The sequence below is a fragment of the uncultured Streptococcus sp. genome (genome assembly GCF_963536705.1).
In the GTDB taxonomy this organism is placed as follows: Bacteria; Bacillota; Bacilli; order Lactobacillales; family Streptococcaceae; genus Streptococcus.
The window spans coordinates 115,077-172,747 of sequence record NZ_CAUTAP010000003.1 but is presented as its reverse complement, the minus strand read 5'-3'; the positions used below and the strand labels follow the sequence as shown (position 1 = coordinate 172,747).

Sequence of the window (57,671 nt, the reverse complement as noted above, 5' to 3'; positions counted from 1 at the left end):
GGTCGTGGTCTTATTATTCTCACGGCTGATCGTCTTAATATCAGCCTTGGACTGACCGTAGCGACTAAACATATCATAGGCCTTTTCCATGCCGCCTAGACGCTCTGCTAAAGCGTAGGCTGGAGTATTTTCAGAATAAACCAAGGAATATTCCTGCATGTCTGATATTCTCATAGCACCGTTGAAAGCACCAACATAGTTATCATGCTCGCCCCTATATTCATAGTTTGTATTGGTAATATCAAACCGCTCGTCCATAGAAAGTTTGCCGGCAGCAACCTCATCTACTACCAGCATATTGAGAGGGAGCTTGTAGGTCGATCCCGCAGTCATAGGCTGGGTATCATTCATTGCAAAGGTCTTGCCAGTCGTCAAATCCTTATATGAAAATGCAACCTGGGAGGGTTCAATTCCCATTTCAGTCATATAAGCCTGAATGACCTGAGTCAAATCCAAATTTGCATAGTCAAATCGAAGTCCTAAAGCATTCATAGTCGGGCCGTCCGCCTCCATGACCTTCTGCTTCTCCTCTGGACTTTTTTCAACTGGCTTGGGCTTTTCTTCAACTGGTTTGGAATCAGGCTTGACTTTCTCCTCCTCCTGTTCTTGCTCGCTAGATGTTGCAAGTTGGGCAGCCTCTTGTGCTTTCTTTTCAATAGACTTATTTCGTTCGGTTATAAAAAGGACGATGAAGCCCAGCAGACAAATACAAGAAACTACAGCTACGATAATCGTTACAATTTTTTTACTCAAAACATTTCTCCTAGCATTTGTATTATAAAAAATTATGAGGAAAATAACAAGTGAAATCCAGAAAAAAGGTATTTTAAGCATTAAAAAAGGCAAATCTTTAAACAATTCACCTTTTTATATATTGAAACTGCCTGTTTATTTCGCAGCTGCGTAAAGTTGGTCAACCTTTTTCCAGTTAATAACTGAGAAGAAAGCTTGAATGTAGTTCGGACGAAGATTGCGGTATTTCACATAGTAAGCATGTTCCCAAACATCCAGTCCCAAGATTGGAGTTTTGCCTTCTGAAATAGGAGTATCCTGATTTGCTGTTGAGGTCACCTCCAACTTGCCTTCTTTATTGACAACCAACCAAGCCCAGCCAGAACCAAAACGAGTTGTAGCCGCTGCAGTGAAAGCCGCTTTAAAGTCTTCAAATGATCCAAAAGTAGCTTCAATATCTGCTGCCAATTCTGCAGATGGTGATGTTTCAGCTGGTGTCATCAACTCCCAGAAAAGAGCGTGGTTAAGATGACCACCACCATTGTTGATGACTGCCTGACGGATATCAGCTGGAATAGACTCCACATCAGCCAATAATTTTTCCAAGTCTTCACCGATTTCAGGATGCTTTTCAAGCGCAGCATTAACATTCGTTACATAGGTATTGTGGTGCTTGTCATGATGCAAGTGCATTGTTTCTTCATCAATGTAAGGCTCCAAAGCATCGTAAGCGTAAGGAAGATCAGGTAAGATAATTGCCATTTGATAGACCTCTTTTTCTATATGATTATAAAAATGATAACGCAATCATTAGAATTTTTCAACTATTTTGCTTGTAGCTCACCCGTCGCAATCTTGAGCAGAGCCAAATCAAACAGGTAATCTTTATCATACAGCCCCGACTTAATCTGAAAATCCGTTTCAATCAAACAGGCCATAGTCTTTTTAAGAAAGGCTAAACTCAGTGAGCGAGCATCCTTTAAGGCAAACTTGACTTGATAAGGATTGACCTTGCGGCCTAGATAGTCGGACAAATCAGACACAATCTGACTCTCAGCTCTGCCATTTTCCGCTAAAACCTTAACCTGCGTAAAGATACGAAACTGCCCCAGCATAATGGCAATAAGCTTGATTTCATCCTCACCTTGAAGAGTCAAATCTCGGACCAAGCTTCTGGCCTCATCAATCTTCTGCTGCAAAATAAGCTGGGTCAGGTCAAAAATATTGTCCTGAAGAGTCTTGGGAATAGCTTCGGCAATGTCTTCTAAACCAATCTGACCGGACTCTTTATATCCTTTCAGAAAGGCTAAATTTTTACTGACTTCACTGAACTGAAAACCTGATTTCAGCAGCAACTGATCGAAAGCTGTCGGAGCAAATTGTAAGCCTTCTACCTGCGCTTCCTTGCTGAAATATGCCCGTAGATCTGCTTCCTTGAGTTCTGCAGCCTCAAAAATTTTCCCGTCCCGTTTCAGCAGTTTGACCAGACGGCGCTTACTATCCAGTTTGCCTTCTGCAAAGATAACCAGACGAGTCGTATCTGCTGGATTTTCCAGATAATTTTCAAAAGATTTAAGTTCTTCATCAGTCAGATAGCGCTTCTTGGCTGTTGTCAAATCAGCAAAATGGTCCAAAATTACGATTTTTTCATCCGCAAAAAAAGGCAGACTGACCAAGTCCAACTTCACATCCTGATAGTTTGCTTCTTTCATATCGAAAATAGCAGTGTTCAAATCGCCCGGTTGAAACTGAATCTGGCGGAGAAACTGCTCCTTCAACAATTCAAACTGCCCCAAGTCATCTCCAGCCAAAATGGTCAAAGCAGGAAGGTTACTTGGCGTGATTTTTTTAATTTCCTCAATAGCTAACACCGAAAGTCTCCCCTGCTTTATATTTCTTGTCAATTTTTTTCATGTATTGATTGTAACAAAAAAGAGGCCGAAAGTCTGCTATTTTCTTTGCAAACAAAATCTAATTTTTGAATAGATCTGCTATATAAATAGAAACTGTTACTAGCTTCATTCTTCTTTGTTTTAAAAAACTATCAATGTCCAGTTCTGTTCAAGATTTTCTGCAAGCGATAGAACAAAAAGAGCTGGAAAAATTCCAACTCTTCTTTGTTTATTCTTGATTTTCAGTTGCATCATCTACACTGTTTTCAGCTGGAGTAGAAGCCTGCTCCTCTTGAACTGATGAAACAAAAGGATTATCTTGAACAGGTGCTTGAGTTCCAAAATCCTGAGGTGTTGACTGCTCAGGTGTTTCAGCAGTAAATGGATTTTGAACTGGTTCTGCTTGCTCCACTGCCTGGCTTTGATCAGAAACAGGTTGTTGTGGCTGTTGACCAAACTGCTGTTCTTGGAAGCCACCTTGCTGTGGTTGTTGGCCAAATGGTTGGTTTTGGACAGGTTGCTGTGGTTGCTGACCAAATTGCTGACCTTGGAAACCACCTTGCTGTGGCTGTTGACCAAATGGTTGATTTTGAACTGGTTGTTGTGACTGACCAAACTGTTGTCCTTGGAAACCACCTTGCTGTGGCTGTTGACCAAATGGTTGATTTTGAACTGGTTGTTGTGACTGACCAAATTGCTGACCTTGGGAACCACCTTGCTGTGGTTGTTGGCCAAACTGTTGACCTTGGAAACCGCCTTGTTGCGGTTGTTTTTCATAGTTCAAACCTTGATTGTATGGCTGTTGGCCAAACTGCTGACCTTGGAAGTTTTGCTGACCAAATTGCTGACCGTATGAATTGTTAGCCAACTCAGGCTTAGAACCTTGGCAAAGCAAAACAATCAAAGCAATACCACATGGAAGAGATACTAATACTGTAATAATATTTAGAACCGGAATAAATGATAGTAAAAAAGGACCAACATACAGGAAAAGAAAAGCCCAATGATAACCAGCATCACGTAAACGACGGACAATGATAGCCAAATTAGGTACAAAAGTCGCCAGAGCATAGAGAATTAAGATGAAAATAAAGATTACAGCGAATCCTGCTCCAGCCAAGATTGCTGATGAATCTGGTTCATACCCATAAGTTGCGTCTTGAGCTGCTGAAAGAATACTTCCTAAAGCAGATACCCAAAAAATGATAACTAGCGGTGCGGTAACAATAATATGGCACAAAACTACCCACCAATAGTCTGATCGACTTGAACGACCTGAAAAATCAGCATAGTGTGTCCAGAATTTTTTATATGCAGCAAACATAGAATTCTCCTCTATAATTTTTTATACCCATTATCTTATCACAAATGCATAAATAAATCAATATGACTTCCTGACTGAAGCTAAGCAGTCTACAAAGTATGAGTTGGCATCTTTAGCGCAGCTATCAATGAACTGTTTCAATCCTCCAGGAATTCCAACCAGTCAACCGAATGGCTCCCTGCTGGTCAGTCCGATAGATGGCTGTATTAAACTTCTCAAATCTTTGCAAAGTTTCCTGATGCGGATGTCGATAACGATTATTCTGGCCAGCTGATATCAAGGCCAGTTTCGGCTGAATTTGTTCTAAAAACTCTGGACTAGAAGAGCCTTTGGAACCATGGTGACCTGCTTTTAAGACATCTGCTTTCAGCTGAGGGAATCGCTGCAGCAGTTCAGTTTCGCCTTGCTCCTCCAAATCTCCTGTAAACAAAAATTTTGTCTGAAAGAACTCCCCGTAGAGCACAATCGAATCATCATTTCCACCATCGCCTGTCCCGCTGGGATAGAGAACCTGCAAAGCTGAGTCAAATACCGGAATCTCATCTCCTACTTCTACGACATGGACAGAAGTTCTTATCTGCTCCAGTTTTTTCACAAAATCAGGCTGAGTCAGACTTCCTTTAGAAACGTAAATTTCCTTGATAGAAAAATGCTTGGCTACCTCCAGCATATCTCCCATATGGTCGGTATCAGTGTGAGTCAAAACCAATACGTCCACCCTATCAACACCACGGCTTTTGAGATAGGGAATCAAGGTCTTTTCTGCATTGGATGAAGTCTGTCTCTCCTGCCACTTCTCTTTCTTTCCTATCTCAACTCGTCCTCCTACGTCAATCAAAATCGTCCTGCCCTGCCAGTCCCTGAGAAAAATGCTATCTCCCTGACCAATATCCACTACTGTAATCTCATTTTGCAGCGGATGCTTAGTCAAGAAAAATAAGAGAAGAGCTAAGAAACTAAAAGACAAAAGCCGGCTTTTCTTTCTCCGAAAGTCATAGATTAAAGCCAAAACCAAAAGCAGAGAGACCAGTAACCAGAGGTTGGGCTTCCCAAAAATCAAAGGACGCGGAGCAAAATCAGCTACCCAACGAATCACATCTTCAAGTATCTGAAAGAAAAAATTGACTTGAGTGATTTTTATCATTGGTGACAAAATAAAAATGAGGGTTAAGCCTGGCAGCATCAGCAGGTCAAACAGAATAGAAAATAGAAAAGTCAGAAGTACGGACCAGGGCTGAAATTCAGAAAAATAGTAGATTAGTATAGGCAAAATTCCCAATGAAATAGTCAGACTTTCCGCCAAAAGCTTCCGAATCGGCGGCAACTTTTCAAAATCCATCATAGAAATCAAAAAAGCATAGGCGCAGGACAAGACACCGCCTGCTGTCAGAAGAAAATTGGGCATGAGGATAAAGAGAAGCATCAGTGTCAGAGCAAAATTATCTAATCTGGTCAGTCCTTGCTGGGCCAACAACTTCTGAACTAAGCTTCTGACTACTGAAACAGAAAAGCCTGTCAGTCCAGCATAAATAAATGAAAAAGGCAGCTGCAAGGCGTTTACTGTCTCCCTCTTCATCCCCAAACGTAGAAGAATTCTGCGAAAGCCATCCAAAAAGAAACCTACCTGCATACCAGACAAGGCAAACAAATGGATGATACCCAAGCTAGAATAGAGGCCACTCATTTCCGCAAACTCCGTATCCAAGTCACCAAATAAGAGTCCAGTCATGTAATGGCTCATTGGACTAGGAAAATTATTCCGAATATAGACCAAGGCTTTTCGGCGCCAGACAGATAGCCAATCCAGTGGATTCAGGCTGGAATTTGGCCTTATTGACTGAATCTTATTGATTTTTAAGGTACGGTAAATCCCCTGAGTCTTTAAATAAGCCTGGTAGTCAAATCCCGAAAAATTTCGTTGTTGCTGGGCCTGTTCAAACTCTGCTTCCATATCAAGGACGACCAAATCTGTCAGTTGCTGAAAATCTTCCTTTTCACTGGCTGATTTGATCTTGTAGAAGACCTGATAAAGCCGACCGTCCGTTCGCCCTCGAAAGGATAGGGAATCTCCATTGACTTTGATCGTATCCGGCAAGAACTGAACCGAGCTAGCTGAAGGAGGTTCCCGCCTAATGGCCTGCTCTGCCATTTCCCGGCGAAGCAAGAAAAAGAGGACAAAAAGGGACAGGAATGCCAAAGCAGCTAGACTTTTTTTGAGGGGATAGCTGAAAAAGAGACGAAGCAGAAGGACACCTAGCCCAAAATAAGCCAAGGAACTGCCAGAGTAGACTGCAAAATAGGCCCATACAAGGATGAAAGCTAGAAAGATAGGGGTGAGGGGTAGCTTTTTAATCCACTGTGACATATTCTTTCAGCTTTTCTAAGGTCTTATCTCCAATCCCTGACACTTTTTTCAGATCATCTACTGACTTGAAGCGGCCATTGCTTTCGCGATAGGCGATGATGTCTGAAGCCCGCTTCTGTCCGATGCCTGAAATAGTCTGCAATTCAGCCTCTGTCGCCGTATTTAGATTGACCTTGTCTGGCTTTCCACTACTGGCACCAACAGAATCGGTAGCTCCTGCTTGATGCTGGCCAGTCTGTGTGACATCAGCTCCTTCTTCACCAATCTTTGCCACATAGATTACTGCTTCATCCGTTAATTTTTGCGCCTGATTGATGGACTTAGCTTCGGCATCTGCTGTCAATCCGCCAGCTTTTTGGATGGCTTCATGGACTCTCGCTCCCGCTCTCAGCTCATAGACACCAGGATTCTTAACTGCGCCTTTAATATCCACAGTAACTTGCTCGCTCTCCTCTTCGTCCGCCTTAGCCTTAGAAAGAACTTTTTCGCTTTCTTCATCAGCTGAGCTGGATGAGGAAGTTATTTCTTGGCTCAAGGCGGCTACCTGATTTTGTGGCTGGTGATTTCCTTTGATGAGGAAAAAACCACCTAGCACAGCGCCAACTACTGCCAGACCGATAAAGAGCTTGTATTCTTTAAGCTTTTCAATGATTTTTTCAAGCATATTTTTCTCCTTTGTCTTTTTATTCGTAAAAAATTCAAAAAAATAAAACAAGCCGAAAGAATTTTCAGCTTGTCATATTTTAAAATCTTTATTTTGCAAGAAGTCGTATAGATAGAAGGAGCATTGATGAAAATAGGAGCTATAATATCAATCTACTTTGCTTATCCTGTATATCCAAGCTTCTAACTTTTGAGCTCTGCTATGTAAAAAAGCCAGATTTGCCAAAAGAAAAGCCATCACAAGCACGCTTTGAATCAGAAGCAGCGGCCAAGAAACTGACTGCTGACATAGATAAAGGACAAAGACTAAGATGAGTATAGGAAAAGTTGTCAAAGCTGTGAAACCGCCCGGTACCCAGCAACGAAAGCGAAACACTTGCATGATATGGCCCAGCAGATGGAGGGTATGACAGAAGCCAATAGCCAAAGCTAGCTCAGGAATGCGAAATAGAATCGCAAGCAACAAAAGGATAAAAGCCAGTAGAAATTCCTCTGCAATCATCAGAGCAATGCTTTCAGCAGAAAGATAACTTCCTCTTCTGGCAATGAACATCTCCTTTTGATAGCCTTGATAGTCTTGATTCTGAGAAATCCAAGGCCGAACCAGGATAATCTCATCAAACTCGTGCAGCATAAACAGTGATAAGGTTACAAAAGATAAAAAAGCAAGAGACATAGCATCCTCCTTATAAAACATACCAACATTATAACTCACTCACATACAAAAATCAGCTCCCAAGCAAGATTGCTCAGGAAGCTGATTAGTCTCTTATTTTCTGTGCTTATCCGGATCCCAGACAAAGCTAGCAAAAAAGCTGAAAATGATGGTCAAAATTCCAATCAAAATAGCAGGAATAAAGACAAAGGCACGTAGAATCCGCAAGAAAATATTGCCTTTCTTTTGTGTCTGGTAAGGGGCCACTTCAGCATCCAGACGATCAAACTCCGCATGAATACGGCGAGCCACTTCCTCAACTCCCTCATCATTCATCTTCTTAATGTCTGAAATGTCAATTGGATTACCAAAATTCATATCCACACGCTCTCCAGCTGCCAAGCCTTTGAGGCTCATGGGACCAGCATAGACTACTGGCATGATACGGACCTTAGCCATCTTAGCAATCACTGCCACTCCTCCCTTGACATCCGTAGAATGGCGGCTGCCGCTTGGGAACATAATCAGAGAACGATTGCTCTTTTTCAGCATATTAACAGGGTACTTGATAGCTGACGGACCAGGATTTTCCCGGTCGATAGGAAAGGCACCGCACATGCGAATCCACCAGCCGAACACCCGATTTTCAAAGAGCTGTTTCTTGGCCATGAAAATGAACTGCTTGGGCTTGGTCGCAAAAGCCATGTAAACTGGATCCCACCATGTCCGGTGAGGGGCCACCAAGATATAATTTTCATCTTTTGAAGGAATCTTTTCTTTATTGTGGTAATGTGCATTGCCGTTTAAGGTCCACAGGATAAAAATCACTAAACCTCGCAAATAAGTATAAAACATAAACTCTCCTTATTTCAAACCAAAATTATACTTGAAATTTATTACATCCTTTCCCATTATACCCTATCCCATTATAGTCTGCAATATTTTTCCAAACTTTGGCTGTAACAGCTGATTCTAATAGCCATTTCCATAAAAAAATGGTATCATTAATCTCATGAACAAGAAAGAATTAATCGGTTTAAACCAAACCCAAGTAGATGAAAAAATTTCGCAGGGCTTGACCAACGATTTTACAAGTGACACCAGCACCAGTAACTGGCAAATCGTTAAGCGGAATGTTTTCACCCTTTTTAATGCCCTTAACTTTGTTATTGCTCTAGCCTTGGTCTCTGTCCAAGCCTGGAGCAATCTGGTCTTCTTCGCAGTAATCAGCTTTAACGCCGTCACTGGTATTATTACAGAGCTGCGAGCCAAACACATGATTGATAAGCTCAATCTGGTCAGCCGAGAGCTGGTCACAGTCATCCGCGACGGCCAGGAAGTCAAGATTCAGCCAGAAGAAATTGTACTGGGTGATCTGATCAAGCTGTCAGCCGGCGAGCAAATTCCCAGTGACGCCCGTGTAGTAGAGGGTGTTGCCGAGGCCAATGAAGCCATGCTGACAGGTGAGAGTGACTTGGTTCTCAAGGAAGAAGGCGCCGAGCTGCTGTCTGGTAGCTTTCTGGCTAGTGGGCAGATTTATGCTGAGGTGCACCATGTCGGCGCAGACAACTATGCCAACAAGCTCATGACTGAGGCTAAAACACTCAAGCCTATCAACTCGCGCATTCTTTACAATCTTGGGAAAATTTCCCGCTTTACCGGAAAAATTATCATTCCTTTCGGAATGGCTCTCTTCTTTGAAGCCCTGATGATAAAGGGATTGCCTGTCAAAAACTCTGTCATTACCAGCTCAACAGCTCTTTTGGGTATGCTACCTAAGGGAATCGCCCTGCTGACAGTCACTTCACTCCTGACAGCTGTCATCAAGCTAGGCATGCGCAAGGTTCTTGTTCAGGAAATGTATTCAGTTGAAACTCTGGCTCGGGTGGATACTCTCTGCCTGGACAAGACTGGGACAATTACTCAAGGTAAGATGACTGTTGAAGCCTTACATAGCCTTTCAGATAAGTTTTCTGATGAGACTGTCGGTCAAATCTTAGCAGCCTACATCCAAACCAGTGAGGATAATAACCCAACTGCTCAGGCTATCCGCAAGGGCTACGGCCATCTGGACCATGCCTATACTAGCGACAATGTCATCCCATTTTCTAGTGACCGAAAATGGGGCGCTATGCATTTATCCAGTGTCGGAACTATCTTTCTGGGGGCGCCCGAAATGCTACTGGACAGCAATCCTGCAGCGGTTGGAGAGGCCCAAAAACGCGGATCGCGGGTTTTGGTGCTGGCTCACAGCGACCAAGTGCTAGACAAACACAGTATCCAACTGCCTGAAGATATGACTGCTCTGGCCGTTCTGGAAATCACTGACCCCATTCGGGAGGGAGCAGCTGAGACCTTGGACTACCTACGCTCTCAGGATGTTGATCTAAAAATCATCTCTGGTGACAATCCTGTGACCGTTTCGCATATCGCGAGCCAGGCTGGATTTGCCAACTACGACAGCTACATCGACTGCTCTAAAATCAGCGATCAAGAACTGGTTGAGCAAGCAGAAGAAACAGCCATCTTCGGTCGTGTTTCTCCTCATCAGAAGAAGCTGCTCATCCAGACTCTTAAAGCCGCTGGTCGGACAACAGCTATGACGGGAGATGGTGTTAATGATATTTTGGCCTTGCGTGAAGCAGACTGCTCCATCGTCATGGCGGAGGGCGACCCCGCAACTCGGCAAATTGCCAACTTGGTCCTTCTTAACTCCGACTTTAACGATGTCCCTGAGATTCTTTTTGAAGGTCGCCGAGTCGTTAACAATATCGGCCGGATTGCTCCGATTTTCTTCATCAAGACCATTTATTCTTTCATCCTGGCTATCATCTGTATCGCCAGTATCCTGCTCGGAAAACCTGAATACCTCTTGATTTTCCCATTCATCCCAATTCAGATCACCTTGATTGACCAGTTTGTCGAAGGTTTCCCACCCTTTGTCCTCACCTTTGAGCGCAATATTAAGCCGGTTGAAAAGCACTTCCTCAAACGCTCCCTGCAGCTGGCTCTGCCAAGCTCCCTCATGATTGTCTTCAGCGTGCTATTTGTCCGCATCTGGGGCAGCAGTCATGGCTGGAGCGATATAGAAATGGCAACCCTGACCTATTACTTGCTAGGCAGCATCAGCTTCCTGTCCGTCATTAGGGCCTGTCTGCCACTCAACCTCTGGCGCAGCCTGCTCATTATCTTTTCTGTCTTTGGCTTCTATCTATCAGCCTTTGTCCTGCAGCACCTTTTGGAAATTGCAACGCTGACAGCCGCAACTTTGCCAGTCTATCTGATTCTCATGGTCGTTTTCGGGCTTGTCTTTGTTGCCTGCACCATCAAGCAGAAATACAGATTTGATTAAGGGCTAGCTAAAAATAGAATTAGCATTTAAGCTCATGGAAACATGCGAGAACCCTCGCATGTTTTTTTGATTGTGCAAAAACTTCCCATATCCCTTTGGAATCCTTGCTAAATCATGCTATAATTGACTTATGAACGAAGCAAAACTAAAAGACGGAGAACGCGTCAACCAGCTCTTTTCGACGGATGTCAAGATTATTCAAAATAGTGAGGTCTTCAGCTATTCGGTAGACAGCGTGCTGCTTTCCCGCTTTCCCAAGCTGCCCCAGCGGGGTCTAATCGTTGATCTCTGTGCTGGAAATGGCGCCGTTGGACTTTTTGCCAGCACTCGCACCAAGGCCAAGATTCTAGCAGTCGAGATCCAAGAACGTCTGGCAGACATGGCCGAGCGCTCCATTGAGCTCAATGATTTGACTCAGCAAATGCAGGTCATTCAGGACGATCTGAAAAACCTAGGACGCTATATCACTGGCAGCAAGGTTGATATGATTCTCTGCAATCCCCCATATTTCAAAGTGGACAAGCAATCCAATCTCAATGAAAGCCAGCACTACCTTTTAGCCCGCCATGAAATCTCAACCAATCTGGAAGAGATTTGCAAGATTGCCCAGCGAGTCCTCAAATCCAATGGTCGCCTGGCTATGGTTCATCGACCAGAACGCTTTTTAGATATTTTAGACACCATGCAAGCCCACAACCTAGCTCCCAAGCGCATCCAGTTTGTCTATCCAAAGTTGGGTAAAGAGGCCAATATGCTACTTATCGAAGCTATTAAAGATGGTTCCCGTGACGGTCTAAAAATCCTGCCCCCTCTCTTTATTCACAATCAGGACGGCAGCTACACTCTGGAGATTCACGAGATTTACTATGGAAAATAAAGCATATATGTACGTGCTTGAATGCGGGGACGGCTCCCTCTACACCGGCTACACAACGGATGTCCAAGCCCGACTCAAAAAACATCAAGCTGGCAAAGGAGCCAAATACACCCGCGCTCGCCTGCCAGTTACCTTACTTTACCAAGAAGAACACTCTAGCAAGCCGGCTGCCATGTCAGCTGAAGCCCTCTTTAAAAAGAAAACTAGACAAGCCAAACTGGCTTACATCAAAGAAAGGACTCAAAATGCCTGAAATCCAGTTTAAAGGCGACTTTCATCATATCGAAATTTCTCCAGACAGCCAGCTTGATATCGGTCAAGATGTCGTCTTCCAATCCTTTACCAGCCTCAATATAGCAAGTGGTGCCAAGCTCAAACTGGGCAACCGGGTTTTCTTTAACGATCATTGCACTGTCCGCTGTCAACACTCTATCGAAATCGGCAAGGACACCATGTTTGGCGATGGGGTCCGCATTTTTGACCATAATCATCAGTATTCTAATTATCACATTGAGAAGATTGATTATAGTGTTGCGCCAGTCAAGATTGGAGCTAACTGCTGGATTGGGGCCAATACTGTGATTCTCAAAGGTGTGACCATTGGTGATAATGTCATCATTGGAGCCAACAGCTTGATTTTCCAGGACATTCCCAGCAACTCTATCGCTATGAGCAAGGAAGAGCTTATCATCAAGGAGCGTCCACAGGGCAATTTCCATGCCTTCACGCTGACAGCTTCTGATACCTTGGAACAATTGGCCTATTTAGCAGAAAATCTGCCAGACTTGGAATTTCACATAGCTGCTAAGACCAATATTTCTCCTTACTTAGCCAGCTTTAAGGACTATCCCAATATCAACCTCTACACCAATATTCACCAGGATGACTTTATTGAGGATTTGCTCGATAGGGCGGATATTTACTTGGATATCAATCACTGGGGAGAAGTCGACCAGATTGTCCAAAGGGCTATCAGCAAGGGGAAGCTAGTTTTGGCTTTCAGCCAAACTGCCCACCAGCCTGAAGCAAATAGTTTACTCTTCGAAGCGGACCACCCGCAGCAAATGGCTGATGAAATACGAAAATTAATGCAAGAAAAGTCTAGGACATAAAGGTCCTAGACTTTCTTTTGCAATCGATATGCATTTTATTAACTTTATTCACCAGCAATCCCATTTGGAATGATAACTTCCTTTAGTAACTGCTCTTCTTCCTTGATACGGACGTAAAGGGTGATACAGTAAAGCGGAAAGAGAATAAAAAGAGCAAAGTAAGCATGACTGAGCAGGGCCAAGCCCACCAATTCTGGTACAACATTCAGGAAATAATTAGGGTGTTTGACATTGCGAAAGAGCCAGTGGTCAACAAACTTATGATTCTTAACCAGCATGAGCTTGATGGTCCAAACTGGTCCCAATAGCTTGGCAACAAGGTAGAGCATAAACATAGAAAAGAGCAACAACACAGCTCCCAATAGGCTCACCAAGTCAAAAGCTGGCTTTTTCAGGAGCAATTCCAGAAAGCAAACCGCATAAAAAAGCATGTGTAAGTACTTCATGATATTTGAGTTTTTCACCCCGTACTCCATACCACCCTTAGCCAGAATATCTTGCTCATTCTGAGAGGATTTCCTCAAAAACACCAAACGAAAAAGCGACACTACCGCAAAAATCACTATATTGATTGTCATAAGACCTCCTAAAATTTAATAATACATTTTATTATATAAGGAATTCCGCAGCAAAGTCAAGACTGTTGTTTACAAAATAGACCAAGATATAAAAAAGCTGCGACTAGAATTTCTAGACAAAATCCCAGTCACAGCCTCTATAAATTATTCATTTGAACCAGGTTTCTCTCACCGGTCAGACATCACAAAATTTCAACATAGGTGCTGTATTTTTCCTTGACTTTCGGAGCGATATTGTCGTCCGTCACAACTGCACTGAGATTGTCCAGCCGGTAAAAAGAATAGAAAGAATAGCTGTCAAACTTGCTGTTATCAGCTACAATATATTTGCTGATAGCATTGTTAAGAATAATCGCGTCGCCATTGCCTTCCTCTTCATTGCTGGTCGTAACATTATGACCGTCAATGCCATTCGCCCCAATAAAGGCCTTAGAAACCTTGATTTCTTTCAAAAGATTATTGGCAAACTGACCGACAAAGGTTTGAGTCTTAGCCCGATAACGGCCGCCAATCAGAATTAAATCTAAATTGGCTCTTTCCTTTAACTTTTCAAAAATTGGCAGCGAATTGGTGACAATGCTGATATTTTTGCCATCCAAATAGTCTCCGATAAAATCCGTTGTGGTTCCTGACCCAATAAAGACCGTATCCCCATCAGCAATCAAATCCGCACATTTACGGGCAATCTGCTTCTTCTCCTCAACATTCAGCATTTGCTTTTCTGAGTGGGAAATCTCGTTGAGAGCATTTTTGACCTTCTTATGGGCTCCGCCATGAACGCGGGTCAGCATGCCCTGCTTCTCCAAATCAATCAAATCCCGACGGATGGTCATATCCGTAACGCCCAGCATTTCTTTGAGGTTTTTAACAGCAACCACACCTGTTTGATCCAGTTCTTGCAGAATGATTCTATGTCTACTTTCTTTCATTTTATATTCTCCTTTTGCTCCTGAATTTCTTACAGACTCACCTTCACCTTATTATACAACAGTTCTAGCATATAAACAAAGATTTGTGAATTTTTTTATTTTAAATGGCTGATATGTTGAATTTTGATGTCGAAATTAGTTGAAATACTTCGAATCCTGTTCTATAGCAAGAAGATTAAGAACTGTTCACAGCAGAAATAAGGGGGCTATAATTTACTTTGAAAAACAGGACTGCTTCAATCAGCACGCTTAAGGAAACTACATTGACTCAGACTTATATTTCTGTAGGACTTACGATAAGGGGAGCTATCAAACAAATAAAAAAGAGAGAACTTGCATTCTCTCTCGACGCTAAAATTGTCGCCAACTCTAGTTAATAAATCACCTTATTTATCACCCTTGTTACGGATAACAAAGCCGGTTTTCTTTTCGCTAGAAGTATTGCGTGGCTTCTTGTGGTCCTTGCGGTAGCGATTTTCTTTGTCAAAACGCTCGTCTTTGCGACCTTTCTTAAATTGATCGCGACGGCCACCTCGGTCACGGCGATTGTCATTGCTGCGACGGTTGCTATTTCCGCCACGACTGCCCTTGCCTTTTCCGCCAAAGCCTCCGCCAGACGGTTTAAACGGCAATGGTTTTTCACGGGCAATTTCTACTTCAGGAAGGGCATCTGGATCCTGCACTGTCAAGCTGAGGATATACATAGCCAGCTCTTCTGGGCTGAATTCTGCTGCTAACTTGCGGGCATCCTTGCCAAATTTCTCAAAGTTAGAACGGATGCTTTCGTCAGCAAAATCACGTTCAATCTTCTTAAGAGCAACTTTTTTCTTAGCTTTGAAAGCTTCTTCTGCAGTCGCAGGCTTGAGGCCTTTCATGCGCTTCTTAGTCAGATTTTCGATAATCTGCAAATAGCCCATTTCATTTGGCGCTACGAAAGTAATAGACTGACCTGACTTACCAGCTCGACCAGTCCGACCAATCCGGTGAACATAACTTTCTGGATCCTGCGGAATGTCATAGTTGTAGACGTGGGTCACACCAGAAATGTCCAATCCACGTGCGGCTACATCTGTCGCCACCAAGACATCCAAATTTCCGTTTTTAAAGTCGCGCAGAACGCGGAGGCGCTTGCCTTGGTCCAAATCACCATGGATACCCTCTGCTCGGAAACCGCGGATTTTCAGACCGCGAGTCAGCTCATCCACCCGGCGCTTGGTCCGACCAAAGACGATTGATAGCTCAGGCTGCTCCACATCCATCAGGCGGGTCATGGTATCAAATTTTTCATTTTCTTTGACACGGATATAATACTGATCTACAAGCTCCGTCGTCAGCTCTTTAGCAGCAATCTTGACATGCTCAGGCTCCTTCATAAACTTGACACCGATACGCTTGATAGCATCCGGCATGGTCGCTGAAAAGAGCAAGGTCTGACGCTCTTCTGGCACACGTGAAATGATAGACTCAATATCTTCCAAAAAGCCCATGTTAAGCATTTCATCCGCTTCATCCAAGATTAAGGTTTCAATCTGATTCAGCTTAAGCGCCTTGCGTTTGATCAAGTCCAAGAGACGGCCAGGTGTTCCTACGACGATATGAGCACCAGATTTGAGGGCCTTGATTTGCTTTTCGATGCTGGAACCACCGTAGACAGAGCGTACCTTGACACCCTTGCTGCGGCCAAAACGGAAAAGCTCTTCCTGACTCTGCACAGCCAATTCACGGGTTGGAGCGATAATCAAAGCCTGCACAGCAGGATTATCTGTATCAATCTTCTCCAAAGTCGGGAAGCCAAAGGCTGCTGTCTTTCCTGTCCCTGTCTGGGCCTGACCAATAACATCCTTACCTGCCATAGCAAGTGGAATCGTCTGCTCTTGAATAGGGCTCACTTCTACAAAGCCAGCTTTTTCAATCTCTGCTAGTAATTCAGCAGATAAATGTAATTCATTAAATTTCAATGTTCTTCTTCTTTCTAAAGGTGGTGCGAAGCCACCTTATAAGGCTTTTGATACTCACCTATCAAAACATACCAAGTGCTTTTCTCTTGCTAAATCTCGATTTTCTGAGAGTATTCGCTCTTCTCTTCATAAATATGGTCTCTCAAGTCCAGGCACTAAAAAAGCGCCGACTCGGTCGCTAGTTCCCACTGAATAGAAAAGCTGTATTTCTGCAACTAATCTAGTATACCACAAAAGCACCTAAAAAGATAGGGCTTGGCTGTAAAATATTTTATTAGAGATTCTTTTGTAAAAAAATGAAAACTTGAAAATCATTTTCAAAAGCATTATAATCTACAAAGAAGAAAGGAGACAGGTATGAATAAATTTTTACGAGTGATTTTCATTTTGCTGTTCTTAGCTATGCTGGGCGCAGCAATGATCCAGATTTTCCAACCCCAGCTCTTGGGCAATGAGTCCATCTACGGCCTATCCCCCTACTGGCAGCGGGAAATTGGTTTCTGGAATCTGGCTATTCTGCCTTTAGTCATTGCTGCCAACATAAAGTATGATTGGTTTTATCTGCGTATGACCTTGCTAGCACTGATTCTGGGCGGTCTGGGATTTGGCACCAACCATCTGCTAGGCTATCTGGAAAAGGCGAATCAAGCAAACTTTCTGGGCTGGATTGAAAATTATCTGCTCGTCTTTTGCTGGATTATCGGTTGGGGACTGGAATATCGAAAAAGACAAAAAAGTGATGAAGAGACTGTCTAGATAGGCAATTTCCTCATCGCTTTTTTCTTCATTATGGACACTTTTCTATATTAGCCAGTAGCTCCTCAGCAAATTGACCAGTGGTCAAAGCTGCTACTCCTTCCAGCTGACTGGCAAAATCGCCTGTCACTTTTTGCTCAAAGAGAGCCTTCTCAATAGCCTTAGTCAGGAGATGAGAGACCTCCGTCCAACCAATGTAATCAAAGAAAATAGCCCCTGATAAGAGAAGTGAACAGGGATTAGCCTTATTTTGACCCGCTATATCTGGCGCCGTCCCATGAGTAGCTTCAAAAATAGCATGACCAGTCTCGTAATTAATATTGGCCCCTGGCGCAATACCGATTCCGCCCACCTGAGCAGCCAAGGCATCACTGGCATAGTCACCATTTAGATTGGTCAAGGCGACAACATCAAATTTCTCTGGATAGAGCAGAATCTGTTGCAGAAAATTATCCGCTATGACGTCCTGAATGACTAATTTTCCAGAAGCCATTTCGTCCGCATACTCTCTTTGAGCTAGTTCATAGCCCCATTTCCGAAAACCGCCCTCTGTAAATTTCTGGATATTGCCCTTGTGAACCAGAGTGACACGCCTTAGTCCTTTGGCTAGCGCATAGTCAATAGCTGCCCGTATCAGCCGCTCACTGCCCTGCTTAGAGATAGGCTTGATTCCAATAGCAGAGCTTTCTGGAAAGCGAATCTTGTCAACCTGCATATCCTTCTGCAGGAAATCGATGACTTTTTTGACTGCAGCCGTTCCACACTCCCACTCAATCCCTGCATAGATGTCTTCTGTATTTTCCCGAAAAATCGTGATATCTGTCTTCTCTGGGTGCTTGAGCGGGCTTGGAACTCCCTTGAAATAACGAACCGGCCGCAGGCAGGCATAGAGATCCAATTCTTGTCTCAGGGCCACATTCAACGAACGAATCCCTTCTCCGACTGGGGTTTCTAGCGGGCCCTTAATAGCCACTAGATGACTCTTAATCGTTGTCAGCGTTTCATCCGGCAGCCAGTCACCCGTCAGGTCTGCTGCTTTTTTCCCAGCCAAAACTTCCTTCCAAACAACCTTTTTCTGGCCGCCATAAGCCTTTTCCACTGCCTTATCAAAGACCAGCTGGGCATTTTCCCAGATATCAACCCCAATCCCGTCACCTTGGATGTAAGGAATAATAGGAGCATCAGGTACCAGCAACCGCCCTTTCTCAAATAAAATCTTATCTGCCATTTTATCTCCTTCCGATGGGAAGATACTCCAAACCTTGAGCACCAATATAGTTAGAACGCGGCCGAATCAGCTTATTGTTCTTGCGCTGTTCCTGAATATGGGCAATCCAGCCAGCCACCCGACTCATAGCAAAAATCAGGGTGTAGATACTGCTGTCAATGCCCAACACATGGTAAACCGTAGCCGAATAAAAATCGACATTCGGTATGAGGTGCTTGGTATGCTTCATATAGGCTTCAATTTCTTCTGAAAGCTGATACCAGACTTCGTCCTTGGTTCCCTGTGTCAAGTCCTTGGCCATTTGACGCAGATATTTTTCACGCGGATCTTGGGTCTTGTAAACCCGGTGACCAAAGCCCATAATCTTCTCATGAGAGGCCAGCTTGCGGTCTAGGTAGGCCTGGCAATTTCCTTCTGCTCTAATCTCTTTCAGCATATCAAAGACACATTCATTAGCGCCGCCATGAAGCGAACCCTTGAGCGCTCCAACAGCTGCTGTCACACAGGAATAAATATCGGTCAAGGTTGAGGCGCAGACTCGAGCTGCAAAGGTTGAAGCATTGAGTTCATGATCGGCATGGAGCACCAAGGCGCAGTTAAAAGCTTTAACTTCAAGCTCACTAGCCTCTTGTCCTTTGAGCATATAGAGGAAATTAGCCGCGAATCCCAAATCCTCCCGTGGCTCTATCGGAGTCTGACCCGACCTCAGTCTGGCAAAAGCCGCAATAATAGTCGGCATCTTTGCCATAAGCTGGATGCTCTGCTCATAGGTCGCTTCTAGAGATGCTTCCTCAGCATGGACATTATAAACACCCAGAAGGCTGACCGTTGAGCGCAAGACACTCATGGGATGAAGGTGCTTGCGGGACTGAATAAGGATGCACTGCTCCACCGCATCGCTAATGGCATAATTAGCTCGCAGATCTTCTTCAAAATGCTTGAGCTCAATTTGAGTCGGCAAATGCAAATTCCACAGTAGATAAATCACCTCTTCAAAACTGGCATGGTGCTCTACCAATTCAGAAATATTGTAGCCCGCATAAGATAAAGAATCATCCACAATCTGGCTAATCCTGGTATCACAGGCAATGGTATCTTTCAAACCGTCCGTCTGACTCATGCTCACACCTCCTCTAATTTCTTTCTAACGACCATGGGTAAAATCCCCCCATTTTCATAGTAACGGATATCCGCTTCTGCATCAAAGCGCAGCCGAGCTTGAAAAGCTATTTCTTCAGCACCCTTCCGAGCTACCACATCAACTAGCTGACCAACTTGCGGGTCCTGTGGCAGATTAATATCGAAAGTCTCCTTGCCTGTTAAGCCCAGACTATCCGCATTTTCTCCATTTAGATACTGCAGAGGAAGAATCCCCATCATAACCAGATTTGATCGGTGGATACGCTCAAAACTCTCTGCCAACACCACCTTGACGCCCAAAAGATTAGCCCCCTTAGCTGCCCAATCACGACTAGAACCCATACCGTAGTCTTTGCCAGCTAGGACAATGGTGTCAATTTGGTCTTCTTTGTAGCGCATGGCTGCCTCATAAATGGATAGCAACTCTCCTTTATAATCTGTGTAACCACCAATTTTCCCATCCGCCAATTCATTTTTTATCCGAATATTGGCAAAAGTCCCCCGCATCATGACCTCATGATTGCCCCGACGGCTGCCATAGGAATTAAACTCTTGGTAATTCACTCCATGCTCCATTAAATAGGAAGCTGCTGGGCTGTTTCTGGCAATATTTCCTGCTGGGGAGATATGGTCTGTCGTCACCGTATCCCCAAATTTTGCCAGCACAGCAAGATTTTTCAGTGGCTGAATGGCTAAATCATCAGCTAAACCATCAAAGTAAGGTGGATTTTGAATATAGGTCGAAGCCTGATTCCACTGATAATTTTGAGAAGAGGCTGTCGGAATCTGATTCCATTTTTCATTATCATCAAACACATGGGCATATTCTTTTTCAAAAAGCTGGCGCGTCACATATTTTTGAACATAGTCAGCAACCAAATCGTGCTCCGGCATCAAATCCATCAAATAAACAGGCTGCCCCTTTTGATCATAACCTAGTGGCTCACTGGTCAGATCGATATTGGTATTTCCAGCCAGAGCATAGGCAACTACCAAGGGAGGACTAGCTAGGAAATTAGCCTTGACCAATGGATTGATTCGTCCTTCAAAATTGCGATTGCCTGAAAGAACAGCACTAGCCAGCAAGTCAGTATCCGTAATCGCCTGAGCCACTTCCGGTCGGAGATCGCCTGAATTTCCAATACAAGTGGTGCAGCCATAGCCGACAAGATTAAAACCAAGCTGATCCAGATAGGACTGAAGACCGCTCTTCTTAAGATAGCCTGTGACCACCTTGCTGCCGGGAGCTAAAGAAGTCTTGACAGTCTTTGAAACGCGTAAGCCTTTTTCTACTGCTTTCTTGGCTAAAAGTCCTGCCGCCATCAGGACATAGGGATTGGATGTATTGGTACAGCTAGTAATAGCAGCGATAGCCACATGACCGGTCTTAATCGTCTCCTCATGATCAGAAAACTGAACCACTGCTGACTTTTCCAGCTCGCTCTCATCTAATCCAAAGCCTCGGACCCCCGCTTCCCTGACTAGACTAGCTTGAAACTCTTCTTTAGCAGCTGTTAATTCAATCAAATCTTGGGGACGCTTGGGGCCTGAGATGCTCGGCACAATGCCGGACAAATCAATTTCGACTACCTTGGTATAGTTCGGCTCAACCTTTTCATTATAGAAGAGGTGATTTTTTTGAGCGTAGAGACGGGTCAGCTCGATATGATCTTCTGATCGATTGGTCAGGCGCATATAATTGAGCGTTTCCTCATCTATCGGAAAATAGCCACAGGTAGCTCCGTATTCTGGAGCCATATTAGCCACCGTTGCTCGGTCAGCCAGACTTAGATGAGACAAACCAGGCCCAAAGAACTCGACAAATTTGCCAACAACATTTTCCTGCCGCAAGATTTGCGTGACCTTTAAAGCCAAATCCGTCGCTGTCGCAATCTTTGGCAGCTTGCCTAATAGACGAACACCAATCACCTCAGGAACAGGGAAATAAGAAGCCTCACCCAGCATGGCAGCCTCGGCCTCAATCCCACCGACTCCCCAGCCCAGAACACCGATCCCATTAATCATGGTCGTATGACTGTCCGTTCCAAACATGCTGTCCGGATAGAGTTGGCCATCCTTTTCGATGATGACATCACTAAGAAATTCAATATTAACCTGATGGATAATTCCAGTAGCAGGGGGAACCGCCCGATAATTATCAAAGGATTTCTCAGCCCACTTGAGAAATTCGTAACGCTCATTGTTGCGGACAAATTCCTGGGTCATATTGGCCTCCAGAGCTGTGTCACAGCCATAAAAATCCACCTGAACACTATGGTCAATAACTAAATCAACCGGAATCTCCGGATTAATCTGATCGGCCTGACCTCCTTGCCCGACAATAGCATCGCGCATACTAGCCAAATCTACTACGACAGGAACACCCGTAAAATCCTGGAGAATAACTCGGCTTGGTTTAAAAGGAACTTCTCCGCTTGGTGATTTAGCTTGATAATGCATCAAAGACCTAATGTTATCTTTTGTTACGTCAATCCCATCTTCCTTACGAAGAACACTTTCTAATAATATGCGAATAGAATAAGGAAGTTCTTCTATATCCCCTCCTAGTAGAGCCGAGGCTTTCCCAAGGTCTGTGCATTGGTATATTTTGCCTTTATAATTTAAATCGCTTAGGTATTCTGCCATATTTCTACCCCTCACTTATTTTAAATTGTTTTATATTATACTTTATTATGAAATTTTATGCAATAATAATTATAATTTTTATGTTATATTTTATTACATAAAACAACAGTTTTTTAAATGCAGGCAAACTGTACTAATCATTTTCTTTCCAAAGCAAGAAAAAACAAGCACCATTCTCGGTGCTTGTTATAGGTAAAATAATTTCAAATGCTTACTTCTTATTGGCTAACCATTTAAGAAGCTTGGTTAGAAGTCCCCAGATGATTAGACTAATGACAACAATATAAATCCAGGCGTTTTTATCATTAGACAAGGGCAGAGGAACATTCATACCAAAGAAACCCGTGATAACTGCAAGTACTGCCAGAAGGACCGAAATAATGGTCAAGACCGTCAAATTGTCATTCAGATTGTTATTCAGGATATTATTGTAGGAGCCAGAGAGCTGGCTGAGAACTTGAGCAATCAGATCAGTCATCGAAACGAGCTGACGAGCCTCAATCATAGCATCCTCAAACTGCTCGGTTTCTAATTCATCAAAACGTCGGTAAATGCCATGACTTTTGATATGCTCTAGGAGCATGCGATTCTGCTTAGCTGCAGCAACTAGATAGACCATAGAAGTTTCCAAGTCGGACAGGGCAAAAAGATGCTTTTTGGTAGTTGTCTGACGCAGGAGAGCATTAATCTCATCCTTGCGCTTGTCCATCCGCTCAACAACTGGATAGTAAGAATTAGAGATCAACTCTAGACTAGCAAAGAGAAACTTATAGACCGATACTGGCTCATGACGCTCAGTATAAGACTTCATCATATCGACAACATAGGCATTGTCTTGGTTGCTGATCGTAATGAGCCGTCTCTGTTGCACCACAAAGGTCATAGGAATCGTCTCATAATGTTCCTTATCTGTCGCTAGATCAAGGACATTGTAGATAAAAACAACAGTTCCATTCTCACGATTGTAGTCCATGTGAGCCCGCTCGTTCTTATCCAGCGCATACTCGATGGTCTCCTGATCAATTTCATAATCCTGATAAATCCTGGCGTTCTTTTTGAAACTATCTGAGTCAATGTTGATCCAGACAGACTGATCTTTTAGTTTTCTTTCCAGAAACATGGAGCTCCTTTCTACAATGTAGAATAATTCTCTAATAAACTAGCGCCCAACTTCATAAACGCTTCCTGCAAGCAAATATGCATTGTCAAAGCACAAAACCAAGCAAATCAACTTTAATGCCTGATGAGATTAGTCAAGTGGTTAGCAAGGGGCCAACTGAACTCGGCCTTAGTAACTTTAGTTTGTTATACAATCATAACAATCCCATTCACTACGACACGGAGTTTGGCAAATCGATTTTATTTGCCAAACGCAGTTAGTAAGGTACTTAGCCATGGTCCCATAGGACATGGCGTAGATTGCTTAGACTACTATGTAGCCAAGCAATCTTAGTACGTTACATCTTCTCTTCCAATTTAACATCTGGATATTTATCCGCGAACCAACGTAAGGCAAAGTCGTTTTCAAAGAGGAAGACTGGCTGATCAAAGCGGTCTTTGGCCAGAATGTTACGGCTAGAAGACATACGCTCATCCAGGTCATCTGGTGAAATCCAGCGGACAGTCTTTTTACCCATAGGATTCATGACCACTTCAGCGTTGTATTCATTTTCCATGCGGTGCTTGAAGACCTCAAACTGGAGCTGACCGACAGCGCCCAGCATGTACTCGCCCGTCTGGTAGTTGGTATAAAGCTGGATGGCTCCCTCTTGCACCAGCTGCTCAATCCCCTTATGGAAGGATTTTTGCTTCATGACATTCTTGGCTGAAACCTTCATAAAGATTTCAGGAGTAAAGGTTGGCAGAGGCTCAAATTCAAACTTATTCTTACCTACAGTCAGGGTGTCGCCAACCTGATAAGTCCCCGTATCATAAACCCCTATAATATCACCAGCTACAGCATTGGTCACATTTTCCCGACTTTCGGCCATAAACTGGGTAACGTTAGACAGCTTGGCAGACTTGCCAGTGCGAGGCAAATTGACACTCATACCGCGCTCGAACTCGCCAGAAACGATACGGACAAAGGCGATACGGTCGCGGTGGCGCGGATCCATATTGGCCTGAATCTTAAAGACAAAGCCTGAAAAGTCTGGGCTGAGTGGCTCGACCACCTCGCCATCTGTCTTCTTGTGACCATGCGGTTCCGGAGCAAACTTGAGGAAGGTTTCCAGGAAAGTCTGGACGCCAAAGTTGGTCAGGGCTGAGCCAAAGAAAACAGGTGTCAGTTTGCCCTCCAAAATCGCTTCTTCTGAGAATTCATTCCCAGCTTCGCTCAAGAGCTCAATGTCTTCCTTAACTTGCTCATAGAAAGGGTTAGAAGCAAACAGTTGGTCACCTTCCGCCAGAGTCGCAAAGCGCTCCTCGCCCTTATAAAGCTCCAGCCGCTCATTGTAGAGGTCATAAAGACCCTCAAAGCTCTTCCCCATGCCAATCGGCCAATTCATTGGATAGCTAGCAATGCCCAAAATCTCTTCCAATTCTTCCAACAAGTCCAAGGGCTCGCGACCGTCACGGTCCAGCTTATTCATAAAAGTGAAGACTGGAATACCACGATGCTTAACAACCTCAAAGAGCTTCTTGGTCTGGGCCTCAATACCCTTAGCCGAGTCAATAACCATGACCGCAGCATCCACCGCCATCAAGGTCCGATAAGTATCTTCTGAGAAGTCCTCGTGCCCTGGCGTATCCAGGATATTGACCCGCTTACCATCGTAGTCAAACTGCATGACAGAGGAAGTTACTGAAATCCCCCGCTGCTTCTCAATATCCATCCAGTCAGACTTGGCAAAATTACCCGTCTTTTTCCCCTTGACCGTCCCAGCTTCACGAATCTCACCCCCGAAGTAGAGCAACTGCTCCGTAATGGTCGTCTTCCCCGCGTCCGGGTGGGAGATAATGGCAAAGGTCCGGCGTTTCTTAATTTCTTCTTGTAAAGTCATCTTCTTCTCTTTCTTTCATTTAGGATAATAGTAAATCTTAGTATTTGTTTTTTTATTTTACATCGGAGTATTCCAATCCTTTCAACCTACCTATTATAGCGGATTTAGCGCTTTTTTTCAATGATCTAAAGAAGATAAAAATCGCCCTTTCGAGCGATTCTATTCTCCTATGTCAATGAAATTTCCTTTAAACCCTGACAATGGCACAAATTGCAAAGATTGAGTTCAAATCCAGTAAATGGAGCAGGCGTTTTTTTCTGTTTTCCAGTTCTTCTTTCTCTTCAGCTGTCATGGAAAAATGGCCTTATTCCCTTTCAAGAGATAGAGGATCAAGCCATTCGCCAGTTGTCCAGTTGTTAAGAAAGCCCAAAATTTGGGATGTTTCATTCCGCTAATAGAATCGTCTAGTTGAACTAGCTTAAAGAGTTGATAGACAAACCGTCCATTTGTTACTAGAAGCAAGACAAGTCATGATAAGGCTTCTTAATTTAAGAAAACTCCTGCCACATTAACTTGACAGGAGCTATAAATTTAAAGTGAATTAACTGCGGACCAGACTTAACTGCTTTTTCCACCGTATCTTAAACAATATATCAAAGAGAACCAGGGCCAAAGAAAGGATGACCGACACAAGGAGGTACTTTATCCATAGAGGGGCATCAGGGATAAAAGGCGGACTTTTTAGCAGACCGTAATTTCCTCCTGTCACTTGATTAACGCCGACTAGGAAAAGATTGAGCCCAAAGGTGTAGGCTACAATCATGTATTTCTTGAGCAGGGTCTTGTCGTAGTGATTCATCAGATAAATCAAGGAATTAACCAAGAGGGCATAGTGGCCAATCAGGAAAGAGAAGCTGGTAATGTGCGGGAAATCATAGGGGTCAAAGACTGGATAACCCAAGGCAAAGACCGCTCCGCTGGCTCCTAATAGAGCAAAATACTGCTTACTGCGCCATTTGTCTGGCAGAAAAACCACTGCAAACATAGCCAGGCGGCAATGATAAAAAGGCAAGCTGTTGGTAAAGGGAATCCGAAAACCAAAATACCAGCTATAAAGCATCAGCAGCTGAGCAATCTGAATCCACTTAAAAGCCTTGACAAAACGTGGATTATCATGATATTTGATCGAGCTCCAAATAGACAGCAAGACCAGAGCAATCATCACAGCATACCATAAAATCGAGATGGGCGGTGCCACCGTTTTTGTCGTAGTTAAAAAATCTTTCATAAATCCTCCATGAGATAATTAAGTTAGGGTGACTGTCTTGGTCTGCTCCACGCGCTTAAAAATTTCAGAAACCAAGCAGACTGCTACACTTAAGACGATTGAGACAAGCAGATAATTGAGCAGGAGTCCGTGATTGCCAACAAGCGGCGGATCTGTGAGAAATCCATAAGAACCCTTTGTCAACATATTGATAACAAGCAAAAAAGCATTCATCATAAAGGTCGTCCACACCACTCGCTGCCAGCTCATAGAGAAAGTATGATAATATCTGAAAAGATAAATCAAACAATTTCCCAAGAGCGCCAGATGGCCGATGATAAAGGACAAAATAGTGATATGGGGAAAAGGATAGGGATCAAAAATCGGATAGATAAAGGCTACAATCGAGCCAAAAGTCCCCAAAAGAGCAAAATAGAATTTATACACTGAGCGATTAGGCAGAAACATCAAGGTAAACATAGCCATTCTGCAATGATAAAAAGGCAGACTCTCAGACAGCGGGGCAGCAGTCAGCATATACCAAGAATAGAGGCCTATCAGCTGGCAAGCTTGCATACCGACAAATAGCTGCTGGTAAGACTTCCGATTGTAGTAGCGATAGGAAAGCCAGATAATCGCAAAGACCAGCCCCAAAAGAACAAAATACCAAAGTCCCAGTTGAGGCGGTTCGGTTTTATAGGTTGTAAACATATCTCTTATTCCCATCTCCTAGGCTCCCATTCTAATATAAGATTTGAACAAGGCTGAGTTTGCCTGTTGTTGCAATAATTTCTAGCTTTTTCAGACAAAAAGCATTCCAGAAACTTACTTAACTAATCCAAATACTGTTCTCTATCTCCTTGATAAATCTCCCAAAGGATTTCCAACTGTTCTTTTGTCGTCCGCTTAGAAGATAATTCTGGTAAAGATTGGATATCAAAGAAAGCTAACTCTTCTATTTCTGTATTAGGCTGAAAATCTCCATCCTCTATCTGACACTCGAAGACCAGTTTAGCATATTGCTTACTCTGAAATTGAAATTTATTAGTATCAAAAATTGCAAGCAAACGAGAAACTGAAACATTAAATCCCGTTTCTTCTTGGACTTCCTTGACGATATTTTCCTTAGGAGATAGGCCAACTTCACAAAATCCGCCTGGTAAAGCCCAAGTTTTCTCATTTTTACCCTTGACCAAACAGACTTTTCTGTCTCGAACCAGTACAGCTCGGACATCAATCAAGGGAGTGGCATAAAAATCCGTTGGGCGCAACAGCTCTGCCAATTCTTTCCCATCCAAATCTGACCAATTAGCCAGGAGGTGTCCCAAAAGCTGACGGAGTTCTAAGTAACGTTCTCGATCAAATTCATCACGACTAAATGCTAGACCTGTCTCTGTAATAGAAAGGAGACGTTGAATGGTTTTTGCAGCTTCTTTAGTTTCCATCTTCCAAATCCTCTACCAGCTTCGCCAGATTCATGGAATTGCTGCCTTTGAGAAGGATTTGGTCGGCAGGGGTCAGGATCTCTCTGACAGCTTTGGTCAGCTGTTCAAACTGGTCTTTCTCGTCATTTTTGATAAAGTAATGGACCTTGCCTGGCGGGTAAATCTCCTTGGCATAGTCATAGAGGGCTTCCATGTCCTGTCCATAGAGGAAAAGGTCGGTCACAATTTCTGGATTGAGGCTAGTAATCATCGAGCCGTGCATGGACTTAGAGTCCGCTCCCAGCTCTTTCATATCCGCCAGCACTGCCAATTTTCGTCCGCCTGGATTGGCCGGAATGGTCGAGAAAGTCTCCAGAATCAAGCGCATGGCTGTTGGATTGGCATTGTAGACATCCGATAGGATATCTGCGCCATTACCAGCTTTCTTCCACTCTGTTCGATTGCGGGTCAGCTCCAGCTCAGAAAAGGCTTGAGCAATAGCCACCTCAGATACCCCCTCCTGCAGAGCTGCATAGGCTGCAATCATGGCGTTGGTTGCATTATACTTACCGGTCACAGGCAGGTCAATCCTCTGCTCTAAAAAGTTGCATTCAAAGCTCAAGCTGTTCTTGCGCTCTTCCAGACGCGTCAGGAAGATATCCGCATCAGGACCAAAGCGAACCAGTTTGCAGTCTGCTGGCAGAAATTCATTGACAATCTTATCCGCCGGAACGATCAAGAGACCATCTTTTCTCAAGCCGTCCGCAATCTGCATCTTGCCTTGGGCAATCTCAGCTCGGCTGCCGAAAAATTCCAGATGGGCTTCTCCGACCAGAGTTACAATGCCTGTCTTAGGTTTGGCAAGTTCAGACAGGAGATGGATATCGCCCAAGTGGTCCTGCCCCATTTCTAAGACGAGTTTCTCTGTATCCTCAGGCATGTGAAGTACTGTGTAGGGCAGACCGATTTCGTTATTGTAATTGCCCTGGGTCTTATAGGTCTTGTAAGTGGTTGCCAGTAGCTGAGCCAGCATATCCTTTGTTGTCGTTTTACCGTTGGAACCTGTCACCGCCAGCACATCCACCTGCATCTTTTCCAGATAATACTGGGCCAAGCGCTGAAAGGCCGTCAGGACATCATCGACCAAGATATAAGCCCCCTCTGCCACTGGACGCTCAGATAGGGTGGCAGCAGCTCCCTGGGCAAAGGCTGTTGGGATAAATTCGTGGCCATCACGCGCCCCCTTGAGTGGCACAAAAAGGTAACCCGACTCAATCAAACGGCTGTCAAACTCAGCATTTCTAAGCGCAACATTTTCAAACTGAGTCACATCATTTTTCGCAGACAGGACTTCTGCAATTTCATATAAATCTAATTTCATACTTCTTCCTCATTTTTCGGTTTGCTCGCAAAAAGAAAGGACCGAAAATTTTCAGCCCCTCTATTATATCATATTTTAGAGAAGATGCGCCTCTCTCTTAGCAAATGCCTCTTCAGCTAGGCCAACTAGTTTCTCAATCAAGTCAGGATAAGCCAGCCCCATATTTTCCCAAAGCAATGGATACATAGACCACTGGGTAAAACCTGGCATGGTATTGAGCTCATTAAGGAAGACCTGACCATCTTCCGCATAAAAGAAATCACAGCGGGACAGCCCCAGACCGCCCAGAGCTCGGAAAGCGGCCTCTGCATTTTGACGCATCAGGCTCACCACTTCATCTGGAATCTTGGCCGGAATGTCCATGGTAATCTTATTATCAATGTATTTGGCTTCGTAGTCATAAAAAGCCACGTCCTTGACCACTTCTCCAGGCAGGGTACTCTTGACGTCAACATTGCCCAGAAGTCCAACCTCAATCTCGCGAGCCGTCACTCCTTGCTCAACCAGTACCCGGCTGTCGTATTTGAAAGCCAGGTCCAGAGAAGCACGCAGTTCTGCTTGGTTCTCCGATTTAGAAATGCCGACACTAGAGCCCATATTGGAAGGTTTGGTGAAGACTGGATAGGTCAATTTCTCCTCGATTTCTTGAATCTTTTGCTCTAGATCCTCTCCATCAACCAGCGCTACATAAGGCACTTGGGCAATGCCTGCCGATTCCAGCACTCGCTTGGTCGTAATTTTATCCATGGCTAGGCTAGAAGATAAAATATTACAGCCGACATAAGGCATTTTGAGCACTTCTAGGAAGCCTTGGATAGAGCCATCTTCGCCCATAGGACCATGCAGAACTGGAAAGACCACGGCTCCTTCTTCATAAATATCGCTGGGCTTAATCTTCCGAGACATATCCACTGTGGCATTGGTCATCAGTTTCTCATCAGCCACCGGCTTTGCTTCAAATTCCTGAGTTCGAATAAAATCTCCGTCCTTGGTGATGAAGTAAGTCTTCACCGAGAATCTATCATAATTGACAGCCCGCATGACGCTCTCAGCTGATAAAACCGAAACTTCCCGCTCTGCACTGCGTCCGCCATACAATAAAATCAATCTTTGTTTTGCCATGATTTTTCCTATCATTTTCTAAAAATAGTACGATTTACAAAAGCTGCCAGCCCGAGAAGAATCAAGTTCAAAAGCTTGGTTTTGCATCTACCTAGCTAGTCGATTCTTCTAAGCAGGAGCTTCTGTATCAGTCCGTTTTAGTATATCACAATTCCCAGCATTTTTGAACAGAAAAAAGGACTCTTCCAGCCAGCTAGAGCCAGAAAAATCCTTTATGTTTATAATTCCGTCCGATTTTCGATAGCGCGAATCAGCGTAACCTCATCCGCATACTCAATGTCGGAGCCAACTGCTAAACCACGCGCTAGGCGAGTCACCTTAATCCCAGCGGGCTTCAGAACCCGTGAGATGTACATGGAAGTCGCTTCGCCATCCGCAGTCGCATTGGTCGCGACGATCACCTCCGTCACCTCACTATCCATCAGACGAGTAATCAGACTCTTGAGATTGATATCATCCGGTCCAACGCCGTTCATAGGCGAAATCAAGCCATGCAAGACATGATAAAGTCCGTGGTATTCCTGGATATTTTCCATGGCTGACACATCTCGGCTGTCCTCAACAATCAGAATAGTCGATTGATCGCGCGACTGGTCTTGGCAGATTGCACAAGGGTCTTCGTCCGTCAGGTTGCCGCAGACAGAACAGTAGCTCAGCTCACGCTTAGCTGCCAGCAGATTCTTGGCAAATTCATTGACATCGTCATCACTCATGCCAATAGTGTAAAAAGCCAGTCGAGTGGCTGTTTTGATGCCAATGCCGGGCAGCTTTGAAAAACTGTCAATCAGCTTGGCGATAGGGGTTGGGTAAAGCATAAAATCCTTTCTCTATTCTCAAAAAATCTCCTCAAACCAGATTGCTGCACTTGAGCACTGACAACTTAAGCTTTCTCCGTTTGCCGATGATTTTCATTGAGCACTAATTCATAGGGTGTTGTTGGTTGTAAAGATTGATAATATCGCGAGTGATACTGTGGCTGACAGTAGAAGATAGGTTCGTATTGTGAGGGAACACCACCGCCACCGCAATCTGCGGCTTCTCACTCGGTGCATAGGACACGACATTGGTATTGATGGCTTCTTTCTTGCCCTTGTCCACAAAGGTCTCAGCCGTACCAGTCTTGGCACTGATTGGCACACTCTCTCCCTGAGAAATAGTCCGGCCAGTCGTAAAGCCACTGCTGCCATGAACCACTTGATAGAAGCCTTGCTTGATAATGCTCATATCCTCGTCAGAGATATTAACCTGGTTCAGCTCCTTGGTGTCAATTTTCTGCACCAAATCACCGAGTCCTCCTTGGTCACTGTTGCCGTAAATGCCTTCAACGATATGCGGAGCTACACGCTTGCCGTTATTAGCTACTGTTGAAGCATACTGAGCCAGCTGAAGCGTTGTATAGTTGTCAAACTGGCCAAAAGAATTGGTCAGATAGTTGGCAAAGGTAAACTTGTCTGGAAGATAGCCTGTGGACTCATTTGGTAGGTCAATCCCTGTTGAAGTTCCCAGACCATACTCTGCAAAGGTCGACCGCAGCTTTTTCATGGACGGATCCAGCTCATCAAAATCCAGCTTCATATCCGCTGAGTAAGGCGTCCCCATCATCTTCAGCGCTACCTGCACCATATAGGTATTGGAAGAGTATTCCAAGGCCTCTTGGGCTGTGATAGCACGTGAACCATACTGGGTAAACCAAGAAGTGATACTGTCCGTACCGCCAAAGCTAATCGGCTGGTCTGTCAGGACTTGGTTGCCGCTAATGGCATTATTCTCCCAGCCCGAGGTCAATGTTGCAGCTTTGACCACAGATCCCGGAACAAAAACATTAGTCATGGTCCCCAGAGCATCGACTGAGCTTTCTCCCGTTTCCAGATCATGCCGGATGCCTGCCATAGCCAAGACAGCGCCAGTATTGGGATCCATAGCTACGGCATAGACACCCTCAGAGTAGGTCGCATTGCCACTAGCCAACTCTGCATTAAAGGCATTTTTGAGAATGTCCTCTACTCCCTGCTGGAAGCTCAAGTCCACCGTCAGCTTGAGATTGTCTCCCTTACTGCCGTCAGAGATATTTTCCACACTCTCCATATTACCATTTTTGTCCAGATGAATCTCCTTCTCAGCTCGCTTGCCTTGCAGGACTGACTCATACTGCTTTTCCAGATAGGAGGTCCCCACCCGGTCATTGAGGGAGTAGCCTTTTTTCAGGTAATCATCCACTTCCTCAGCCGGAAGTCCAGTCTTTTCTGTCGAGATATTACCCACGATAGAAGCCAGTGAGGTATCCAAGACCTTGCGGTCCCAGCCTGTTGAGACACTGATACCTGGCAGCTCCTTGCTGCTGGAAGCCAGTACAGCCACCTGCTCTGTTGTCAGCGCATCTGTCTGGATGGTTCCCGTCGAAAAGTTGGAAATTGCATTCATCTGACTAAAGAGAACGATGGCTTTCTTTTCCTCATCCGTATAGCCCAGCTGCTTAGGGTCAATGCTCTCAGCTGCCGCCTTATAGATTTTGGACTCAGGCAGGCGGTTGCCATCTGTATCAAATTTCTTGTCCTTGGGCAGCTTTTCTACTACTTCCTGATAGACTGCGCTGTCCGCCAAATAATAATCCACTTCTTGACGATCCGTCACCTCTGTATCGCTGACACTGACATAGGTCAGGAGCTTTTGAGCTGTCGCCCGAATCTCACCAGCCGTCAGACGATTATCCCGTGTATAGGTCACCACCTGCTTGGTCGTATTTTCCACCAAGGGCTTGCCGGTAGCATCATAAATCTGCCCACGTACTGAGCTAGTGGTAATCTTGGTCTTGCTGGCCTTGGCCAACTTATCCGTATAAAAGTCCTGATTGACCACCTGCATATAGCCTAGACGGGCAATCAAGGCTAAAAACAAAAACATCACGATTCCAAACAGTAGATAAAGCCTTCTGGTGATGGAATGACTGTCAAATTTTCTCTTCTTCCTTGCCATCTTCTCTCTCATTCTAGTAAAAGTTCTGACCTTTATTTTACCATAAATCCAGCTCGATGAATGTTTCAAAACTGATAGAAAATCTGAAAATATGGACGAGTTAAGAGGAAGTCTGTCAAACCGCTGAACAGAAAAGACTTACTAGCTAGGCTTCTAACAATCCTTGTCCTTCCTCTCTGGAAAAGCAAAGAACCTGAGAATAATCTCAGATTCCTTTAAGCTTATTTTCCAAGGTAGTATTCTTTTACTACATTCAATTTTTCGTCAAATTCGAATACCAATGGTGGGAAGTTTGGAATTTCCACATCCATGATTTCATCGTCAGACAATTGTTTGATGTGCTTCACAAGAGCACGGATAGAGTTACCGTGTGCACCTACAAAGACATTTTTGCCATCTTTCAAAGCTGGAGCAATCTTGTCTTCCCAGAATGGAAGGGCACGCTCAAGTGTCACTTTCAAGTTTTCAGCATCTGGAATTACTGAGTCGTCAAGTGAAGCATAACGACGGTCAGTGTGTGCTGAGTGCTCATCATCGCGATCCATGTTTGGAGGCAATACATCGTATGAACGACGCCAGATATGCACTTGCTCATCACCAAATTGCTCAGCTGCTTCTGCCTTATTTTTACCAGTCAGACCGCCATAGTGACGCTCGTTCAAACGCCATGATTTTTCAACTGGTACCCAAAGCTGATCAGACGCTTCCAAAGCAAGGTTAGTTGTCTTAATCGCACGCTTCAATACTGAAGTGTAAGCTTGGTCAAACTCGATACCAGCTTCTTTAATCAGTTTACCAGCGTCGATTGCTTGCTGAGTACCTTTTTCAGACAAGTCAACATCAGCCCAACCAGTGAAAAGGTTCGCTTTGTTCCATTCAGACTCACCGTGGCGAGCAAAAACTAATTTTACCATTAGATGGATTCTCCTTTTATTTTCCGAGGAAACCCCCGTTTATCTATTCTATTTTACAAAATTTTCGCCTAAAAAGCTAGCCTATTTCGTCAAATCAGACGTTTTTCAGCAAGAAAGCGCTTTTGTATTTCCGAGCAGAAACTTTTGCCCTAACACCCACCAGATAGATAAACCTCGTTGGCTTCCTTGAGCCACCAAGTCCGTCTCCTGTCTATCAACTGATAAATAAGCAGTAAGCCAGACACAATCCAGATAGAGAGCATATTGACAAAAATGAAAAGCTCTACCCCCCTGACGTGCTGATCCGAAGTTAGGTAATCATACTTTGATATGTAATTATCTCCAATCACCTTGTAGACACCTGGCATTACTTGATTAATCCCAGCAAATACTGCCAAGAAAAAAGCTAGCTGCACAGGTAAGGAATAGATGATTTTATGAAAACGAACGAAGCCCAAAGAAAAGCTAGTGAAACGCCTAGAACGCTCTCCAATAAAAAAGAAGATAAAAAGAGGAAGATAAGCAATGTAGGTAAAGTCAGATACTAGCGGTGTATGAGGTGTAATAGGAAAAAAGTCTCTAAAACCATAGTCTCCATTCCTCAAAAGCCAATTACTAAAATCTATTGGAAAACTATAAGATATAAATGCAATTAGAGTGATTATAATAAGTTTCCATTTCATAATCCAGAGTCGCTTCACTTTTTGATAAATCAGATAAAGACGTGAGCGATCCACACTGTTTTGAGGAAGATTTTCCTTTATTAGCTTGCCGCAAGAAGGACAAATGGGATAGCCAGCTTCCTCTTCAAAGAGAAGATGACGGCATTCCAAAAAAGGCGATTCTCTGCTTCCTGATATCTCTTCCTCCCAATCTCTTCTCCAGAACATAAGACCTCCTAAAAATCTACCCTACCCACAAAGTAATACCCCTTAAAGATTTCGATACTACAGACTTATGACGAATTTACCTATATTGTAAATCCTTCAGAACTCTTTGAATCTCTTTGTACAAGGCTTTATTCTGCTTTCATTATATCAAAAGAGAATTGGCCTGTAAAATAATAGCATAAGTATATAAGGGATTATCCTTAAAATATCTGATCTTGCTAAGTGCTGTACTTGACTAGATATCAACGTCTCTAAGCTCAGATGATATCCTCATCCTGCGAACATGCCTTGCTAAAACACATAGAAAAAGGCTAAGAGACATAAGTTCTAGCCTTACTTTTTATTTGAAAAAGAATCTTGACGCAGTAGCCGATGGCTCAAAGTACTGCTTTGAAGTTGCAGATAGAACTTGCGAAGCGAGTCAAAACTTTGTTCGTCTTTAGGCTCCAAAAAGCTCCTAATCATCCTCGCAGTCACACCGCCTCTTGCTGGCATTGGGGGCAGAGGCCATAGACAGTCGTCTGGCTTTGGGTGATGTGGTAGCCAGTCTGCACTTCAGCTTCATGCTTCACATCCGGAAGTTCCAGCTCCATATCAGCAATACGGCCGCATTTTTCACAGATGACATTGAGATGCTGATGGCCCATAAAGTCAAAGTAGGTCGTCGTATCATTGCGAACCTTGAGCTCAGCGACAAAACCCTCATCAATCAGAACCTTGAGATTATTATAGACTGTTGCCAGACTCATATTAGGAAAATTGGGCTTCAAGTCCTGATATATCATTTCAGCGCTAGGATGGTCGTGACTTTGGATAATATAGTCAATTACCGCCTTCCGCGTTTCTGTAATGCGCACACCCTTGGCGCGCAAATGGCCAATTACTTGGTCAAAGTCATGCTGATGTTCTTGTTTCATTATTTACTCCGTTATAGCCTCTTATCTAAGTCATTACCATTATACCATGACTAGGCTTACTTGGCTATTAAGAATGATTGTAAATAAGCTAAAAAGAAAAAAGCAGGACAGAACTAACCAAAGTTCAGCCTCCTGCTTCTGCATGATTGCTTATCCATTTAAGGCAATGCAAGCTTTAAACTAGTATTTTTTTCAATCCTCGCTCTATGCTTGGAATCTCTTCAAGCTTGCTAAATAAAGGGAACCGCCTATAATAGAAAGAATAGCACCAATCCAGCCCAAGAAGTCATTAAAGGTAAAAATTCCACCTACAATCATCAAGATAGAGCCTGCTGGTCCCAGACGATTGTCATCCTTATAGTAGACAATACCAGCAATTCCCAAAGCTAGGATTGCAATTTTCAGGATGTCAAATACACCTAGCATAAAATAAAAAACCCAAATGAAGAAAGGCCACAAAAGTAGAATAATACCACCAATAAGTCCAACAAGTCCATTTACAAGTGCTAATGTTTTTGTCTTCATCAACAGTCTCCTTTGTATAATTTTTTACTAAAATAGTTTACCATGCTTACTAGAAAAATACAAGCTTATTTTTAATTTTATGAAAAATTCAAGCATTTGACTGCTTATAATGCTTATATTTCCTTGAAAAATAAAAAGCCTGCTATCCCCAACAAAAGTTGAGATAACAAACTTTTCATATATTCTAGATTTTCAAATCTTTTTACTGAAGCTTAATCTTAGTCACGCTGACGTTTGGTCAAGCCAACTGCTCCTCCAAGAGTCAAGAATCCAAGAATCAGCATCCAGATAGATGTATCTTGGCCAGTCTTAGGCAGAATTCGTTTCTTGCCAATCTCTTTAACTTGAGCATCTACAAGCAAGCGATTGGTTACATTCATACCTTCAGCTTGATTGCTGTAACCTTCCACTTCGTCCTCGCGGACACTATAGACGATTTCTTTTCCATCCTTGAAGCGAGGCAGGTTTTCAAAGCTGTATTTCCAGCCCATTGCCTCATCAACAGTTACGCTGATGCCTGTATCCTGTCCATCTGCAAGTAAGTGAACAAGGACACTCTGTGCTCGGCGACCTGCACCGTTATCATTGTCAATCCAGATCACACTGCCAGTAAGCGTAGTTGAGTCAGCTGCAAAAGTCCAAGTACCGACAAAGTGCGCATCCGCTCCATTGATGGTCTCTTCGTTCTTATCGTATGACTTGAAGGTCCAAGTGCCGTCGGCGGTCTTCACTTCTGTCTTGACTAGCTGTGTTGGAATGGCCTTAGTGCCATCTGCCAAATCAGGCTTGTCAGCTGGAAGCAAGGATTTCACTTCCTGAGGCAATTCCTTACTTGCTGAGCCACTAACGAATTCGTGGGTCACCTTGTAAGTTGGTGCCGGACTAGATTTTGCCACAAACGTCCAAGTTCCAACAAATTTGGCATCTGCACCATTAATGGTTGCTTCGTTCTTGTCATATGACTGGAAGCTCCATGTGCCATCAGAGGTTTCAACTTCTGTCTTGACTGGTTGCGTTGGAGTGGTCTTAGTGCCGTCTGCCAAATCAGATTTATCGCTTGGAAGCAAAGCTTTCACTTCTTGTGGAAGTTCCTTACCTGCTGTGCCACTGACAAATTCATGTGTAGACTTGTAGGTTGGTGCCGGACTTGGTTTTGCCACAAACGTCCAAGTTCCAACAAATTTAGCGTCTGCTTCATTAATGATTGCTTCGTTCTTGTCATATGACTGGAAGCTCCAGCTGCCATCAGAGGTTTCAACTTCTGTCTTGACCGGCTGTGTTGGAGTGGTCTTAGTGCCGTCTGCCAAATCAGATTTATCAGTTGGAAGCAAAGCTTTCACTTCTTGCGGCAATTCCTTACCTGCTGTTCCACTAACGAACTCATGAGTAGCCTTATAGGTTGGAGCTGGAGTATAGTCCCAAGTGCCGACAAAGTGAGCGTCCGCTCCATTGATGGTTTCTTCAGCCTTATCGTAAGACTTGAAGATCCAAGTGCCATCAGATGTTTCAACTTCTGTCTTGACTGGTTGCGTTGGAGTGGTCTTAGTGCCGTCTGCCAAATCAGATTTATCGCTTGGAAGCAAAGCTTTCACTTCTTGTGGAAGTTCCTTACCTGCTGTACCACTAACGAACTCGTGTGTCGCCTTATAAGTTGGATTTGGGGTGAAGTCCCATGTACCAACAAAGTGCGCATCTGTTCCGTTAATCGTCTCTTCTGCCTTGTCGTAAGACTTAAAGGTCCAAGTGCCATCGGCAGTCTGCACTTCTGTTTTAGCCGGCTGTGTCGGGGTGGCTTTCGTGCCATCTGCCAAGTCAGGCTTGTCGGCTGGAAGCAAGTCTTTCACTGCTTGTGGCAATTCCTTACCTGCTGTACCACTAATGAACTCGTGAGTTGCCTTGTAAGTTGGCGCCGGTGTAAAGTCCCAGGTACCAACAAAGTGAGCGTCTGCTCCATTGATCGTCTCTTCGTTCTTATCGTAAGACTTGAAGATCCATGTACCGTCGGTTGTTTTCACTTCCGTCTTGACTGGTTGTGTTGGAGTAGCCTTGGTGCTATCTGCCAAATCAGGCTTGTCGGCTGGAAGCAAATCCTTCACTGCTTGTGGCAATTCCTTATCTGATGTACCACTAACGAACTCGTGAGTCGCCTTATAGGTTGGCGCTGGTGTAAAGTCCCATGTACCAACAAAGTGAGCGTCCGCTCCATTAATGGTCTCTTCAGCCTTGTCGTAAGACTTGAAAGTCCAAGTACCATCAGTGGTCTTCACTTCTGTCTTAGATGGCTGGGTTGGAGTGGCTTTCGTGCCGTCGGCCAAATCAGGCTTGTCGGCTGGAAGTAAATCCTTCACTGCTTGTGGCAGTTCTTTACCTGCTGTTCCACTGACAAATTCATGGGTCGCCTTATAGGTTGGCGCTGGTGTAAAGTCCCATGTACCAACAAAGTGCGCATCTGCTCCGTTAATCGTCTCTTCTGCCTTGTCGTAAGACTTAAAGATCCAAGTTCCATCGGCGGTCTGCACTTCCGTCTTAGCCGGTTGTGTCGGGGTGGTCTTAGTACCATTCTCCAGATTCTTTTCTGTTTCTGGTGTTAGGTCTTTGATTTCCTGCGGGAGTTCCTTACCAGCAGTGCCACTGACAAATTCATGTTTCTTTTCATAGAGCAAGTCAGTAGTAACTTGATTAGATGGTGCTGAAAGATTGTCTACTTTTAAAGTCACTGTATTTTCAATCGTTGCAGCACCCTTTTCTGCTACCTTTTGATTAGTTGCAGTCTTGTAGGTAATGACAATATCCTGAGAAGAATTTGCTTTAACATACTCAGGTGTCATCTTGACCGTAACGGTCTGGCCTTTCTTTTCAATCGTGTAATCACGACCTTCCTGCAAGGCATTACCGCCAGCCTCAACCTTGAGCTCCTTGTAATCCAGACGCTCGTTAAAGGTTTCAGTCATCTCAATAGTAGTCGGGGTAGCCAAAATATCCTTACCAGGAACTGGAATCTTGAAGGTTCCCTTATAAGTCACCTCTTGACCTTCCTTAGCTGGAATCTTAACTGGATCCACTTCTAAGACAGGCTTGGGATCAACTTTTTCAATATAAAGACCAAAGACTGCCGAGCAAGCTTCTGTTGATAAATAACCGAAATTCAACGTGTTATCTGCAGAACGAACGGCCAAACCAGAGATGTTGTTTTCATTAGCAGCACCGCTAGTTGAAGTCGTTGCTTCCCAAATTGTTCGACCGCTCTGATCTGTTTGATTCAAAGCATTGGCATTGTTCATCAAGCGCTTATCAACAGCATTTTTATAATCATTAATATAGAAAGACTCTTTTAGACCAAAGCCGTCAACTACATCAATGTCAGTCGGTTTCATAACCAACTTCAAATCTGTATCCGAACCATCCGCATAGCGTAGCTCTGCTGTAACATCAGCCTCCACCCAGAAAGCTTTGTTCATAATGTTATTATGGGCCGCATCCACATATGGGATATTCCCAATCTCAAAAGCGCTTCTCTCCCACAACTCTGAAATAGAGAAAAATTCAACTGCATTTTTTTGAGCATCATTCATCTGAGCTTCTGCTGTAGATGAGCTCAGATAGTGGAGTGTTACCTTATTAAAAGTCAGATAGGCATCTACTTGTTTTCCATAAGCCGTTCCCACATTAGAAAACTTAAGAGAAAGCGGCTTATTAAAGACCTGATCTGCTTTTTGAGACTTGTCTACCTTGATGGTGAAATTTTCCATTTCTCCAGGATAAACTGCTCCCAGATACTCATAGTTTGGATTAGTCAGATGAACCTGTTCAATTGCCTCCGACTTAGAGAGAACACTGACATTGTTAACATTCAAGTCAAACTTATGAATATTCAACTTGGACAAATCCGTGCCATCCTTCAGCTCCTCCAAGGCAGACAAGGTCTGAATGGGGAGCAGAAAGATTGAAAAAAGCACAACAAATAATCCCATCAGCAGGCGAAATTTGCTGCCATAAGGATTAACAGGGCGCAGTGAGCCCTGAAGTGGTTTCCATTTCATTTCTTACCTCCTAAACTTTTTCAATGATCTCGCAATCATTACACAAAAAGAAATGTTCCCTTCATTTTATCATAAACACCTATGATTTAAAAGCACTTTTGCTAAAATTTTAAACTTTTTATTTTAAGTCTTTAAAAATGTTTGTCCTTTATCATTCTCTTTTGATTAGAGACAATTTCCTTCACTTTACTGCAAAATAAAAACTCCAAGAAAGTTCATAAATCAACTTTCTAGAAGCACCTAAATATTTTATTGAGCTCAAGAATTGAGAGCAAAAAGAAAAACCTGACATACTCGCCAGAGGCAAGTGTATCAGGCTTTATTAATCAAAATTATTTTACAGCGTCTTTAAGAGCTTTACCTGCTTTGAAAGCTGGTACCTTAGAAGCTGCGATTTTGATTTCTTTACCAGTTTGAGGGTTGCGACCTTTACGTGCTGCACGCTCACGAACTTCAAAGTTACCAAAACCGATCAATTGAACTTTTTCACCTTTTGAAAGGTATTCTGAAACTGCGGCGAATACAGCGTCAACTGCTGCTGCTGAATCTTTCTTAGTCAATTCTGTAGCTTCTGCCACTTTTGCGATCAAATCTTGTTTGTTAGCCATTTAACAAATCCTCCAAATTTTTTCTGGGTTAATAACCCTAACAAATATTATCATATCTAAAAAAAGCATTCAGGTCAAGTACTAAACCGCTATTTTCTAAATTATTATGGTTTTATTCGTAACGAATCAGCACAGCCCAAGCATTTTCCCCAGTATGCGTCTGAATAATAGACCCTGTTTCCAGCACTGAAATAGGTTTCTTGACATACGGCTGTAAACTTTCCTTCATTTCTAGCGCCAATTCTGGACTGCCTGCATAGGAAATTCCAATTTCAGCCACTTGCTTGTTTTGCAGACTTACTGTCAAATCATCCAGCCATTTCTTAAAAGTCTTAGCGCCCCTTCCCTTGACAATGGGCTCCAGCTGATGGTCCTTCATTTGCATGATAACTCGGATATTGAGCAGGGAGCTAATCAGACCAGAAACTCGGCCTATACGGCCCCCTTTAACCAGATTTTCTAAGGTAGAGAGACCGATATAGAGCTCTGTCTTTTCCTTTACTTCCTCAATTTTAGCTAAAATCTCCTCCAGGCTAGCTCCTTCCTTGGCCAGTTTAGCTGCTTCGGTGACTTGGAACTTCATAGCCTGATCAGTAAAAGAGCTGTCAACAACCGTCACATCAGCATTAGCCAAAGTCGCTCCTTGACGGGCTGCTTCGACAGTCCCTGACAAGGCGTGAGACATGTGAATGGAGATAATCTGCGCTCCATCCCCTGCCAAGTGCTCAAAAACATCAGCAAAGACTCCGACGGGCGGCTGGCTGGTTTTAGGAAGATTGCGACTAGACTGCATAAGACGAAGGAACTCACCTTCCTCTAGGTCTGCATCCGAATAGACCACCCCGTCCACCATAACAGAGAGAGGCACAATTGTAATGTCTAATTCCTTAGCAACCTCCGGTTCAATGGTTACGGATGAGTCAGTTACGATTTTTATTTTTGTCATAGATTTCCTACTCTGTATCTAAATTTTAACTTGTTATTACACTACATTATACCAAATTTTTATGGTTTTGTGGGGGAATATTCGCTAAAATCACAGCTCAGGCCAAGCGTTTCCTAAATTTAATCTGCCTGTTTTAGATTTTTAATCCTTTTGCGCTTCTTTAAAATTAGATGAAAAAGTGTTTACATGCAGCATTTTTAGCTTTATGGGGGGAAATTTTGGAAAAAAACTGATTTTCAGAGAGAATCTCAGCAAAAAAAGATTGGATTTTCCCAATCTTTTTTTCAGTCTTCGGCTACTAAACCATCATTTTTTATGGCATACCGCTCTATGATGCCATTATGACCAAAGAGAACTCCGTGGAGGACTCCGCCATAGACAGCTCCGCCATCCATACCAATCTTGTCATCCTCAGTCATCCATAGCTGATTAGTTCCCAGTGCCTTATGTAAGAGATAAAATGTTGGTGTATGGCCAAAGACAATCGTTTTGCCAGTCTGATTGCTGCCTTCGTGAAAAGGCGCGCGAATCCAAACTTTTTGATAATCACTGGTTTCTCGCCAGTCTTTCAGCTCCAAATCTAGACCAGCATGAACAAAAATGTACTGTTCCGTCTCCAATAGGAAAGGCATCTGGCGAATAAAATCTACTAAATTGGCCGTCTCCGTCTTGACACGTTCCGCGTCTGCTACTCCATCTACAGGAGCATTAAGAGGTCGGCCTAAAAGCGAATTAATCGTCGTATCTCCGCCATTGCGTCGGTAGTGGTCATAAGACTTTTCAGGATTGTCCAGCCAGGTCAGAAACATATACTCATGATTGCCAGAAAGACAGATAGCTCCTTTCTGATCCACTAAATCCTTGACCCGCTCCAAAACCGCTCGGCTGTCCTCGCCACGATCTATCAAGTCCCCTAGAAAGACTAGTTGGCTGCGACCGTCCCAATGCTGGATCAGCTCATCCAGCATACCAGCCTTGCCATGGACATCACCGATTGCAAAATATTCTGTCATACTCGTCACCTCCTAAAGGAGACCGAAACACTAGTGTCTCAGCCTCGCTTGTTTATTTTTTTAATAATTCTCTGGCTTGAGTCAAAGCAGCCTCCGTCACATCTTCACCAGCCAGCATCTTAGCGACTTCCTGAACACGCTCGTCAGCCGTCAGCAGGCGAACCGTTGAGACGGTCGAATTCTCATCCGAAATCTTCTCAATAAAGAACTGATAATCGGCAATCGCAATGACCTGCGGCAGATGGGAAATAGCCAAGACTTGGCCATTGGAGCCAATCTTGTGAATCTTCTGAGCAATAGCCTGAGCCACTCGGCCAGAAACACCCGTATCCACTTCATCAAAGACAATGCTGGTCTTGCCTTCCTTACGAGAAAAGGCAGACTTGATAGCTAGCATGAGACGGGAGAGCTCGCCGCCAGACGCAACCTTCACCAAAGGTTTGAAATCCTCGCCTGGATTTGCCGAGATGTAAAACTCTACTTGTTCATTGCCTTCACGGTTGAACTTGCCCTTACTGAACTGCACTTTAAAGCGCGCCTTCTCCATGTAGAGGTCCTGCAGCTCTTGCTTGATTTCTGCTTCCAGCTGGGCTGCTAGTCCGTGACGAGCCTGACTAAGCTCCTGGGCCAGCTCTACCAGCTCTCTCTCCAAGGCCTTCAGCTCTCGGTCCATATCCTCTGAGGACAAGTTACTTCCAGTTAAAAGGCTGTATTCTTTGGAAATCTGAGCAAAGTAATCCAGCACATCATCTACTTGGCCGCCGTATTTACGTGTGATGCTGTTAATCAAATCCAGACGACTCTCCACCTGGAGCAGCCGATCTCCGTCAAAGTCCAGTCCATCTAAAATATCCTCTAAGCGCTTGCTGACATCTTCTAAGACATAATAAGTCTCTGACAAGCTGCCGGAAAGCTCCTTGTAGGCTGGATCGTAATCCTCGATAGACTCAAGGTCATTCATAGCTGAGCGGACATTGGTCAGACTGGAAAAATCTTCATTATCCAGCATGGTATAGGCGTTCGTCAGCGTATCGGCAATGAGCTTGTGATTGAGCAAGCGATCCCGCTCCTGATGCAGGGCAGTATCTTCACCACTTTTGAGGGCTGCGCTCTCAATCTCCGCCATCTGAAACTCCAGCATCTCAATTCTGGCCTTATGCTCCTGCTGATTTTTCTGCAAAGTCAGGACTTGCTTGCGCAGGCTTCGATAGCGGTCAAAGGTTTCCTGATAGCGGCCTTTGAGATTTAAAAAGTCTGCTGTTCCAAATTCGTCTAACATAGCAATATGAAGCTGGGGTCTCATCAGTTCTTCCTGATCGTGCTGGCCATGGATATCCACCAAATGCTGGCCGACAGCCTTTAGAACAGACAGATTAACCATCTGGCCATTGATACGGCTGACACTGCGGCCGTTTTGCAGAATTTCCCGACGGATAATCAGCTCATCGGTCAGCTCCCAACCCTGCTCCTCAAAAATCTCTCGCAAAGCTCTGCTATTTTCCAGCGAAAAAAGTCCCTCTATCTCAGCTTTGGGCGCCCCATGACGAATAACATCCGTCGTAGCACGGCTGCCCAGCATCATGTTCATCGCATCAATAATAATAGACTTGCCGGCTCCGGTTTCCCCGGTCAAAACCGTCATACCTTGCTCAAAATTAAGGGAAATCTCCTCAATAATGGCAAAATTTTTAATCGAAATTTCTAATAACATAGGCTTTCCTACCAATGGTGAATGATGGTTGCAACCCTTGCAGCTGCTTCCTCTGTCATCATAACCATCAAAATACTGTCGTTGTCTGCCAAGATACTGAAAATATCCTCAGCAAATTCATTTCTAAGATGACGCTTGACCAGTGCTGTGCTCCCCGGTACCAGACTGAGATTGATCATATTTCCCAAGACCTGACAGGACAATATGTTATTTTCAGCCAAGCCCAGACTGCTGGTCATGGTCTTAGGCAGCTCGTAGATATAGGTGTTATCCTTGAGCGGTATCTTGACAATGCCCAGCTCTTTGATATCCCTAGAGACCGTAGCCTGGGTCGCCGTAATCCCAGATTCCCTGAGATGTTCTACAATTTCCTCCTGTGTACCAATGTCATAGTCACTGACAAACCGTCTAATCTTTTCTAATCTATCCTTCTTATTCATCCTTAAATTCCTTGTGTGCCGCCTCTACAACAGCTGTCATCAGTTCTGAATCAAGAGTCTGCGGCTCTATGCTTTTTTCTAAATAGGCCAGAAATTCCACATTGCCCTGACCGCCCTGAATAGGTGAAAAATCCAGTCCCCTGACAGAAAAGCCAGCCTCCATCATAAATGCAGTGACCTTATCCAGAACTGCCAGATGGACCTTTTTATCCTTGACAATCCCTTTTTTCCCAATCTGCTCGCGGCCTGCTTCAAACTGGGGCTTGATTAAGGCAACCACTTGCCCATCCCGAGCCAAAATCTCATGCAGAGCTGGTAAAATCAAACTCAGCGATATAAAGCTGACATCAATACTGGCAAAGCTCGGCTCCTGCTCAAAGTCAGCCCTTTGGGCATAGCGAAAATTAAACTGCTCCATGCTGACAACCCGCTCATCCTGCCTGAGCTTCCAAGCCAGCTGATTGGTACCGACATCTACTGCATAGACCAGCTTAGCTCCGTGCTGCAGCATGACATCTGTAAAACCGCCGGTTGAAGCTCCGATATCCAAGGTCACTCGGTCCGCTACCGAAATATCAAACACTTGCAAAGCCTTTTCTAGCTTGAGGCCGCCTCGGCTGACATATCTGAGTTTCTCACCTTTTAGGCGCAGCTCTGTGGCTGCGTCAATCTTTTCACCTGGCTTGTCAAAGCGCTGGCCATTGGCTGCAGCAATAACCAGTCCAGCCATTACACCACGCTTAGCCTGCTCTCTGGTCTCAAAGAGCCCTTGCCTGTAGGCCAGCACATCTACTCTTTCCTTAGCCATTCAATCTCAAACTTTCTATTATCTTTTGAATTTTTCCGCCTGAAAACTCTGTCTTCTCTTCCAAGTCTGACAGAATAAGCACAGCTTCATCAAGGGTGTGATTGAAAAAGTTCTTAGCTCCATCCAGTCCCAGAAAGGCTGGATAAGTCGACTTGGCCGCAGCTAAATCTTTCTGCGGCGTTTTACCCAGCTCTTCAAAGCTGGCCGTCACATCCAAAATATCATCCCGCACTTGAAAGGCCAAGCCCAAGAGCTCTCCAATCCTACGAAGCTTGTCTTGAACAGACTGCTGAGCCTGAACAATCAAACCAGCTGCGACAAAAGGATAGGTCAGAAGTTTTCCAGTCTTATTGGCATGGATGGTTTTTAAATCTCCTAAACTAATTGCTTGGCCTTCGCCTTGCATGTCCAGCACTTGACCAGCAACCATACCAAAGCTCCCTGCTGCCAAAGACAACTCAGAAATCAAGTCCACCTTGACCTGACTAGGCAGCTCGGCCCTTGCCAATAGTCCATAGGGGTCCAAAAAGAGAGAATCACCCGCTAAAATAGCCATATCCTCTCCAAACTTCTTATGGCTAGTCAAGCGGCCGCGACGATAGTCGTCATCATCCATAGCCGGCAAATCATCATGGATAAGACTGCCAGTATGAATCATCTCAAGAGCCGCCGCGACCTGATAGTGGGCCTCAGCCAGCTCAAGACCAAAAGCTTGAATCAACTCCAATAGCAATAAGGGACGAATCCGCTTGCCGCCTGCCTGCACCGAATACAAAATAACTTCCGTCAAATCCGACGACACTTGCTGAGACCTATAAAAATCTTCAATCGTCAGACCAATTTTTTCCAGTTTCTCGTTTCTTGTCATTCCATTTCCGTTTCTGTGCCGTCTGCCTGCATGACCTTAACCAAGGTCTTTTCAGCCTTGTCCAGACTAGCCTGTAGTTCCTTTGAAAGCTTCATCCCCTTTTGAAATTCCGCAATTGCCTCTTCCAGCGCTACGTCACCATTTTCCAGCTTTTGAACAATGACTTCCAAGTCTGCTAAATTTTCTTCAAATTTCTTTTCTTTGGACATGTTTTACCTCTACTTCCAGCTGCCCATCCCGCATAAGCAGGGTCAGCTCATCTTTTTCTTCAATGCCAGCACTTGACTCGACAACCTTTTGATTCTTTTGGACAATAGCATAGCCACGCGCCACGATTCGACTGGTATCCAGCATAAGCAAGGCCTCGGACAATCTCCTGACTTGAGCCACCTTGTTATCATAAATGACCGCCATATTGCTGCGCAGCAAACGCTCCAACTGGGCAGTCTGCTCCTGAAAACGCTGAACGCGACTGAGTGGATTCAATGCTTCCAAACGATGCTGCAAGATTTTGACCCGCTGTTGCTCTTCACTATAATATTCGCGAATTTTTTGCTTTAGTCGCAGGTTGAGCTGATCCAACTTCTGCAGATGGCCATCGTAAAGCCGCTCTGGCTGTCGGAAGATAACAGACTGGGTTAGCTTATTCAATCGCTCTCGATAATAGCTCAGGCGATTGGAAATCGCTCGAGACATGCGGTTTTCCTGCTGCTGCAAATGTCCCAGCAGGTCTAGCTTGGTGACCGATGTTGCTAGCTCAGCCGCAGCCGTCGGAGTCGCAGCTCTGCGATCTGCTACAAAGTCCGCCAAAGTCGTATCGGTCTCATGGCCGACACTAGAAATAATAGGAATCCGAGACTCAAAAATAGCCCGAACTGTTTCCTCTTCGTTGAAAGCCCAGAGATCTTCGATAGAACCACCGCCTCGACCAATAATCAGCACATCCAAATCGGACCGCTCATTGGCCAGTCTGATGTGGTCAGCAACCTGAGCTGCAGCCCCATCTCCCTGCACTTTTGTCGGATAAAGGACAATCTCCACTCCCGGAAAGCGACGGCTGACCGTCGTGATAATATCCCGAATGACCGCTCCGCTGGGACTGGTTACGACGCCGATTTTCTTAGGAAATTGGGGCAAGGCCTGCTTGAATTTCTCTTGAAAAAGCCCTTCTGCGCCCAGTTTTTTCTTGAGCTGTTCAAACTGGATAGCCAAGGCACCGATACCATCCGGCTCTGCCTTTTCAATGATAATAGAATAGGAACCGCTGGGCTCATAGAGCTGCACTCGGCCAATGACATTGATTTTCATGCCTTCTTCCAGCTCAAAGCCCAACTTCTGGTAAACACCAGACCAAATCGTGACCTGAATGACGGCCTTCTCATCTTTCAATGAAAAATACTGATGATTGGGACGCCGGCGGAAATTGGACACTTGGCCAGTCAGATAGACCCGCTCCAAATAAGGATCCCGTTCAAACTTCATCTTCAGATACTTGGTCAAGGTCGAAACCGACAAATACTCTGGCATGTCCTTTTCCTTTCATTTCTAGTTTTTCCGTAACTTTTATTATAACAAAAAACTGCATAAAAAACCGATTACAAAGTCTAAAAATCCCCTGAAAAGCAAGAAAAAAACTGGGCTTCCACAAAAGAAACCCAGATGACTTAAAACCCAAGAAAAAGTCTACTGATTCATCTCCTTCATCCACCTTGGAATGACTCTACTGATTGCCGTTGGCAGGACGACATAAGCTTCCTGGCTCAGTTCATCTGCGATAAGGGAGTGAAGAAAGGTTGCAGCCGCCACTCGCTCAAAGAGACTGCTTGATTTGAACTGTCCTGCAAATGCGGCAATCATACCAGCCAGCGTATCCCCCATTCCGCCAGTTGCCTGATAAGGTCCGCCTACTGTCAGCTCAAAGACTTGCTCTTGTCCGCTTTGATAGATGGTCGTTCCATGCTTTTTCTGCACGACAATACTGCCTAGAGGCAGCTGATTGACCGCCGCCTGATTGGCTGCTGCTGTCTGATCTGACAAGCTCAAACCCGATAAGCCTTCCCACTCCTTTTGGTGAGGAGTAAAAACTGTTTGGGATTTTGGAAATGGCAAAGCTTCTTTGCTAAAGAGAGAAATGGCTCCGCCATCCATGATTAGTATCTGCTGTTCTGCCACAGTCTGGACTACCTTTTGTAGGATATCTAGACCTAGTTGATTCTCTGCTAGGCCTGGACCAATCAAAACTAAATCTGATTTAGCCAGCTGCTCTGTCAATCGGTCTTGCTCCTCTAAGTCAAAGGCCATGGCCTCCGGTAAATGACTGTGCAGAGGGGCGACATTGTCTCTATCTGTAGCAACAGTCACCAAACCTGCTCCGCTATTGACTGCCGCTAAAGCTGCCATGATAATGGCGCCCCCATAAGGATAGGTCCCCCCAATCAATAAGAGACGGCCGTAATCGCCCTTGTGACTTTCTAGGGGGCGTTCTCTAATGACTTTTTTTAAAATATTTTCAGCATTTTTTACCATGATATTCTCCTAGACCAACTTCATCCTGCACTTGTCTCAAGATGACCAAACCTATCTTCATTATTCACCAAAAGGCACCTAAACAGGTGCCCCGTATCGCAAGAAAGTTATTTTCTTCGGAAATCTGCAAATTTTTGTAAGATTCTTGCTGCGACTGCCTTGGGTAAATTTTCCTGAAAGGCGACCTGCTCATCCGCATAATCGCTCAAGCCTGGGAAATCCCCAACCTGCACAGCGTAGAGAGAATTCTTAAAGAGCTGGATATCATTTTGATCATTACCAAAAGCTACATAATCCGAACCGCAGAGTTCCTTTACAGTTGAAGCCTTATTGGTTTCAGCCGGGTTGACATAAAAACATTTCTCATGTTCATGATAGTCTAGACTTAGATTGGGCAAGTTTGCAAAACGAGCCTGTACATCATCTAAGAGCTGCTCGTGATTCCCCATGTAAATAACGACCTTAATAGGATGCTGGAGTTCAGTCAGTTCCAGACGTCTTGCCCGCTTGAGAGGATCCACACTGGCAATAAAAGGAATTTTTTCTAAAATCTGGCCGCTGTAGTCAAAAGTATTATCAACAAAAAAAGGCAAATTATAGGTCAAACAAGTATCTAAAATGGCTTGATAACTTGACTGATGCAGCTGACGCTCAAACATCAGCTGTCCATCTTGATAAGCCACTCCGCCGTTCAGGCCAATCACAATCTGCTGGCTCAATTCCGGACCTAATAGTCCCAGACAATCCCGATAGGAGCGCGCCGAAGCAAACAGAACTTCATGCCCAAACTGAGGAGCCGTCAGCAGAACCTGCTTAATCTCCTCATCAATCGTCATATAATCAAAGGACAAGGTCCCATCCAAATCAAAAACAAATTTCATGATTCAAGACTCCGTTTAAAGGCTTGGTAAGTCTGCTCCATCAGCATGGTAATGGTCATAGGCCCAACACCTCCAGGTACAGGGGTAATCAGACTGGCAAGTTCAGACACTTCATCAAACTTAACATCGCCAATCAGCTTGCCATTTTCATCTCGGTTCATACCGACGTCAATGACAACAGCTCCTTCCTTGACAAAGTCCTTGGTCACAAAATGTCCACGTCCGATAGCCACCACCAAAATATCTGCCCGCTTAGCAGTCTTGGCTAGATTGTGGGTCCGCGAATGTGTTAGAGTAACCGTCGCATTCTTAGCCAAAAGCAGCTGAGCCATGGGCTTACCAACAATATTACTCCGCCCGATGACGACCGCTCGCTTGCCTTCCAGTTCAACGCCATATTCATGGAACATTGCCATAATGCCCGCAGGAGTAGCCGGAATCATGACCGGATGACCGCTCCATAGCTTGCCCATATTAAGCGGATGAAAGCCATCAACATCCTTGTCTGGATCAATGGCCAGCAGCACAGCTTCATCATCGATATGCTCAGGCAAGGGCAGCTGGACCAAAATCCCATGCCAGTCAGGATTTTGATTATAGGTTTCAATCAAGCTCAAGAGCTCTTCCTGGCTGGTTGCTTCTGGCAGACGTTCTACCTTACTCCGAAAGCCAGCAGCCAAGGCTGAGCGCTCTTTATTACGTACGTAGATTTGACTGGCTGGATTATTTCCCACCACAATCACTACCAAGCCCGGTACCTGACCTGTCTTTTCTTTGAGGCGAGCCGTTTTTTCGGCTAATTTTTTCTGAAGCTTCTCTGCCAAACCTCTACCATCAATAATCTGCGCCATGTCATTCTCATTTCTTTTTCATTATCTTTTTCATTATACCAAAAAAATTTGTGCCCAGCCTATAACTTTTTCTTATATAAGGTTATAAGGTAGGGATTCATTGGCAGCTAGTGGTAAAATTTTCAGCCCTACTGAATCATTTCTATCTCTTTTAAAATAAGATAAAAAGGGTAAAAATAAAAAGCAGCTAAGTGCTTTTTAGTAGAGTAATTCATAAATTTCCATTGCAATCAAATCGATGCTGTCGAAAGTATAGGTCTCACGCGCTGCAACATCACGCAAGGTGAAGACAGAGCCGTTTTCTTCGTCGTAACTGTAAGCTACTTCTGCTACAACCACTCCTTCACGCTCAAAATTACGTTTCAAATTTCCGCCATCCTTAGCCATAGCTTCTAAGCGGTTGATAATTCTAACTAAATGTGATTCCATTTTGTTTCTCCTATTTACTTAGTTCCCTCTTATTTTACCATAAATAGCGACTGAAATACCACTAAAAGCCAATTTTTTGTAATTTTTCAAGAATTTGTTTTCATTCTGCTCGGTCTAAGGGAGGATTTTGTAGTAAATTCTTGCAAAGTTCGAGAATACTGATATAATGAAACTATAAAACTTTGACTATTTTTGACCTTTAATCATTTCTATAAATAGCTTGCACACTAAAAGAAAAGAGGTATCTGCATGCTTTGCCAAAATTGTAAAATCAACGAATCTACGATTCACCTTTATACCAACGTAAATGGCCATAAACAGCAGGTGGATTTGTGCCAAAACTGCTACCAAATCATGAAAACAGACCCCGAACATTCCTTGTTCGGCGGAATTGCTAATGCCAACAATCACGGAACAGATCCTATTGATGACTTTTTCAACAGCCTCAGCAATTTTCAACAGCCTCAGGAACCAACTACTCCTCCTACCCAATCTGGTGGAGCCTATGGGGGCGGTGGCGGCTACGGTTCAAATCCTAGCAAGGGTGGTCAGCCTCAGCCAAGTCCGCAAAAGCCAAAAGGCCTGCTGGAAGAGTTTGGTATCAACGTGACTGAGTTGGCCCGCCGAGGCGAGATTGATCCTGTTATTGGCCGTGATGAAGAAATCGTCCGTGTCATTGAAATCCTCAACCGCCGCACCAAAAACAATCCTGTTCTCATAGGAGAGCCAGGAGTCGGAAAAACAGCCGTGGTGGAAGGTCTGGCCCAGAAAATTGTTGATGGTGATGTGCCTCATAAACTCCAAGGCAAGGAAGTTATCCGCCTAGACGTTGTCAGTTTAGTGCAGGGAACTGGTATCCGTGGCCAATTTGAGGAACGGATGCAGAAGCTCATTGATGAGATTCGTTCTCGTCAGGATGTCATTCTCTTCATTGATGAAATCCATGAAATTGTCGGAGCAGGATCTGCTGGCGATGGCAATATGGACGCTGGGAACATCCTCAAACCAGCTCTGGCTCGCGGAGAACTCCAGATGGTTGGAGCAACCACCCTCAACGAATATCGTATTATTGAGAAGGATGCTGCACTTGAGCGCCGTATGCAGCCAGTTAAGGTAGATGAGCCGACGGTAGAGGAAACGATTACCATCCTCAAAGGGATTCAGAAAAAATACGAAGACTACCATCACGTCAAGTACACAGATGCGGCCATTGAAGCTGCTGCACTTCTCTCCAACCGCTACATCCAAGATCGCTTCCTGCCAGACAAGGCTATTGACCTCTTGGATGAGGCTGGATCCAAGATGAATCTGACCCTCAACTTTGTTGATCCCAAGGTCATTGACCAACGTCTGATCGAAGCAGAAAACCTCAAGGCTCAGGCGACTCGTGACGAAGATTTCGAGAAGGCGGCTTACTTCCGCGACCAGATTGCCAAGTACAAGGAACTCCAACAGACAAATGTGCTAGACAAGGACACTCCGATTATCAGCGAGAAAACGATTGAGCACATTGTAGAGCAAAAAACCAATATCCCAGTTGGCGACCTCAAAGAAAAGGAACAGTCTCAACTAGTCAATCTTGCAAGTGACTTAAAGGCTCATGTCATCGGTCAAGACGATGCTGTGGATAAGATTGCCAAGGCCATCCGCCGCAACCGGGTCGGACTAGGAAGTCCTAATCGCCCAATCGGCAGCTTCCTCTTTGTCGGACCTACTGGTGTCGGTAAGACTGAGCTGTCTAAGCAACTAGCCATTGAGCTCTTTGGCTCGGCTGACAGCATGATTCGCTTTGACATGAGTGAATACATGGAGAAACACAGCGTGGCTAAACTGGTCGGTGCCCCTCCGGGCTATGTCGGCTATGATGAGGCTGGTCAATTGACTGAGCGCGTCCGCCGCAATCCCTACTCACTCATTCTGCTGGATGAGGTAGAAAAAGCCCATCCTGATGTTATGCACATGTTCCTGCAGGTTCTAGATGATGGCCGCCTGACTGATGGCCAAGGCCGAACTGTCAGCTTCAAAGACACTATTATCATCATGACATCCAATGCCGGAACTGGCAAAGCTGAAGCAAGCGTTGGCTTTGGAGCAGCGCGTGAAGGACGTACCAACTCCGTTTTGGGTGAATTGGGCAACTTCTTCAGTCCTGAGTTTATGAACCGCTTTGACGGCATTATCGAATTCCAGGCGCTCAGCAAAGACAACCTGCTGCAAATCGTCAACATTATGCTGGACGATGTCAATCAACGTTTGGCAACCAACGACATTCATCTGGATGTTACGGAGAAGGTCAAGGAAAAATTGGTTGACCTGGGCTACGATCCAAAAATGGGGGCTCGCCCACTGCGCCGTACCATTCAGGACCATATCGAAGATGCTATTACTGACTTCTATCTGGAAAATCCAAGCGAAAAAGATCTCAAAGCTATTATGACCAGCAATGGCAAGATTCTCATCAAGTCAGCCAAGAAAACTGAAAGCACAGAGTCCGTTCATTCATCTCAAGAAGAAAAATAATTGTCGACAAAATAGAGCAGAAAACACTTAGTTTTCTGCTCTATTTCTTTATTGATTTTTCTGAACCTTGTAGCGCAGAATTGTTTTCAGCTTGCTAGGGTCTGTCCGATTCAGATTATTGAGGTAGATTTCTCTATGAGTGTTTGAAACCCGTGTCAGCTGGTGACTCTGGCAAAAGGCATCCATTTTAGCGAAGGATTGAGGTTCTTCGTCAAAAGGTCCTAGGTGCAGCATGGCGATACACGCTCCTTCCGTCATTTCTTCAAAGCGAATCTCGTCATAGAGAGGATTAGGCTTTTTGACACGGATCTGCTCCAGAGCCTTTTTCACCATCTCTCCAGTGATAAAGTCCGGCTGCCCAATCATAATAGTATAAATCAATTCTTCTTTAATGAGTTCTCCTGCTTGCTCTTGCTGCCAAAGTCCTTCCAAGGGATAGACTGTAAAATCAGTAAATTCTTGCTCGGCCGCTGTCTTTTTGTAGTTCATCTTGATAGCATAGGCTAAACTGTACAGAGCACCAACTCGTTCAGAAAAGTCGGCAGCATTAGGATTGCCCTTGCCGTCAATCATGATAAAAGACTGGGCAGGAACATCTATGAGACAGGGTACAGACTTGATTTGATAGATTTCTCGATTGGCTTTTCTCCATTCATATTTCATGAGAGAGCCCTCCTTTCTTTACTATGAACAGTATAGCAAAGAAAAGCTGACAACCTCTGTCAGCTTTTATAAATATCGGCAATAGCTTTTAACTTTTCTTTGAATTCTTCCCGTAACCGAGGCGGCTCCATGATTTCAACTCCATCCAAAAAGGATAGCAAGTAGGTATAAAGACTATCGTGACTCGGTAAATGCGTCTCGACATAAAGGCACCCATCACTCTCCTCTATCTCTGCTTCTGAAAACTCCTCGTACACTCGAAAGGCATGCTTCCGGTCAAATTTCAAGAGGACTTTTACAGTGCCTCCTAGCCGCTCCTCAGGACTAAATTTCTCATCCAAGACTCTCTGCTTAAATCTTTCCTCTAACATGTGACAATCTCTCATTCTGCTGAGTTTAAAAAAGCGCGGAGCTTGTCTTAAGCGACAAAAGCCAGCAACATACCAGTTTTGGCTTTTAAATACTAACTTCAGCGCCTCTATCTTGCGCTGCTCTCTTTCTCCACGCCCATTCAAATAAGAAAAAGACAAGACTCTTCTTTGCAAGATTGCCTGCTTAATAGTATCAAACAGTTCTTTCTGATCTGCTTTTTTGCGCCAGTCAGTGAAATCCACCTCCAGCCAGGAAGTTGCCTGAACTTGAAACAAGGACTGTAGCTTAGACAGGGTCTCTACTTGCTCGCCATCTGTTAAAATCTGCAAGCCTTGAAGAGCTGCTAATAGCTCATCCCTCTCAGACTCCGAAAACAAGGCCTTGTCCAAGACAAAATCCTTCATCAGAAAAATACCCCCGCCCTTGCCTGGGTTGCAATAGATAGGGATTCCTACCAAACTCAGCTTGTCCACATCTCGATAGATGGTCCGAATGGATACTTCAAATAGTGAGGCCAATTCGGGAGCTGTTGTGCGGCCCTGCTCTAAAAGAAGATATAGGATTTTAAAAAGTCTGCTTTCTGTCATAAAACCACCTCGCTCCTATTATAACAATTTCTCCTATAAATGTTTTACCATTCCTATAAAGAAGAGTTTTCTAAACGGTCGGAGGAAGGAATTTATTATTTGAAGGGGATTTCTTTCAAGGACTATCATTCTTTTTCTGTCCAATAAACCGAGTAAATTCTTGACAGCTGGGCCTTAGTCCATTATGATAGATAGTAAACTGACTAGAGATTGAGGATATTAGAATGACAAATCCAACCTTTGGTGAAAAGGAAGCAAATGTAGAATATGTGACCCGTTACGGAGTCTATGCCGTTATCCCAGACGAGAAGAAAGAAAAGATTATTTTGATTCAGGCGCCTAACGGGGCTTGGTTTCTGCCCGGTGGAGAGATTGAAGAGGGGGAAAACCATCAGACTGCCCTTGAACGCGAGCTGATGGAAGAACTTGGATTCACAGCCCAGCTTGGACGCTATCTTGGACAGGCTGATGAATATTTTTACTCTCGCCATCGCGACACCCATTTCTACAACCCGGCATACCTGTATGAGGTCACCTCTTTCCAAGAAGTCCAAAAACCGTTGGAAGATTTCAATCAGTTGGCCTGGTTCCCCGTCGATGAAGCTATCGAAACACTCAAACGTGGCAGCCATAAATGGGGTATCCAAACTTGGAAAAATGCGCTTAAAGCTTAAAGAAATCATTCACAATTCATAGCAAACATGTTATAATAATAGCAGGTATAAAGCAGGAGGAAATCGTATGAAGCTTATTAATACAACAAACAGTCATGCTGACCTTGTCAAAAGCCAATTGGAAAGCACCGATGCGATATTAGTCGAAGTTTATTCTGCTGGAAACAGCGATGTTGTTTTTACACAAGCTCCTCTTCACTATGAAATTTTGATTTCAAACATGCACCGTGCTGTACGCGAACAGGAAATCGAAAAAATCAGAGAATTTTTCTTGAAGAGAAAAATTGATGCAAATACTATTGATAGAGCTGCTATCCGCACGATTTACGCTAATAATCTAATCGAAATTTCCATTCCTGTTAAACAGTAAAACTAAGGCTATTGCCTTAGTTTTTTTATTGTTTATAGATCATGGTAATATGAGGTGTCGATTCAAAAATAAAGGGTTGGCCAACTGATTTGAAGCCATACTTTTCATAGAGAGCAGCCACCTGAACCTGAGACTCTATTTCAATTTCCTTTCCTGGCCATTTTTCAGCACATAATTGCAGGATTTCTCTGATAAGCTGTCCTCCTAAGCCCTGTCCTCGTGCAGACTGAGCTGTGACTACTCGACCAAAGACTAAATGCTCTCCCTCTTCAAAGACACGGACATAAGCATCAATTTCCCCTTGTTTATTAGCATGGTAAACATGCACTGCTTCTAGGTCCTTCTCATCCAGCTCATGATAAATGCGCTCCTGCTCCACCACAAAGGTGTCAATGCGCAATTTTAAGATTTGATAAAATTCTATCGAGTTCAGCTCTGTTAATTTTTTCCTAGACCACATACTTGTTTCCTCTATCTTTTTAATGTATAATAAATGCAAATGCAACTATCAAGGAGTTCCTATGGATTACCGTCAACTTTTCCGGCAAATGGGCTTTATTTCTAGACAAGCCATGATGAAAATGAATCAAAAAGCCAGTAACTACGGCCTAGACAATAATTTGTTTCTACTGCTCATTCGTATCGTCGAAAATGAAGGTCTCAGCCAGTCACAACTGGCAGAACTGGTGCAGATTGACAAGACTACTCTCAGCCGTTCTCTAGGAAAGCTGGAAGATAGAGGCTTAATTATCAAAAAGACCAAAGCTCAAAATAAGAAGTTCAAAGAGCTCTATCCTAGCAG

54 protein-coding genes (2 of these 54 cut by a window edge) are annotated in these 57,671 nt (G+C 44.2%); 9 read left to right on the top strand and 45 right to left on the bottom strand.

What is annotated here, in order from left to right; all coding sequences use genetic code 11:
- The 8 genes from RWX26_RS03235 to RWX26_RS03200 all read right to left on the bottom strand — a co-directional run.
- Nucleotides 1-753, bottom strand: the 5' portion of a protein-coding gene (locus RWX26_RS03235) for a serine hydrolase (protein WP_314579117.1). It extends 327 nt beyond the left edge of the window; 753 of the gene's 1,080 nt are visible here — the first part of the coding sequence; its start codon is at nt 751-753; its stop codon lies beyond the left edge, outside the window.
- A 135-nt stretch (nt 754-888) separates the two neighbouring features.
- Entirely contained in the window at nt 889-1,494 is a 606-nt protein-coding gene (sodA, locus tag RWX26_RS03230; protein ID WP_002906995.1) for a superoxide dismutase SodA, read from the bottom strand.
- 62 nt (nt 1,495-1,556) lie between these two features.
- Nucleotides 1,557-2,603, bottom strand: coding sequence for a DNA polymerase III subunit delta (holA, locus tag RWX26_RS03225; RefSeq protein ID WP_314579113.1), 1,047 nt, complete (start codon nt 2,601-2,603; stop codon nt 1,557-1,559).
- Between the two features lie 250 nt (nt 2,604-2,853).
- Entirely contained in the window at nt 2,854-3,948 is a 1,095-nt protein-coding gene (locus tag RWX26_RS03220) for a DUF805 domain-containing protein (RefSeq protein ID WP_314579110.1), read from the bottom strand.
- 124 nt (nt 3,949-4,072) lie between these two features.
- Nucleotides 4,073-6,313: a DNA internalization-related competence protein ComEC/Rec2 gene (locus RWX26_RS03215; protein ID WP_314579107.1), complete on the bottom strand. Its 2,241-nt coding sequence runs from the start codon at nt 6,311-6,313 to the stop codon at nt 4,073-4,075.
- A complete protein-coding gene (locus RWX26_RS03210) occupies nt 6,297-6,977 on the bottom strand; it encodes a helix-hairpin-helix domain-containing protein (protein ID WP_314579104.1) in 681 nt (226 codons plus the stop codon). The genes RWX26_RS03215 and RWX26_RS03210 overlap by 17 nt, the downstream gene beginning before the upstream one ends.
- Nucleotides 6,978-7,124: 147 nt before the next feature.
- Nucleotides 7,125-7,673, bottom strand: a complete 549-nt coding sequence (locus tag RWX26_RS03205) for an HXXEE domain-containing protein (protein WP_314579102.1) — start codon at nt 7,671-7,673, stop codon at nt 7,125-7,127.
- 72 nt (nt 7,674-7,745) lie between these two features.
- Complete coding sequence (locus RWX26_RS03200; RefSeq protein ID WP_002897977.1) at nt 7,746-8,486, bottom strand: 1-acyl-sn-glycerol-3-phosphate acyltransferase; 741 nt, start codon at nt 8,484-8,486, stop codon at nt 7,746-7,748.
- 157 nt (nt 8,487-8,643) lie between these two features.
- On the opposite strand from RWX26_RS03200, the gene RWX26_RS03195 reads away from it, so the two are divergent.
- The 4 genes from RWX26_RS03195 (at nt 8,644) to RWX26_RS03180 (ending at nt 12,972) form a co-directional block, all read left to right on the top strand.
- Complete coding sequence (locus RWX26_RS03195) at nt 8,644-10,983, top strand: cation-translocating P-type ATPase (protein WP_314579100.1); 2,340 nt, start codon at nt 8,644-8,646, stop codon at nt 10,981-10,983.
- Nucleotides 10,984-11,113: 130 nt separating this feature from the next.
- Nucleotides 11,114-11,860 (top strand): tRNA1(Val) (adenine(37)-N6)-methyltransferase, encoded by a 747-nt coding sequence (locus RWX26_RS03190; protein WP_314579098.1) that lies wholly within the window; start codon nt 11,114-11,116, stop codon nt 11,858-11,860.
- Nucleotides 11,850-12,113, top strand: coding sequence for a GIY-YIG nuclease family protein (locus RWX26_RS03185; RefSeq protein WP_314579095.1), 264 nt, complete (start codon nt 11,850-11,852; stop codon nt 12,111-12,113). The genes RWX26_RS03190 and RWX26_RS03185 overlap by 11 nt, the downstream gene beginning before the upstream one ends.
- Nucleotides 12,106-12,972 carry a DapH/DapD/GlmU-related protein gene (locus RWX26_RS03180; RefSeq protein ID WP_314579094.1) on the top strand — a complete coding sequence of 289 codons (867 nt, stop codon included), beginning with the start codon at nt 12,106-12,108 and terminating at the stop codon, nt 12,970-12,972. Before RWX26_RS03185 ends, RWX26_RS03180 begins: the two co-directional genes overlap by 8 nt.
- 44 nt (nt 12,973-13,016) lie before the next feature.
- Here RWX26_RS03180 and RWX26_RS03175 read toward each other — a convergent pair whose 3' ends face one another.
- From RWX26_RS03175 to RWX26_RS03165, 3 genes are all read right to left on the bottom strand, one after another.
- A complete protein-coding gene (locus RWX26_RS03175) occupies nt 13,017-13,550 on the bottom strand; it encodes an isoprenylcysteine carboxyl methyltransferase family protein (RefSeq protein ID WP_314579092.1) in 534 nt (177 codons plus the stop codon).
- Between the two features lie 182 nt (nt 13,551-13,732).
- Nucleotides 13,733-14,479 carry a DeoR/GlpR family DNA-binding transcription regulator gene (locus RWX26_RS03170; RefSeq protein ID WP_002897983.1) on the bottom strand — a complete coding sequence of 249 codons (747 nt, stop codon included), beginning with the start codon at nt 14,477-14,479 and terminating at the stop codon, nt 13,733-13,735.
- A 386-nt stretch (nt 14,480-14,865) separates the two neighbouring features.
- Nucleotides 14,866-16,437, bottom strand: a complete 1,572-nt coding sequence (locus RWX26_RS03165; RefSeq protein ID WP_314579089.1) for a DEAD/DEAH box helicase — start codon at nt 16,435-16,437, stop codon at nt 14,866-14,868.
- Between the two features lie 357 nt (nt 16,438-16,794).
- On the opposite strand from RWX26_RS03165, the gene RWX26_RS03160 reads away from it, so the two are divergent.
- Complete coding sequence (locus RWX26_RS03160) at nt 16,795-17,193, top strand: hypothetical protein (RefSeq protein ID WP_009659947.1); 399 nt, start codon at nt 16,795-16,797, stop codon at nt 17,191-17,193.
- A 31-nt stretch (nt 17,194-17,224) separates the two neighbouring features.
- Here the strand turns inward: RWX26_RS03160 and icd are convergent, their stop codons facing one another.
- From icd to RWX26_RS03005, 31 genes are all read right to left on the bottom strand, one after another.
- Nucleotides 17,225-18,421 (bottom strand): NADP-dependent isocitrate dehydrogenase, encoded by a 1,197-nt coding sequence (gene icd, locus RWX26_RS03155; protein ID WP_314579086.1) that lies wholly within the window; start codon nt 18,419-18,421, stop codon nt 17,225-17,227.
- Between the two features lies 1 nt (nt 18,422).
- Nucleotides 18,423-19,541 carry a citrate synthase gene (locus RWX26_RS03150; protein ID WP_314579084.1) on the bottom strand — a complete coding sequence of 373 codons (1,119 nt, stop codon included), beginning with the start codon at nt 19,539-19,541 and terminating at the stop codon, nt 18,423-18,425.
- Nucleotides 19,542-19,543: 2 nt separating this feature from the next.
- Complete coding sequence (gene acnA / locus RWX26_RS03145) at nt 19,544-22,207, bottom strand: aconitate hydratase AcnA (protein WP_314579082.1); 2,664 nt, start codon at nt 22,205-22,207, stop codon at nt 19,544-19,546.
- 211 nt (nt 22,208-22,418) lie between these two features.
- On the bottom strand, nt 22,419-23,327 hold the full coding sequence (locus RWX26_RS03140; protein ID WP_311154652.1) for a magnesium transporter CorA family protein: 909 nt from the start codon (nt 23,325-23,327) through the stop codon (nt 22,419-22,421).
- A gap of 337 nt (nt 23,328-23,664) precedes the next feature.
- Nucleotides 23,665-25,209 (bottom strand): peptide chain release factor 3, encoded by a 1,545-nt coding sequence (locus RWX26_RS03135; RefSeq protein WP_314579080.1) that lies wholly within the window; start codon nt 25,207-25,209, stop codon nt 23,665-23,667.
- 541 nt (nt 25,210-25,750) lie between these two features.
- Nucleotides 25,751-26,437, bottom strand: a complete 687-nt coding sequence (locus RWX26_RS03130) for a TIGR02206 family membrane protein (RefSeq protein ID WP_314579078.1) — start codon at nt 26,435-26,437, stop codon at nt 25,751-25,753.
- A gap of 18 nt (nt 26,438-26,455) precedes the next feature.
- Entirely contained in the window at nt 26,456-27,142 is a 687-nt protein-coding gene (locus tag RWX26_RS03125; protein ID WP_314579076.1) for a TIGR02206 family membrane protein, read from the bottom strand.
- A gap of 107 nt (nt 27,143-27,249) precedes the next feature.
- Nucleotides 27,250-27,861 carry an NUDIX hydrolase gene (locus tag RWX26_RS03120; protein ID WP_314579073.1) on the bottom strand — a complete coding sequence of 204 codons (612 nt, stop codon included), beginning with the start codon at nt 27,859-27,861 and terminating at the stop codon, nt 27,250-27,252.
- On the bottom strand, nt 27,851-29,221 hold the full coding sequence (murF, locus tag RWX26_RS03115; RefSeq protein ID WP_314579072.1) for a UDP-N-acetylmuramoyl-tripeptide--D-alanyl-D-alanine ligase: 1,371 nt from the start codon (nt 29,219-29,221) through the stop codon (nt 27,851-27,853). Before murF ends, RWX26_RS03120 begins: the two co-directional genes overlap by 11 nt.
- A 75-nt stretch (nt 29,222-29,296) precedes the next feature.
- Nucleotides 29,297-30,343 (bottom strand): D-alanine--D-alanine ligase, encoded by a 1,047-nt coding sequence (locus RWX26_RS03110; protein WP_314579071.1) that lies wholly within the window; start codon nt 30,341-30,343, stop codon nt 29,297-29,299.
- A 218-nt stretch (nt 30,344-30,561) separates the two neighbouring features.
- Nucleotides 30,562-31,158: a recombination mediator RecR gene (gene recR / locus RWX26_RS03105; protein WP_002897999.1), complete on the bottom strand. Its 597-nt coding sequence runs from the start codon at nt 31,156-31,158 to the stop codon at nt 30,562-30,564.
- Nucleotides 31,159-31,261: 103 nt separating this feature from the next.
- Nucleotides 31,262-33,328: a penicillin-binding protein PBP2B gene (gene pbp2b / locus RWX26_RS03100; protein WP_314579069.1), complete on the bottom strand. Its 2,067-nt coding sequence runs from the start codon at nt 33,326-33,328 to the stop codon at nt 31,262-31,264.
- A 209-nt stretch (nt 33,329-33,537) separates the two neighbouring features.
- Nucleotides 33,538-34,230, bottom strand: coding sequence for a phosphoglycerate mutase (locus RWX26_RS03095; protein WP_002900876.1), 693 nt, complete (start codon nt 34,228-34,230; stop codon nt 33,538-33,540).
- A gap of 149 nt (nt 34,231-34,379) precedes the next feature.
- Nucleotides 34,380-35,120, bottom strand: a complete 741-nt coding sequence (locus RWX26_RS03090) for a hypothetical protein (protein WP_227970216.1) — start codon at nt 35,118-35,120, stop codon at nt 34,380-34,382.
- 473 nt (nt 35,121-35,593) lie between these two features.
- A complete protein-coding gene (locus RWX26_RS03085) occupies nt 35,594-36,037 on the bottom strand; it encodes a Fur family transcriptional regulator (RefSeq protein WP_002896119.1) in 444 nt (147 codons plus the stop codon).
- Nucleotides 36,038-36,241: 204 nt separating this feature from the next.
- A complete protein-coding gene (locus tag RWX26_RS03080; protein WP_227970215.1) occupies nt 36,242-36,562 on the bottom strand; it encodes a hypothetical protein in 321 nt (106 codons plus the stop codon).
- Between the two features lie 218 nt (nt 36,563-36,780).
- Nucleotides 36,781-40,602: an LPXTG-anchored SHIRT domain periscope protein gene (locus RWX26_RS03075; RefSeq protein WP_314579060.1), complete on the bottom strand. Its 3,822-nt coding sequence runs from the start codon at nt 40,600-40,602 to the stop codon at nt 36,781-36,783.
- Nucleotides 40,603-40,934: 332 nt separating this feature from the next.
- A complete protein-coding gene (locus RWX26_RS03070) occupies nt 40,935-41,210 on the bottom strand; it encodes an HU family DNA-binding protein (RefSeq protein WP_006596762.1) in 276 nt (91 codons plus the stop codon).
- A gap of 112 nt (nt 41,211-41,322) precedes the next feature.
- On the bottom strand, nt 41,323-42,156 hold the full coding sequence (locus RWX26_RS03065; protein WP_002907029.1) for a DegV family protein: 834 nt from the start codon (nt 42,154-42,156) through the stop codon (nt 41,323-41,325).
- A gap of 284 nt (nt 42,157-42,440) precedes the next feature.
- Nucleotides 42,441-43,169 carry a metallophosphoesterase gene (locus RWX26_RS03060; protein ID WP_314579058.1) on the bottom strand — a complete coding sequence of 243 codons (729 nt, stop codon included), beginning with the start codon at nt 43,167-43,169 and terminating at the stop codon, nt 42,441-42,443.
- Between the two features lie 52 nt (nt 43,170-43,221).
- Complete coding sequence (recN, locus tag RWX26_RS03055; RefSeq protein WP_314579056.1) at nt 43,222-44,880, bottom strand: DNA repair protein RecN; 1,659 nt, start codon at nt 44,878-44,880, stop codon at nt 43,222-43,224.
- 8 nt (nt 44,881-44,888) lie between these two features.
- Nucleotides 44,889-45,320 (bottom strand): arginine repressor, encoded by a 432-nt coding sequence (locus tag RWX26_RS03050; protein ID WP_002911979.1) that lies wholly within the window; start codon nt 45,318-45,320, stop codon nt 44,889-44,891.
- Nucleotides 45,313-46,128, bottom strand: a complete 816-nt coding sequence (locus RWX26_RS03045) for a TlyA family RNA methyltransferase (protein WP_002911978.1) — start codon at nt 46,126-46,128, stop codon at nt 45,313-45,315. The genes RWX26_RS03050 and RWX26_RS03045 overlap by 8 nt, the downstream gene beginning before the upstream one ends.
- The gene (locus tag RWX26_RS03040; RefSeq protein ID WP_002911977.1) at nt 46,121-46,996 is read right to left on the bottom strand and encodes a polyprenyl synthetase family protein; all 876 of its coding nucleotides are present in this window, start codon (nt 46,994-46,996) and stop codon (nt 46,121-46,123) included. Before RWX26_RS03040 ends, RWX26_RS03045 begins: the two co-directional genes overlap by 8 nt.
- Nucleotides 46,993-47,205 carry an exodeoxyribonuclease VII small subunit gene (locus RWX26_RS03035; RefSeq protein ID WP_002896137.1) on the bottom strand — a complete coding sequence of 71 codons (213 nt, stop codon included), beginning with the start codon at nt 47,203-47,205 and terminating at the stop codon, nt 46,993-46,995. Before RWX26_RS03035 ends, RWX26_RS03040 begins: the two co-directional genes overlap by 4 nt.
- The gene (gene xseA, locus RWX26_RS03030; protein WP_002911976.1) at nt 47,183-48,523 is read right to left on the bottom strand and encodes an exodeoxyribonuclease VII large subunit; all 1,341 of its coding nucleotides are present in this window, start codon (nt 48,521-48,523) and stop codon (nt 47,183-47,185) included. The genes RWX26_RS03035 and xseA overlap by 23 nt, the downstream gene beginning before the upstream one ends.
- Nucleotides 48,468-48,704, bottom strand: coding sequence for an initiator RepB protein (locus tag RWX26_RS03025; RefSeq protein ID WP_080555591.1), 237 nt, complete (start codon nt 48,702-48,704; stop codon nt 48,468-48,470). The genes xseA and RWX26_RS03025 overlap by 56 nt, the downstream gene beginning before the upstream one ends.
- Nucleotides 48,680-49,522 carry an NAD(P)H-hydrate dehydratase gene (locus RWX26_RS03020; protein WP_002911974.1) on the bottom strand — a complete coding sequence of 281 codons (843 nt, stop codon included), beginning with the start codon at nt 49,520-49,522 and terminating at the stop codon, nt 48,680-48,682. Before RWX26_RS03020 ends, RWX26_RS03025 begins: the two co-directional genes overlap by 25 nt.
- Nucleotides 49,523-49,629: 107 nt before the next feature.
- A complete protein-coding gene (locus RWX26_RS03015; RefSeq protein WP_002911973.1) occupies nt 49,630-50,403 on the bottom strand; it encodes an HAD hydrolase family protein in 774 nt (257 codons plus the stop codon).
- Complete coding sequence (locus RWX26_RS03010) at nt 50,400-51,254, bottom strand: bifunctional methylenetetrahydrofolate dehydrogenase/methenyltetrahydrofolate cyclohydrolase (protein ID WP_002911972.1); 855 nt, start codon at nt 51,252-51,254, stop codon at nt 50,400-50,402. Before RWX26_RS03010 ends, RWX26_RS03015 begins: the two co-directional genes overlap by 4 nt.
- 198 nt (nt 51,255-51,452) lie before the next feature.
- A complete protein-coding gene (locus tag RWX26_RS03005) occupies nt 51,453-51,683 on the bottom strand; it encodes a DUF1797 family protein (protein ID WP_002896146.1) in 231 nt (76 codons plus the stop codon).
- A 249-nt stretch (nt 51,684-51,932) separates the two neighbouring features.
- On the opposite strand from RWX26_RS03005, the gene RWX26_RS03000 reads away from it, so the two are divergent.
- Entirely contained in the window at nt 51,933-54,203 is a 2,271-nt protein-coding gene (locus RWX26_RS03000; RefSeq protein WP_032913367.1) for an ATP-dependent Clp protease ATP-binding subunit, read from the top strand.
- A 48-nt stretch (nt 54,204-54,251) separates the two neighbouring features.
- Here RWX26_RS03000 and RWX26_RS02995 read toward each other — a convergent pair whose 3' ends face one another.
- Complete coding sequence (locus RWX26_RS02995; RefSeq protein ID WP_314579044.1) at nt 54,252-54,866, bottom strand: GyrI-like domain-containing protein; 615 nt, start codon at nt 54,864-54,866, stop codon at nt 54,252-54,254.
- A gap of 59 nt (nt 54,867-54,925) precedes the next feature.
- Nucleotides 54,926-55,825, bottom strand: a complete 900-nt coding sequence (locus RWX26_RS02990; RefSeq protein WP_002911967.1) for a YafY family protein — start codon at nt 55,823-55,825, stop codon at nt 54,926-54,928.
- Nucleotides 55,826-56,049: 224 nt separating this feature from the next.
- Here RWX26_RS02990 and RWX26_RS02985 point away from each other — a divergent pair, with 224 nt between their 5' ends.
- The gene (locus RWX26_RS02985) at nt 56,050-56,499 is read left to right on the top strand and encodes an NUDIX hydrolase (RefSeq protein ID WP_002900905.1); all 450 of its coding nucleotides are present in this window, start codon (nt 56,050-56,052) and stop codon (nt 56,497-56,499) included.
- A 67-nt stretch (nt 56,500-56,566) separates the two neighbouring features.
- Complete coding sequence (locus RWX26_RS02980; RefSeq protein WP_002898025.1) at nt 56,567-56,869, top strand: DUF1827 family protein; 303 nt, start codon at nt 56,567-56,569, stop codon at nt 56,867-56,869.
- A 25-nt stretch (nt 56,870-56,894) separates the two neighbouring features.
- Here the strand turns inward: RWX26_RS02980 and RWX26_RS02975 are convergent, their stop codons facing one another.
- Nucleotides 56,895-57,329 (bottom strand): GNAT family N-acetyltransferase, encoded by a 435-nt coding sequence (locus RWX26_RS02975; RefSeq protein WP_002902601.1) that lies wholly within the window; start codon nt 57,327-57,329, stop codon nt 56,895-56,897.
- A 22-nt stretch (nt 57,330-57,351) separates the two neighbouring features.
- Here RWX26_RS02975 and RWX26_RS02970 point away from each other — a divergent pair, with 22 nt between their 5' ends.
- Nucleotides 57,352-57,671, top strand: the 5' portion of a protein-coding gene (locus tag RWX26_RS02970; protein WP_002900910.1) for a MarR family winged helix-turn-helix transcriptional regulator. It continues 136 nt past the right edge of the window; 320 of the gene's 456 nt are visible here — the first part of the coding sequence; the start codon lies at nt 57,352-57,354; the stop codon falls past the right edge of the window.

Coding starts and splice junctions, on each gene's coding strand:
- sodA (WP_002906995.1), bottom strand. CDS start 1,494: ATGGCAATTATCTTACCTGATCTTCCTTACGCTTACGATGCTTTGGAG.
- RWX26_RS03220 (WP_314579110.1), bottom strand. CDS start 3,948: ATGTTTGCTGCATATAAAAAATTCTGGACACACTATGCTGATTTTTCA.
- RWX26_RS03215 (WP_314579107.1), bottom strand. CDS start 6,313: ATGTCACAGTGGATTAAAAAGCTACCCCTCACCCCTATCTTTCTAGCT.
- RWX26_RS03210 (WP_314579104.1), bottom strand. CDS start 6,977: ATGCTTGAAAAAATCATTGAAAAGCTTAAAGAATACAAGCTCTTTATC.
- RWX26_RS03205 (WP_314579102.1), bottom strand. CDS start 7,673: ATGTTTTATAAGGAGGATGCTATGTCTCTTGCTTTTTTATCTTTTGTA.
- RWX26_RS03200 (WP_002897977.1), bottom strand. CDS start 8,486: ATGTTTTATACTTATTTGCGAGGTTTAGTGATTTTTATCCTGTGGACC.
- RWX26_RS03195 (WP_314579100.1), top strand. CDS start 8,644: ATGAACAAGAAAGAATTAATCGGTTTAAACCAAACCCAAGTAGATGAA.
- RWX26_RS03190 (WP_314579098.1), top strand. CDS start 11,114: ATGAACGAAGCAAAACTAAAAGACGGAGAACGCGTCAACCAGCTCTTT.
- RWX26_RS03185 (WP_314579095.1), top strand. CDS start 11,850: ATGGAAAATAAAGCATATATGTACGTGCTTGAATGCGGGGACGGCTCC.
- RWX26_RS03180 (WP_314579094.1), top strand. CDS start 12,106: ATGCCTGAAATCCAGTTTAAAGGCGACTTTCATCATATCGAAATTTCT.
- RWX26_RS03175 (WP_314579092.1), bottom strand. CDS start 13,550: ATGACAATCAATATAGTGATTTTTGCGGTAGTGTCGCTTTTTCGTTTG.
- RWX26_RS03170 (WP_002897983.1), bottom strand. CDS start 14,479: ATGAAAGAAAGTAGACATAGAATCATTCTGCAAGAACTGGATCAAACA.
- RWX26_RS03160 (WP_009659947.1), top strand. CDS start 16,795: ATGAATAAATTTTTACGAGTGATTTTCATTTTGCTGTTCTTAGCTATG.
- icd (WP_314579086.1), bottom strand. CDS start 18,421: ATGGCAGATAAGATTTTATTTGAGAAAGGGCGGTTGCTGGTACCTGAT.
- RWX26_RS03150 (WP_314579084.1), bottom strand. CDS start 19,541: ATGAGTCAGACGGACGGTTTGAAAGATACCATTGCCTGTGATACCAGG.
- acnA (WP_314579082.1), bottom strand. CDS start 22,207: ATGGCAGAATACCTAAGCGATTTAAATTATAAAGGCAAAATATACCAA.
- RWX26_RS03140 (WP_311154652.1), bottom strand. CDS start 23,327: ATGTTTCTGGAAAGAAAACTAAAAGATCAGTCTGTCTGGATCAACATT.
- RWX26_RS03135 (WP_314579080.1), bottom strand. CDS start 25,209: ATGACTTTACAAGAAGAAATTAAGAAACGCCGGACCTTTGCCATTATC.
- RWX26_RS03130 (WP_314579078.1), bottom strand. CDS start 26,437: ATGAAAGATTTTTTAACTACGACAAAAACGGTGGCACCGCCCATCTCG.
- RWX26_RS03125 (WP_314579076.1), bottom strand. CDS start 27,142: ATGGGAATAAGAGATATGTTTACAACCTATAAAACCGAACCGCCTCAA.
- RWX26_RS03120 (WP_314579073.1), bottom strand. CDS start 27,861: ATGGAAACTAAAGAAGCTGCAAAAACCATTCAACGTCTCCTTTCTATT.
- murF (WP_314579072.1), bottom strand. CDS start 29,221: ATGAAATTAGATTTATATGAAATTGCAGAAGTCCTGTCTGCGAAAAAT.
- RWX26_RS03110 (WP_314579071.1), bottom strand. CDS start 30,343: ATGGCAAAACAAAGATTGATTTTATTGTATGGCGGACGCAGTGCAGAG.
- recR (WP_002897999.1), bottom strand. CDS start 31,158: ATGCTTTACCCAACCCCTATCGCCAAGCTGATTGACAGTTTTTCAAAG.
- pbp2b (WP_314579069.1), bottom strand. CDS start 33,328: ATGAGAGAGAAGATGGCAAGGAAGAAGAGAAAATTTGACAGTCATTCC.
- RWX26_RS03095 (WP_002900876.1), bottom strand. CDS start 34,230: ATGGTAAAATTAGTTTTTGCTCGCCACGGTGAGTCTGAATGGAACAAA.
- RWX26_RS03090 (WP_227970216.1), bottom strand. CDS start 35,120: ATGTTCTGGAGAAGAGATTGGGAGGAAGAGATATCAGGAAGCAGAGAA.
- RWX26_RS03085 (WP_002896119.1), bottom strand. CDS start 36,037: ATGAAACAAGAACATCAGCATGACTTTGACCAAGTAATTGGCCATTTG.
- RWX26_RS03080 (WP_227970215.1), bottom strand. CDS start 36,562: ATGAAGACAAAAACATTAGCACTTGTAAATGGACTTGTTGGACTTATT.
- RWX26_RS03075 (WP_314579060.1), bottom strand. CDS start 40,602: ATGAAATGGAAACCACTTCAGGGCTCACTGCGCCCTGTTAATCCTTAT.
- RWX26_RS03070 (WP_006596762.1), bottom strand. CDS start 41,210: ATGGCTAACAAACAAGATTTGATCGCAAAAGTGGCAGAAGCTACAGAA.
- RWX26_RS03065 (WP_002907029.1), bottom strand. CDS start 42,156: ATGACAAAAATAAAAATCGTAACTGACTCATCCGTAACCATTGAACCG.
- RWX26_RS03060 (WP_314579058.1), bottom strand. CDS start 43,169: ATGACAGAATATTTTGCAATCGGTGATGTCCATGGCAAGGCTGGTATG.
- recN (WP_314579056.1), bottom strand. CDS start 44,880: ATGTTATTAGAAATTTCGATTAAAAATTTTGCCATTATTGAGGAGATT.
- RWX26_RS03050 (WP_002911979.1), bottom strand. CDS start 45,320: ATGAATAAGAAGGATAGATTAGAAAAGATTAGACGGTTTGTCAGTGAC.
- RWX26_RS03045 (WP_002911978.1), bottom strand. CDS start 46,128: ATGGCTAAGGAAAGAGTAGATGTGCTGGCCTACAGGCAAGGGCTCTTT.
- RWX26_RS03040 (WP_002911977.1), bottom strand. CDS start 46,996: ATGACAAGAAACGAGAAACTGGAAAAAATTGGTCTGACGATTGAAGAT.
- RWX26_RS03035 (WP_002896137.1), bottom strand. CDS start 47,205: ATGTCCAAAGAAAAGAAATTTGAAGAAAATTTAGCAGACTTGGAAGTC.
- xseA (WP_002911976.1), bottom strand. CDS start 48,523: ATGCCAGAGTATTTGTCGGTTTCGACCTTGACCAAGTATCTGAAGATG.
- RWX26_RS03020 (WP_002911974.1), bottom strand. CDS start 49,522: ATGGTAAAAAATGCTGAAAATATTTTAAAAAAAGTCATTAGAGAACGC.
- RWX26_RS03015 (WP_002911973.1), bottom strand. CDS start 50,403: ATGAAATTTGTTTTTGATTTGGATGGGACCTTGTCCTTTGATTATATG.
- RWX26_RS03010 (WP_002911972.1), bottom strand. CDS start 51,254: ATGGCGCAGATTATTGATGGTAGAGGTTTGGCAGAGAAGCTTCAGAAA.
- RWX26_RS03005 (WP_002896146.1), bottom strand. CDS start 51,683: ATGGAATCACATTTAGTTAGAATTATCAACCGCTTAGAAGCTATGGCT.
- RWX26_RS03000 (WP_032913367.1), top strand. CDS start 51,933: ATGCTTTGCCAAAATTGTAAAATCAACGAATCTACGATTCACCTTTAT.
- RWX26_RS02995 (WP_314579044.1), bottom strand. CDS start 54,866: ATGAAATATGAATGGAGAAAAGCCAATCGAGAAATCTATCAAATCAAG.
- RWX26_RS02990 (WP_002911967.1), bottom strand. CDS start 55,825: ATGACAGAAAGCAGACTTTTTAAAATCCTATATCTTCTTTTAGAGCAG.
- RWX26_RS02985 (WP_002900905.1), top strand. CDS start 56,050: ATGACAAATCCAACCTTTGGTGAAAAGGAAGCAAATGTAGAATATGTG.
- RWX26_RS02980 (WP_002898025.1), top strand. CDS start 56,567: ATGAAGCTTATTAATACAACAAACAGTCATGCTGACCTTGTCAAAAGC.
- RWX26_RS02975 (WP_002902601.1), bottom strand. CDS start 57,329: ATGTGGTCTAGGAAAAAATTAACAGAGCTGAACTCGATAGAATTTTAT.